Below are 51,528 nucleotides of genomic sequence, written 5' to 3'. Positions count from 1 at the left end.
GCGGGCGCGTGCGGGGGGGGGCGGCGCGCGGGGGGCGGCAGGGCGGGGGGGGGGCCCGCGAGCGCCGGGGGCGCCCCGGCCCCCCGGGGGGGGGGGTGCTCCCTTATCCCCCCCGGCTGGATGTGGTCCGGGTCCTCTCTCTTATCCCCCTCAAGGGGTGTAAAAGAGCCGGGCGCCCGCCCCTTCTCTTTCGATCCCGGGCAGTCCGCGCAGGGCGCCCCCGGGTCGGCGCCCCAGCCCACCCCGCCCCGCCGTAAGGGAAAAGGCGTGGTGGTGTTCGGCGCCATCCTGTGCTGTGTGGTGGCGCTGGCGGGCATCATCATCGGCGCCGGCTACATCTACAAAGGCACCGTGGGAGAAGACGGCACCTCCAGCAGGGCCTCGTCCAGCGGCGGGGTCAGCATCAACGACAAGCCCGACAGCGGCTCTTCCGGCAGTGCGCTGCCCGCCGCCGGCGAAAAGCTGACTACCGAGCAGGTGGCCGCCAAATTAAAGCCCTCGGTGGTGGGCATCGCCACCTATAACCAGGCCGGCACAGTCGAGGCCTCCAGCTACGGCTCGGGCATCATCATCTCTGAAGACGGCTATATCGTCACCAACGCCCATGTGGTCTCGGGCGCCATCGGCGTCACCGTCACCCTCAACAACGGCGAGGACTACAGCGGCACCGTCATCGGCACCGACGCCAAGACCGACCTGGCCGTAGTCAAGATCGAGGCCAAAAATCTCACCCCCGCCGAGCTGGGCAACTCCGACCAGATGGAGGTGGGCGAGCAGGTGGCCGCCGTGGGCAACCCGGGCGGCCCCACGCTGGCCGGCAGTGTCACCTACGGCTATGTCTCGGCTATCAACCGGCAGATCGCCAGCACCTCCGGCGCCTACTCCATGAATTGCATCCAGACCGACGCCGCCATCAACCCCGGCAACTCCGGCGGCGCGCTGGCCAACATGTACGGCCAGGTGGTTGGCATCAACTCCTCCAAGATCGCCGCCACCGACTATGAGGGGATCGGTTTTGCCATCGCCATCAACGACGCCAAACCCATCATCGACAGCCTCATGCAAAACGGCTACGTCAAAGACCGGGTCAAGCTGGGCATCAGCGTCACCGAGATCAACGAGACGCTGGCCAAAATAAACGATCTGCCCCAGGGCCTGTATATCAAGCAGATCAATCCCGGCGGCAGCATGGACGGCGTGGGCGTACAGGTCGGCGACGTCATCACCAAAGTAAACGGCACCGATATCACCAGCTTCGACGACCTGCAAAACCAGCTCAAGGGCCAAAAGCCCGGCGACAAGATCAAAATGACCATCTACCGCAAATCGCAGAGCGGGGCCGACAAGACCTTCGAGGTGGTCGTGGAGCTGCAGGAGGATACCGGCGCCAGCTCCGCCTCCTAGCGGGCAGAAAATCTCTGTCGTGCACCACCTGTAAAAAATAGCAGTACCGGCGGCCTTTTTGGGGTCCGGCCGGCAAAAAGAGCGGGGCGCCCACCATCGGCGCCCCGCTCTTTTGTACCCGCCTGCCCGCCCCGGCATAGTATGCGGTGTTGGGTCCCGCGCATGCCGGTACCCGTTTATATAGAGGTGTGTGCCGGCGCGCGCCCCCCGCGGGGCCGCACACACCACCCAGCGCACCGAAAAGCGGCTCCTGCCGCTCTCCGGTGCGCTTTTTTGCTGCCCGGCATCCCGGGGCCGCAGCTGCCTGCCGCCCGCCGCCCCAAACTGTGCGGACAGCTGTCCTTGGCGGGCCTAGCGGTCGCTGCAGTATACTGAAAACAGGGTCTCTCTGTCGCACACCCGCACCACCGTACCGCCGGCACTGATACAGCCCAGCTGCTGCAGGCGGCGCAGCACCCGGTTCAAATTGCGGCCCGAGGCGCCGGTGCGCGCCAGCAGCTGGGCCCGGGTCTGCTGCCCGTCGGGGCTGTACAGCAGCAGGTAGGCCACCTTCTGCGCCAGCTGGCCGGAAATGCCCACCGCGGCAAAAGCCCCAAATTCCAGCGCCGTGTGGGCCAGGTACCGCATAAGCTGCCACGCCAGGTCGGCGTCCGCGCGCGCCCACTGCAAAAAGGTGTCGGCCGGCAGCGCCAAACAGCGGCAGTTGGTCACCGCCGTTACGGCATTGACCAGCGTGTGTCCGGTCAATGCCTCCATCTCGCCTACACAGCTGCCCGGCCCCCGCTGCTGCAGCTGCACCCGCTGCCCCTGGGGCGACATACACCAGATGTCGGCCCGCCCCTGCAGCAAAAAGTACACCCGCTCGGCGCAGTCGCCGGGCATAAACAGCGGCTGGTCAGGGGCAAAGCACAGCTCTTTGGCAGCTTCGCGCACCCAGTCGGGCATGTGTAAGATCAGGTCCATAAGTTCCACCTCCAGCGCTTTCGGCAACCCGTCGGCTATCCGGTCTAGTACCGCTGCGGCAGCGGTGCCGGCTTTTATATACAGTATAACACAAACACCACGCGACGATAAAAGGAGGAACCACCATGTGTAAAAAAATGCCGGTCATCATCGACTGCGATCCCGGCCACGACGACGTGGGCGCCATTATGATGGCCATCGCCAGCGGCAAGTTCGACATCCGCGGCATCACCTGTGTGCCGGGCAACGGCCTGCTCGACTACCTGCCCGACAATATGCTCAAGGTGTTCGACCGGTTGGGCGTCACCGATATCCCGGTGCTGCGCGGTATCGCCAAACCGTTTCGCGGTCCCTGCCGCCCGGCCGTCTCGGTGCACGGCCGCACCGGTCTCGACGGCCCGGTCTTTCGCCCCACTCAAAAAGCACCTCTCGACGAAAATGTCTGCGACTTCATCTACCGCACCGCTTGCAGCTGCGACGCGCCCATGACCCTCATCGCCCTGGGTCCGCTCACCAACGTGGCCGCGGCACTGCTGGCCCACCCCGACTTAAAACACAAGCTGGCCCGCATCGCGCTCATGGGCGGCTCGGCCGCGTCGGGCAACGTAGACCCGGCCAGCGAGTTCAACTTCTGGCACGATCCCGACGCCGCCCACATCGTGTTCCAGGCAGGGGTGCCTATCCTCATGTGCGGGCTGGACGTCACCTGGAAGGCGGTGCTCACGCTGGAAGAAGTAGAGCAGCTGCGGGCACTGGGCACCACCGGCGGCACCCTGATGGCCGAGATGTTCGACTACTACAAGATGTACCGCACCTCCGAGGGCCTTGGCACGGTGCTGCCTCACGATTCGGTGCCGGTGGCTTGGCTCATCGACCCCACCATCGTAAAGACCCGCCCCTATTTTGTCGAGATCGATGTGTTCGGTCAGCGCACCCGGGGCTGTTCGGTCACCCATATCACCGGCCCCGGGTCCGACCGGCAGGCCTGCCCGCCCAATACCGATGTGGCCTACGACTGTGACCGCCGGCGCTTTGTGCCGCTGGTGTTCAGCGCCGCCCGCTACTTTGCCTGAGAGGAGAAGCGACCATGAGAGAAAAACTGTTACTGGATATCGGCCTCACCCCCGACCTGCCGGCGGTGGTGCGCCTGTGCCGCGCGTCTAAGCAGCACCAGCTGCAGGCGGTCACCGCCGTGTACGGCCGCCAGCCGGTGCAGGATGCCCGCCGGGCACTGCAGCAGTGTCTGGGCGGCCCAGACGGCGTCCCGGTCTATCTGGGCGCCGCCGGCCCCCTGTTTGGCGAGTACCGCTTTGCCGCCTGGTCAGACCCGGAGCCGCAAGATACCTGGGCCTGGGACGCCATCTACCGCGCGGCACTGGCCGCCGGCGGCGACATCCAGCTGCTGGCCGCCGGTCCGCTCACCAACCTGGCCATCTTTATCAAAAAGTACCACGACCAGCGCCACCTCATCAAAAAGATCACCGTGCTGGGCGGCGCCCGCAAGTTTGGCGATGCCGGCCCCTACAGCGAGTTCGGTCTCTGGGCCGACCCGCTGGCGGCGCAGATCGTGTTAGAGAGCGACATCCCCTACCAGTTCATCGGTCTTGACCCGGTGATAGAGGCCGGCTTTACCGCCGCCGATCTGGCCGGTATCAGCCGGGCGCTGGATCTGCCCGCACCGCAGCAAAAACACCGCGACTGGCTCGACTACACCACCCCCGACCCCATCGATCTTGCCAAAGCCATCGCCGCCGCCGCGTACCTGCACCCCGAGACTGCCACCTGGCAGCGCTTTCACGCCGAGGTAGAGGTGCTGCCCGGCCCCTGCCGCGGCCGTCTGCTGCTGCACGAAAAGGCCAACTTCGACCAGTGCTTCGATATGCTCTGGGCCCAGTCGCTCAACGCCCCAAAGCTGTTAAAAGTCCTGGGCGCGGCACAGTAAAGGTTGCGCGCGGTCCGGTCGGGGCCGCCCGCTCCAGTAGCGGGTGGGGGAGGTGGGCAATAAGCGGTGCGCAGTCCCCATTTTTGGCTACAGTACCAAAAACACAGCCCGTAGCATCCTCCCTGTACTGCTGGGAGCGCACAACAAAGAGAGCGCCGGCACATCGTGCCGGCGCTCTTTTCGCCGCCGCGGTACCAGTCTCTCCGGCCCGGCAGATCAGCCGCCACCGCGCCGCAGCGGGCCTGCCGTTCTCAGGTGGTCACCGCAGTACCTTCTCCAGGCACACCAGCTCTATGTCGGGTATGCCGTTGAACGCACAGGGGACGATGCCCGCCTCCCAATACCCCAGGCGCGCATACAGCTTTCGCGCCGCCGTGTTCCTGGCGTTGGTGTCCATGCGCAGGTACGGGCAGTGGTGCTCCCGCGCGTACTGTTCATAAAACCGCACAAAGGCGCTCCCATAGCCCTTACCGGCACACGCCGGCTCCACCACCAGCGTATGCAGCACCATGATCTGAGCGTCGTCCACGTCCCGGTACCTCCAGGGGGCGTCTCGGTAGGCCGGCATCTGGGTCTGGTTGATCCGCGCCGCCGCAACAACGGCGCCGTCCTCCTCCATCACAAACAGCTCCCCGGCCTGCAGCGCCTCCCGCGCGGTCTGCTCGGTGGGGTAAACGCCCCGTATCCAGCCGATCGCCGCTCTCCCGCACTCCTCCTGTGTCAAAATGTGCGCGTAGATCTCGGCGATTTGGGCTATGTCCGCCCCGGTCCCTTTTCTGATCTCAGCCATTGGCAAAACTCCTATCTCTCGCTCTTTTAACGGTACACCGGCTATTATACCGCAGCTGCGCCGGCGCGTAAAATCCTCTTTTGATACCGGGCGCCGCCGCGCTCTGCACAGTGGGGCAAGGCACGCTCTACCGGTCGGCTCCGCAAACAAAAAAACAGGGGAGCCGCGCGCTGCGGCTCCCCTGTGTGCTCTCATGCTGTCTAGGGCATCGCCAGGATCTCCTGGTGGATCTCGGCCAGCTGGTCGGGGATGCGGATGTGCTGCGGGCAGTGATCCATACATTTGCCGCACCGCTTACACTGGTCGGCCCGGTGCTCGGGCGGGGTGTCTTTTAGGTAGCTGGTCTTGCAGATAAACTGGTTCTGGTGCTTTTTGTAGTCGTTATAGATGGCAAAGATGCGGGGAATATCCACCCCAAAGGGGCAGTCCATACAGTACCGGCAGCCGGTACAGGGCACCGCGTGGATGGCCTCCAGCGCCGCAACGGCCCGCTTCAGCGCCGCCTGCTCGGCGCCGTCCAGCGGCACAAAGTCGCCCAGCGTGTCGATGTTGTCGGCCATCATCTCCACCGAGCCCATACCGCTGAGTATCACCTTCACGTTCTCGTGGCCGGCCACCCATCGCAGCGCCCAGCTGGCCGCCGACTTGTCGGGCCGCGCCTCCTGCAGCGGCGCCAGGGCCGCGTCGGGCAGGTTGGCCAAAAATCCGCCGCGAACAGGCTCCATCACAATGATGGGGATGCCGGCGTCGGTGAGGATCTGGTACTGCAAGTCGGCGTGCTGCATCTCCCAATCTATGTAGTTGAGCTGGATCTGGGCGATATCCCAGGTGTAGGTGTCGACGATGTGCTGCAGCACGTCCGGCGCGTCGTGGAACGAAAAACCCACGAACCGCACCTTGCCCTCACGCTGCTTTTGGCGCACAAAATCATAGGCGCCAAATTCCACCGCCTTGGCAAACGACGAGGCGTCCATCGAGTGCAGCAGGTAAATATCGAAGTAATCGGTCTGGCAGCGCTCCAGCTGGGTGTTAAAAATGCGCTCCATATCGGCCTTTTCCTTTACCTCCCACATGGGCAGTTTATCCACCAGTAGGTAGCTGTCGCGGGGGTATTTCTGCAGGGCCAGCCCCACCGACACCTCCGACTTGCCCTCGTGGTAGGGGTAGGCGGTGTCAAAGTAATTGACCCCTTTTTCCATGGCCAGGTCCACCATCTTCTGCACGTGGGCCTGGTCGATGACCTTGTTTTCATCCTGGGGCAGGCGCATGGTGCCAAAGCCCAAAAGCGGTGTGGAAATGCCCAGCCCGGTAAGCTCTCTGCGGTTCATAGAGTGGTTCCCTCCTCCTGTCGTGGGGCGCGGGTGCGGCGGCGGTACCGCCGCCCGCCCAAAGGGGAGTGGGCCCCTTTGGGGTTTCTCCCCATAAATAGCGCTTCTCTCTCTATAAAAATACCACATAAGCTACAAAATGAAAAGCAAAGACTCCCATAAAATTGACTATTTTTTGCCGATGTACTAAAATATAAATTGAGTATTTATGAGTTTTCAGCGGGCCCAGTCGGCCCGCTCTGCTGCCAGAAAGGGGAACTTTTCATGATCAAGATCTCTCCCTCTATTTTGTCCTGTGACTTTGCCAATCTCGAGAGCGAATGCGCCAAAATGAAAACGGCCGGGGTCGATATGCTGCACATCGACGTGATGGACGGCCACTTCGTGCCCAACCTCACCCTGGGCGCCCCCATCGTCAAGTGCCTGCGCCCTAAAAACGACCTGTTTTTCGACGTGCACCTCATGATCTCCGACCCGCTGCGCTACATCGACGACTTCGCCGCCGCCGGCAGCGACCTGATCACCTTCCACGTCGAGAGCGACAGCGATGTGCAGGCGACCATCGACAAGATAAAGAGCCACGGCATCAAGGCCGCGCTGTCGGTAAAACCCGGCACCCCGGCCGAGGCGGTGCTGCCCTATCTCGACCAGCTCGATATGGTCCTGGTCATGACCGTCGAGCCCGGCTTTGGCGGCCAGAAATTCATGGCCGACATGCTGCCCAAAATAAGCGCCATCCGCGAGCGGGCAAATGCGCTGGGCCGGGATATCGACATCCAGGTAGACGGCGGTATCGACAGTGCCACCGCTCCGCTGGTGGCGGCTGCCGGCGCCAATGTGCTGGTGGCCGGCTCGGCCATCTTCGGCGCGCCCGACCCCATCGCCGCGGTACCCCAGCTGCGTCAGGCCGCCCAGGCAGCCCTGTAAGGCTGCTCCACTGCAAAAAACGGCAGGCGGGGCGGCGGCTATCACCCAAAGGGTCAGCCGCTGCCCCGCCTGCACGCTTGTGGTGCGGCGCCTCTATCCCAGGTAGTACACGATCTTTTCCAGCGCGTCTTCTGCCTCTATGCAGCGCCAATGCTCCTGGGTCATAGCCAAAGAGATGTCGCCGGTGCCCACCCAGCGGCCGTACTCCCCCAGTAGGGGCGAAAACACCGGGTCATCGCCGCACAGCGGGTGCAGGCACAGCCGGTAACGCCCCTCCTGGCTGTATAGCCCGCTTTTAAAAATGCGGTGCGAAAAGCGGCAGAACAGCTGCATACAGGCCTGGGTGCAGTGGGCCAAAGTGTCAAATTCAAACACCTGGGCCCGCGGCGCCTGGGGTCTGCCGGGGGTAAAGCTGGTAAAGTACAGGTCGCACCCCTCGGGGTGCGGGTACACCTCAATAAACAGCTCCTCCAGTGAGGAGGAGAAACCGGTGGCGCTCTTGGCCTGCCCCAGCAGCCGCACCATGGCCGCCTTGGTGGCGGTGTCGTCGATCTTTAGATTGGCGATGTCCAGCCGCATCTGCCCCACCTCTTCGGTCTTCAGGCATATCTTGAGTCTGTTCTGGTCGATGAGCTTGATGTTCAACGCTTTTCCCTCCGCATCCCGCGATGTTTTGCCCGCCCCCGGTCCCCGGTCACAGGGCCGGCGCGCAGCGGGTATGTAGAACGGCCGCCAGCCGGCGGCGAGAAATGGAGCCTTTTTACTATGAATAAGAGTTCGCCGGTCTACGGGCGGTTCTCCCAGTCCCGTGACGTACTGCTGGCCATGGTCCCACTGTGGGTCATGGCGGTGCTGATGTACGGGCCCCGGCCGCTGCTGCTCTGCGCAGTGGCGGTGCTGTCGGCCTGGCTGTTCGATGCCTTTTGCGCCAAGCTGCGCCAGGAGCCCTTCGATTTCCACGACATCTCCTCCTGGGTGAGCGCGGCCATCATGACCATGTTCATGCCCGCCAGCGCCCCCTACTGGATGGCGGTGGTGGGGTCTTTCGTGGCGGTGGTCATCGCCAAAAACGCCTTTGGCGGCTACGGCAACAACATCTTTAATCCCGCCGCCGTATCGGTGGCCTTTCTGTCGCTGTTTTGGCCCACCGTGCTCTACCGCTACCCGCAGCCCTTTACCCAGGTTCCGCTCATTCTGGGCGACGATCTGGTGCTCACCACCTCGCCGCTCGAGTCGCTCAAGGTCGGCGGCATGCCCTTTTTAGAAAAGATCGAGCTGATCGTCGGCAACTATGCCGGCCCGCTGTGCGGCGTCAGCGTGGTGGTGGTGCTCTCCTCGGCGGTGCTGCTGCTGGTGAGAAAGCGCATCTCCTGGCAGCTGCCGGTGTCTTTCCTCTGCGCCGTGTCGGCGGTGGCCTACTTCTTTCCCCGCATCCACACCACCCGGCTCGATTCGCTGTTTATCGAGGTGTTCTCCGGCTCGATAGTGTTCTGCGCGCTGTTTTTAGTCGGCGACCCGGTCACCGCCCCCAAAAAGAATATCTCTAAACTCATTTATGGGGCGCTGTTCGGGGTGGTCACCATGCTGTTTCGCTACTACGGCGCCTACCCCATGGGGGCGTGTTTTGCCGCCATCGCCGTCAACGCCGTGGCCGCCTTTATCGACCGCAAGGTGACGCTGGCCCAGGGCCGCTACTACCAGACCAGGGTATAGCCGCCAAAGGAGGAGGACCCATGAAAAAATTACTGCGCAAAATGCGCGCCAGAAAAGAGCGGGTGCGCCAGTATATCGGTGCCCGGCAGGATAAGCTCGACCGCTTTTCCGGCCTCTTTTCCAAACACCCGGTGCTCATGCAGGGGCTGGCCATCGCCCCGGCCATCGTCGCCACCCAGTCGCTCAAGGCGGCCTGGATCTTGTCGGTGGGCTTTTTCCTCATCGTGCTGCCCACGGTGCTGCTGGTCAGCTGGCTGTGCAAAAAACTCGACGAGGTGTATCGCACCATCGTCTCGGCGCTGCTGGCGGCGGTGCTGTTCGTGCCGGTGTCCATACTGCTCACCCAGTTTTTCCCCTTTATCTCCACCAACGTGGGGCTGTATCTGCCCATCCTCATCGTCGATTCGCTCATCCTCACCAAATGCGACCTGTATATCGAGCTGGGGATCAGGGGCGGCCGATTTTTAGACATGCTCTGCACCGGCCTGGGCTTCACGCTGCTCATCTGCCTTTTGGGCGCCCTGCGCGAGCTGCTGGCCTACGGCACACTGTGGGGCAAAAACACCGGTTTTCCCCCCGTGTCCGAGGCGGTAGCCATGCCTTTTTTCGGCTTTTTCGTCATCGGCTTGGCTGCGGCGGGCTTCCGCTACTGCAACAACAGCTTTCGCCACTGGATCAATAAAAAGGAGGAGGAGTAGCACATGGCAGGCTTTACCGCCAACTTTCTGGTATACGCCGTGGTGGCCATCTTCGCCGAGAATGCCATCTTCTCCCGCGCGCTGGGCCTGGACCGGGCGCTGGCGCTGGTAGACGATATGGGCAATATGGTCACCTTTGGTGCTCTCACCACCATCTCGGTCACCATCACCAGCGTATTTACCTACCTGGTCAGCTTTCCGCTGCAAAACTTCCAAAACGCCTATGCGTGGCGGCCGTTTATCTTTATTTTATGCATGGTGGGCGTATATTTTGTCATATCTGTGGTGTTGGGCAGAATTAAGTGGGCGCCCATCGCCCGCCGCCTGCAAAAAATACGGCCCCATCTGCACCTGGCCATGTTCAACAGCGCCGTGCTGGGCGCGCTGCTGCTCTCTTCCAGCCAGAGCTACAGCCTGCTGCAGACCATGGGCTTTTGCCTGGGCAGCGGTCTGGGCTTTACCGTGGCCACCGTATATGTGGCCGAGGGCCAGCGCAAAATACAAAACAGGAGCGTGCCCCGCTCCTTCAAGGGGCTGCCGGTCACGCTGCTGTACATCGCCATCCTCAGTCTGTGCATCTACGGCTTTACCGGCTACCAGCTCAGCTTCTGACCCGCCCGACCTGTGAACGTTTTTTAAATTTTTTAAAAAAGCTTATAAAAACCTGTCCTTTTCGCCGGCAAAGAGTGTATACTCTAGGGGAGCGAGCACCGGCAAACGGCTGTTTTCGGCCTGTTTGCCGGCCGCGGGTACAAAAGGCGATTTTGGCCGCCGCCGGCCCAGCGGGCCGGTACGGGGCGGCAGCGAAGATATGGGGCTTGCGATGTGGCCGGGCAGATGCGCTGCCGGCCGCCGCGCAAATGTAGTAGCGACAACAGGGGTGCTGTGATGGCAAAGCGATATAAGATCAAGCGATACAACAAAATCTACCGCACCGACCGCCGGGCCATCGCCCGCCGGGTGGTGCTGTGGGTGGCCGGGCTGGCGGTGCTGGCCTTTATCGGCTACTGCGCCTACGGGCCGGTGGTCAACTTTCTCAGCGGCAAGTACAGCGGCTCCAAACCAGACCTGAGCAAGTCCTCCAGCGCCGCGTCCAGCAGCACCGAAAAACCAATCGAGAAAAAAGACGACAGCTACCGGTCGGTCGACCGCAGCCAGCTGGCCACCCCCCAGCAGATAAGCGACACCGTGGCCGGCCTGGCCGATGCCGGCGTCACCCGCGTGCTCATCGAGCTCAAAGACGACAGCGGTATGCTCTACTACCGCAGCCAAAACCAGCAGGCGTCGGCTGCCGGGGCCATCTCCGATCAGGCGGTGGACCTGGACGCTTTCATCGCCGCCTGCAAAGAAAAAGATATCCAGGTCGCCGCTGTGCTCTCGGCCCTCAAAGATCCGCTCATGGCCGGGTACGATAAGTCCAGCGCCATCCTCTACGGCGACGGCAGCTACATCTGGCTCGACGATACCGCCGCCAACGGCGGCAAGCCCTGGCTCAATCCAAATGCCGGGTCCACCCGCCAATACCTGCAGTCGCTGTGCACCGAGCTCTGCGAAAAAGGCGTCAGCGAGATCGTGCTCAAAGACGCTGTGTACCCCAATGGCCTCAGCCAGAGCATGATGAATTTCGGCTTTACCTCCGCCAGCCAAACCAAGCAGAGCGCACTGCAGGATCTCATCCAGCAGCTGCAGACTGCCGTGGGCGAGAAAGGCGGTATCCTCTCCCTGGTCTACGACAACCAGTGGCTGTACGAGGACAGCGTCAACGAGGTGAACTACAAGGCCCTCACCGCTGACCGCTTCTACCTCGACACCGCTCTCGATACCGTCGAGACCGGCACGGTCCTGGGCGACTACACGGTGCCCAGCGGCGCCACCCAGCAAGAGGTGAGCCAAAAGCTCTACGACTACTACCAGCAAAAAATTCCCGGCGTCATCGCCTTTGGCCCCCAGGGGACCAGCATCACCCAGCAGACCAAGGGGCAATTTTATAACAGCTAGCACACATAAGGCGGCGCGGGTGTTTCCCGCGCCGCCTTTTTCTGTCGCCTCCCGACCGCGAGCGGCATGACCAGCAGAGGAGATGCAGATGCAAAAACAACTGTGGATCGATACCGATATCGGCGACGACGTCGACGACGCGCTGGCGCTGGCCTTTGCCCTGCGCTGTCCCGGCGCCCGGGTGGTGGGGGTCAGCACGGTGTACAAAAATACCGCCCGCCGCGCCCAGCTGGCCAGTCAGCTGTGTGCCGCCTGCGGCGCGCCCGGGGTGCCGGTGTACGCCGGGGCGGCCCAGCCGCTGGCCGGCCGGGTAGACGCCGGCGAGCAGCCGCCCCAGTGTCGGGCGCTGCAGCCCCCGTTTGACACCGCCCGGCTGCCCGCCGACGGGCCGGCAGCGCTGGTACAGGCGGCAGAGCGCTGCCCCCAGCTCACGGTGGTGGCGCTGGGCTGCCTCACCAATATCGCGCTGGCCGTGCAGCGCGCCCCGCAGGTGATGCGCCGCTGTAAGCTGGTGCTCATGGGCGGCATGACCACCCGCGCCTACCCCGAGGGCAACATCACCTCCGACCCCGAAGCCGCCCAGCTGGTGTTCGAAAGCGGCATGGACATCCTGCAGTTGGGGCTGGAGGTGACGCTGGCCACCGACATCAGCCAGCCGGTGCAAGACGCGCTGTTTGCCCGCCGGCTGCCGGGGGGCGAGCTGCTGCAGGAGCTGGTGCGGCTGTGGAAAAAACATACCTTCGCCCCCATGCTGGCGCGCTGGGGCACCCCGCCGGGGGACAGCGAGGGCCGCTACTGCGCCGCCTGCGGCGCCCACGACTGTATGGCGGTGGCCGCTGCCCTGCGCCTCGAGCTGTTTTGTTTTGAAAAGACCCATATCCTGGTCGAGACCCAGGGCCGGTACACCCGTGGCGTCACGGTGGAGGACAGAGACCCGTTTTCCGGCCAGCCCGGCGGCGGCAATGTGCTGCTGGCCAAGTCGGTAGATGTGCCGGCCTTTTTAGAGTTCTACCTCGCGTCCCAGCAGTGAGCCCCGCCGCGCCCCGCCTCACCCCGCTGTCCCTGCCGTCTCCGCCGCCCTGTGTCGATCGTTTAAGATCGCGCACAAATCTGTTTTTTCGCTCCGATCCCGCGCCCCTTGACAATTTTGGCAGCGTCTAAAAGAAACCGCCGTATATGGCCGACAGGCGGCATAAATTTTCCCTGTACTGTAAATAATAGTGTAGAGAAATCTTGCACACTATGCTTGCGATATAGGGAGGAAAAGCCATGAAAGCGACCGGAATAGTGAGAAGAATCGATGACCTGGGCAGGGTGGTCATCCCCAAAGAGATACGCCGTACCCTGCGCATCCGCGAAGGGGACCCACTGGAGATCTACACCGACAACGGCGGCGAGGTCATCTTTAAAAAATATTCCCCCATGGGGGAGATGTCGGCCTTTGCCACCACCTACGCCGAGGTGCTGGGCAAGACCTCCGGCCTGCCGGTGGTCATCACCGACGCCGACGCCGCCATCGCCGCGGCGGGCATCTCTAAAAAAGAGGTGCTCGACCGCCGGATCACCGAGTGGACCGAGAACCTCTGCAAAGAGCGCCGCGTCTACGCCCGCACCGCCAGCGACGCCGAGGAAGTGCTGCCCATCGAGGGCATCGACCGCGCCGCCTGTGTGGCCGCCCCCATCATCAGCGCCGGCGACGTGGTGGGCTGCGTGCTGATGCTCTGCTCCGACGAGCAGGACGTCGCCGGCGAAGCCGAGAGCAAGCTGGTCATCGCCGCCGCCTCATTCCTGGGCAAGCAGATCGAGGGGTAGGGAAAAAGGGGCGCAGATCGGCCAAATAAGCGGGATTTAGCGCCAAAATGGCTTGCATTTGGCCGGCTGGTATGCTAAACTAGTTACGGTAGAATAAAGGATGGTCGAAAGAGTGGGGTTTCCCGCTCTTTCGTTTTTATGGAGGGCAATGTATTGGCAAAGAGATCAAAAGGCGGCAACACCGCCGCTCTGGTCACCCAGCTGGCCCAGCCCATCTGCGAGCAGTGCGGCGTGCAGCTGTGGGACGTACTCTATATAAAAGAGGGCTCAGACTGGTTTTTGCGGGTCATCATCGACAGAGACCCGGCCGTGGATATCGACGACTGCGAAAAGGTCAGCCGCGCGCTCAGCAAGGTGCTCGACGAAAAAGACCCCATCCCCGACAGCTATTACTTAGAGGTCAGCTCCCCCGGTATCGAGCGGGTGCTGCACCGCGAGGCCCACTTTGCCGCCTATATCGGCAAGCCGGTGCGGGTGCTGCTCATCCGCCCGCAAGACGGCAAAAAAGAGTTGGAGGGCCAGCTTTTACAAAAAGAGGGAAACAGTATCTCCCTGCAGACAGAGGCCGGCCAGGTCACCGTGGACCTGGCTCAGGCGGTGCGGGTACAGGCTGTGGACATAGAGCAACTGGAAATGGGAGGAAACTAGAAAGATGAACACCGAATTTTTTGAGGCCCTGGCGCTCTTGGAGAAAGAGAAAGGCATCAGCGCCGACTACCTGCTGGATAAGATCAAAAACGCCATCGTCATCGCCGTCAAAAAGGATTACGACGCCGGCGAGGACAACGTGCTGGTGGAGCTCGACCCCGCCACCTGCAAGTTCGAGGTGTACCTGGTCAAAACGGCGGTGGAGGTGGTCGAAGACCCCGAGACCGAGGTGCTCCTCGACCAGGCGCTCACCTACGACAAAAACGCCAAGCTGGGCGACGTGGTCCACATGAAGCTCAAGACCAAAGAATTCGGGCGCATCGCCGCCCAAACGGCCAAGCACGTCATCCGTCAGGGCATCCGCGAGGCCGAGCGCGGCATGATGGTGCGCGACATGCAGTCCAAGGCGCACGAGATCGTCACCGCCACGGTGCAGCGGGTCGACCCGGTCAAGGGCTTCGTCACCGTCGATCTGGGCAAAGCCGAGGCGGTGCTCATCAAGTCCGAGCAGGTCGAGGGCGAAGAGCTGCGCGAAGGCGACCGGGTCAAGGTGTACATCGTCGATGTGCTGGCCACCGACCGCGGCCCCAAGATCATGATCTCCCGCACCCATCCCGGCCTGGTCAAGCGCCTGTTCGAGATGGAGGTGCCCGAGATCTACGACGGCACCGTCGAGATCAAGGCCGTCTCCCGCGAGGCGGGCAGCCGCACCAAGATCGCCGTGTGGTCCAAAAACGAGGACGTCGACCCGGTCGGCGCCTGCATCGGCCCCAAAGGTGCCCGCGTGGCCGCCATCGTCGACGAGCTGGCCGGCGAGAAGATCGATATCGTCCGCTGGTCCGAAGACCCGGTGGCCTTTATCTCCGAGGCGCTGAGCCCAGCCACTGTGGTGGGCGTCGAGATCCTCGACCCCGAACTGCACACCTGCCGGGTGTCGGTGCCCGATGGGCAGCTCTCGCTGGCCATCGGCAACAAGGGCCAAAACGCCCGCCTGGCCGCCAAACTCACCGGCTGGAAGATCGATATCCGGCCCGAGAGCGGCTTTTACGGCGAAGAGGAATAGCATAAACGGGGCCTGCCGGCAGGGCCGGCGGCGCCCCTTGATCATACAGCGTACACCATGAGGGGGAGGTTTTTACACGTTGGTGAAAAAACACATACCGCAGCGCATGTGTATCGGCTGCGGTACACAAAAGGATAAGCGGGAGCTTTTGCGGGTGGTCCGCAACAAAGAGGGCGAGATCTCTCTGGACGCCACCGGCAAAAAGCCGGGGCGGGGGGCCTATCTGTGCCCCTGCCCCGACTGCCTGAAAAAAGCCCAGAAGGCCAGACGGCTGGAAAAGGCGCTTTCGGCGCAGATATCCCCCGAGGTGTACGAATCTCTGCTTCAGGAGATGGCTGCCCATGGAGAGTGAAAAGGTACTCAGCATGCTCTCGCTGTGCCGTCGGGCGGGCAAGCTGTCTTACGGCTTTGACAGTGTCAAGACGTCGGTTTTACAGGGTGAGGGTAAACTCTGCCTGCTGGCGTGCGACGCGTCGGAAAAAACGGCGAAAGAGGCGGCATACTACTGCCAGCGCGCCGGGGTGCCCCTCCGGCACACCGGCCTGTCCCGGCGGGATATCGCCTCGAAACTGCACCGGGAATACGCGGTGCTGTGCGTCTGTGACGACGGATTTGCCAGCGGCCTACAAAAACTTTTAGCCTGTGACCAATAGGAGGACTGTGTATATGATAAAACATAGAATACATGAGATCGCCAAGGATATGGATCTGCCCAGCAAAGATATTATGGACCTGCTCAAGGACCGCGGGGTAGACCTCTCCAAAAAGCATATGACGGTGCTCGACGACGACCAGCTCAACTACGTCTTTGAAAAACTCACCGCGCAAAACCAGGCGCCCAATCTCGACAGCTACTTAGAGAAGCGGCCCCAGCCGCCCAAAAACCCCAAAAAGATCGCCAAGGCCAAAAAGCAAAAACCGGCCGAGAAGCTGCAGACGGTCACCCTGCCGGTAAAAGAGGACCCCAAAGCCGCCAAGCAGGCCGAGGAGATCGCCAAAGAGGCCAAAAAACTGCGCCACGTCGAGACCCGCACCGTCGATGTGAACCTCGACAAATTCAACCAGCGCTACGAGCAGATCGCCCCCTCCACCCCCAAGACCAAAAACCCCACCGCCGGCAAGCAGAAATTTGGCCGGCGCCCGGGCCGCGGCGGCCGCTTTAGAGGCGGCAAAAAGGTGGAGACCGAGGCCCAGCGCCTGCAGCGGCTGCGCATGGCCAAGGTCAAAAAGCAGCCCCTCAAGATCACCGTCCCCGAGGAGATCACCGTAGGGGAGCTGGCTTCCCGCTTAAAGGTCACCGCCACCGAGGTCATCAAAAAGCTAATGCCCCTGGGCATCATGGCCTCCATCAGCGACGTCATCGACTACGATACCGCCTATCTGGCCGGTACCGAGCTGGGCGCCGTGGTGGAAAAAGAAGTGGTGGTCACGCTGGAGGAGCGCCTGTTCACCGAGGAAGAGGACAAAGACGAGGATCTGGTCACCCGTCCGCCGGTAGTGGTGGTCATGGGCCACGTCGACCACGGCAAGACCAGCCTGCTCGACGCCATCCGCCAGAGCGAAGTCACCGCCAGCGAGGCCGGCGGCATCACCCAGCACATCGGCGCCTACAAGGTAAAGGTAGACGGCCGCGAGATCACCTTCCTCGACACCCCGGGCCACGAGGCGTTCACCGCCATGCGCGCCCGCGGCGCCCTGATGACCGATATCGCCATTCTGGTGGTGGCCGCCGACGACGGCATCATGCCTCAGACTGTCGAGGCCATCAACCACGCCAAGGCGGCCGGCGTCTCCATCATCGTGGCCATCAACAAGATGGATAAGCCCGCCGCCAATCCCGACCGGGTCATGCAGGAGCTCACCGAGTACGAGCTGGTGCCCGAGGAGTGGGGCGGCGACGTGATCTGCGTGCCGGTATCGGCCGCCACCCATCAGGGCATCGACACCCTGCTGGAGATGGTGATGCTCACCGCCGACGTAAAAGAGCTCAAGGCAAACCCGGGCCGCATGGCCAAAGGCGCCGTCATCGAGGCCAAGCTCGATAAGGGCCGCGGCCCGGTGGCCACGCTGTTGGTGCAAAACGGCACCCTGCACAAAGGCGATGTGCTCATCGCCGGCACTGCCGTGGGCCGCGTGCGCGCCATGACCGACGAGCGCGGCAACGCCCTCGAAGAGGCCGGCCCCTCCACCCCCGTCGAGATCACCGGCCTGGCCGAAGTGCCTGCCGCCGGCGACGACTGGAGCGCCGTCGAGAACGAGAAACTGGCCCGCGAGCTGGTCGAGAAGAGAAAGTACCAGCAGAAACAGGAAGTGTTCAACTCCTACAAAAAAGTCACCCTCGAGAACCTCTTCAGCCAGATCGAGGAGGGCGAGGTCAAAGAGCTGCCCATCATCGTCAAGGCCGACGTACAGGGCTCGGTCGAGGCGGTCAAGCAGTCGCTGGAGAAGCTCTCCGGCGACGAGGTGCGGGTGCGGGTCATCCACGGTGCCGTGGGCGCTCCCACCGAGTCCGATATCATGCTGGCCGAGACTACCGGCGCCGTGGTGGTTGGCTTTAACGTCCGCCCCGACGCGCTGGTCAAGAAAAAAGTCGAGGAGTCCGGCGTAGATATGCGGCTGTACCGGGTCATCTACGATGCCATCGAAGAGATCAAGTCGGCCATGAAAGGCATGCTGGCCCCCAAGATCCGCGAAGTCGATCTGGGCCGGGCCGAGGTGCGCCAGGTGTACCGCATCTCCAATGTGGGCGCCGTGGCCGGCTGCTACGTCACCGAGGGCAAGATCGCCCGCAACGCCAAGATCCGCATCGTCCGCGACGGCATCATCATCGCCGACGACGAGCTGGCCTCCCTCAAGCGCTTCAAAGACGACGTCAAAGAGGTGGCTCAGGGCTACGAGTGCGGCATGAGCCTCAACAAGTTTAACGACATCAAAGAGGGAGACTTCTTCGAGGCGTATATTTTGGAAGAGTATCGCGATTAAAACAAATGTTTTACCCATCAAAAGAGAGGGGCCGATCGCACGGGCTGCCGCCCTCCTCCGTCCCCCCTCTCTTTGAAATCTCCCTCCAGGCCGCGAAAGCGGCCTGATAGGAGTTCGCCGAGCGGCGAACAGGTCGGCTCTATCTGTCCAAAACGTGGGTAGAGGTCTAATAGCGCGGCCGCGACCCCGAGCGACCGGCTCGTACAGCACAAATATTACCATCCCCGCCGCCCGCACAGGTGGGCGGCAAACGGGTACACTAAATAGAAAAGCGAGAGCGCAGGAGGAAAAAACATGCCTTCTTATCGAGTCAATCGCATTTCTGAAGACGTGAAAAAAGAGCTGGTAGACGTGATGCGCCGGCTCAAAGACCCCCGCATCAAGCAGGGTCTCATCAGCATCGTCAAGGTGGATGTCACCAGCGATCTGTCCTACGCCACGGTGTATGTCAGCTCGCTGGAGGGCAAAGACAGCGCGGCCGAGGCGGTGGAGGGCTTTCGCAGCGCCGCTGGCCTCATCCGGCGCGAGATCACCCACCGGCTCAAGCTGCGCCGGGCGCCGGAGTTCCGCTTCGTCGCCGACGACTCTATCGAGCACTCCACCCACATCTTCAAAATGCTCGACGATCTACACGAAAGCCATCCCGGCGGCAACAGCCAGCCGGAATAACACTGCTGTCCCGGCCTGGGAGGTGCTGCACTTGGCAGGCCGCGGCCGGGACTGCTCTGTTTGGGGGCCCCGGCACCGGCGGCCGCCCACAGGAAAAGAGGACAAGCCATGGAGAGAGTGACTGTAAAACAGGCGGCGGATATGCTGCTTAGCCACGACGATATTTTGATCTTGTGCCACCACAGCCCTGACGGCGATACCCTGGGCAGCGGCTACGGCCTGTATTTTGGGCTAAAGAGTTTGGGCAAACGCGCGCGGGTGCTCTGCCCCGACGAGATATCGGGCAAGTTCCGCTTTATGCTGCGCGGCTACCGCGACGAGAAGTTCGAGCCTCGGTTCATCGTGGCGGTAGATATCGCCGACAAAAAGCTCATGGGTCGGCTGGAAGGGGCATACGGCGACAAGGTGGACCTGTGCATCGATCACCACGTCTCCAACACCGGCTATGCGGCGGCGCTCTGTCTCGACGATACCGCCGCTGCCGCCGCCCAGGTGATCTTTGCCGTGCTGGAGCAGATGGGCGTGGCCCCCAGCAGCCACATCGCCAACTGTCTCTACTGTGGCCTGGCTACCGACACCGGCTGTTTTCGCTACGCAAACACCACCGCCCAGACTTTTTACACCGCCGCCAAACTGGTGGAGTGGGGGGCCGACAACGGCACCATCGGGCGGGAGGTATTCGACACCCGTTCCCGCGCCCGCATCATGGCCGAGAACCGGCTGATGCAGTCGCTGGAATTCTATTTCGACGACCGCTGTGCGCTGGCGGTCATCACCCTGCAGGACATGGCCGACAGCCGCATCGAACAGAGCGACCTCGACGGCCTCACCGCCCTGCCCCGGCAGATAGAGGGGGTAGAGGTGGGCATCACCATCAAGGAGAAAGAGGCCGGGGTGTACAAGGTGTCGGTGCGCACCAGCACCTATGTCGACGCCTGCGCACTGTGCCGGCAGCTGGGGGGCGGCGGCCACATCCGCGCCTCCGGCTGCCAGCTCACCGGCACGCTAAAACAAGTCAAAGAGCAACTGCTCACACTGGTAAAGGACTTTTTAAAACCGCTATGATCAATGGTATACTCTGTATCGACAAACCGGAGGGCTTTACCTCCTTTGACGTGGTGGCCAAAATGCGGGGCATCGCCGGCCAAAAAAAGATCGGCCACGGCGGCACCCTCGACCCCATGGCCACCGGTGTGCTGCCGCTGTTTTTGGGCAGCGCCACCCGCGCCTGCGACATGGTCTGCGACGATCAAAAAGAATACCTGGCCACCTTTTGTCTGGGCTACACCACCGACACCCTCGACCGCACCGGCACCGTGTTGAGCCGCAGCCCGGTCACCGTCGGCCCCGCCCGGGTCAAAGAGGCCCTCGCCGCCTTTCGCGGCCACATCCGCCAGGTGCCGCCCATGTACTCGGCGGTCAAGGTAGACGGCCACCGCCTGTACGATCTGGCCCGGCAGGGGGTCGAGGTCGCGCGCAAGTCCCGCCCGGTCACCATCCACGAGCTGGAGCTCACCGGTCAGGGCCCAGAGCCAAACAGCTATCACCTGCGGGTGCTCTGCTCCAAAGGCACCTACATACGCACCCTGATCGACGACCTGGGCCGGGCGCTGGGCTGCGGCGCCACCATGACCGCTTTGCAGCGCACCCGCTCGGCTGGCTTCACCCTCAAAGACTGTATTACCCTCACCCAGGCCGAGGCGCAAAAACAGCAGCTCTGCCAGCTGGCTCTGCCGGTGGAGCGGGTGTTTTTGCCCTATCCGGCCTGCACCCTCAGCGCCTTTCACGCGCGGCTGTTTTGCAACGGGGTGCGCCTGCGGGCCGACCAGCTGACAGACCCGGTCCCCGGCCCCATGCGGATATACGGGCCGCAGGGCTTTTTGGGCGTCGCACAGTTACAGGAGGGCCAGCTCAAGGTGCTGCGCCTGTTTTTGGGAGGTGCACCGTGTTAGAGATCGCCACGACTCTGCAATTTTGCAGCCTGCAGCCAACCTCGGTAGCGCTGGGCTTTTTCGACGGCATCCATCTGGGGCACGCCGCGGTCATCAGCCGGGCGGTATCCGGTGCCGGTCAGGCGCTGCGCCCGGCGGTGTTTACCTTTACCGTACAGGGCGGCGACGGCAGCAAAAAGTCCGGCCAGGGCCGCATCATCACCGAGCAGCGCAAGCACCAGCTGCTCCAGCAGCTGGGGGTGCAGCTGGTGCTCACCCCCGACTTTTCCGAGTTTCGCGGCATGAGTCCCCGCCGGTTCGTGCAGCAGGTGCTCTGCCAGCAGCTGCAGGCGCGCCGGGTCTGCTGCGGTTTCGACTTTCACTTCGGCAAAAACGGCGCCGGCAATGTCGATACGCTGGGCGCGCTCTGCGCCGAGATGGGCGTCGAGCTGTCGGTGGTGGGCGAGGTGCGCCTGGGCGGCGAGGAGATCAGCTCCACCAGCATCCGCCGGCTCATCGCCGCCGGCCAGGTAAGCCGGGCGGCGCAGATGCTCGGCCACCCCTATCAGGTGCAGGGCACCGTGCAGCGCGGCAACCAGCTGGGCCGCACCATGCAGTTCCCCACCATCAATCTGCCCATCGACCCGCAGATGGTGCTGCCCCGCTTTGGGGTCTACCTGTCGCGGGTCTATCTGCTCGGCGGCCGCTACTGGGGCATCACCAATGTGGGGGTAAAACCCACCGTGGGCAGCGCGCTGCCGCTGGCCGAGACCAATATCCTCGGCTTTTCCGGCGACCTGTACGGCCAGCCGGCCACCGTCGAGCTGCTCGACTTTTTGCGCCCCGAGCAGAAGTTTTCCTCGGTGCAGGCGCTCTACGATCAGGTGCAAAAAGACGTGCAGACCGCCCGCCGCACCTTTGCGGGCCGGCAGCCCTGACCGCCCCGATCGGCAGCCGCCGCCCGGTAAAAAGTACTTTACTTGCCGCACTTTTCTGTGGTATAATACAGCTTGTACGGCCCTGCGCCTGGTTTTGGGGGCAAGCCCTGCGGTGATACAGCCGCTTTGGGCGCTTCACCAGCCCAATACTACGCCAGCGGCAATGCGAATTTTATATGAGGTGAAAAGCATGAACATCAAAGAGAACAAGACCCAGATCATCGAGGAGAACCGCGTACACGAGAAAGACACCGGCTCGCCGGAGGTACAGATCGCCATCCTCACCGCCCGCATCAACCATCTCAACGAGCACCTGAAAGAGCACAGCCACGACCACCACTCCAGACGCGGCCTGCTAAAGATGGTCGGTAAGCGCCGCAACCTGCTCAACTACCTGATCAAGACCGATATCGAGCGGTACCGCGCCATCATCAAAAAGCTGGGCATCCGCAAATAAGCACACTGCCAAAAAGGGCTGGACGCATGCGTCCGGCCCTTTTTTATATCTTTTTTCGCGCCGCTTTCGCCCCGCCGCACCGCTTTCGCCCGGGGCGAGCTGCCGCCGGCTATTTCTCGGGAAATCTTCTGTTTTGTGTTCTGTACAAAAAATAAGCGGGGTTCTCCACACATTCACGAAAAAAAGGACAGTTCTTTACACGGCTCTGGTTTTCTCGTATAATCTGAATTATATAGGTAAAATGACAAAAATAGGGGAGAAAAGGCCTATCGTTTTAGCAGTAAAGCGTGCATCAGCCGGTCTGGTGTAGGCTCTGCCGCTAAAATATCGGCCGCTCCCGGAAAACGGAGGAAGCCAGATGTTCGATAACTACAGCGTGTTCAAGACCACCTTCGCCGGCAAGCCCCTGCAGATAGAGACCGGCAAAATGTGTGGCCTCTCCAACGGCTCCTGTATGGTCCGCTACGGCGAGACCTCGGTGCTCTGCAACGCCACCATGTCGGTCAAGCCCCGCGACGGGATCGACTTTTTTCCCCTGTCGGTCGATTTCGAGGAAAAGCTCTACTCGGTGGGCAAGATCCCCGGTTCCTTTTTAAAGCGTGAGGGCCGCCCCTCCGACAAGGCGATCCTGGCCTGCCGCATGGTCGACCGGCCGCTGCGCCCGCTGTTCCCCAAAGACATGCGCAACGACGTCTCGGTCGTCATGACCGTCATGTCGGTCGATCCCGACTGCTCGCCCGAGATAGCCGGCATGCTGGGCGCCTCTGTGGCCCTGTCCATCTCCGATATCCCCTGGAACGGCCCCATTGCCGGCGCCATGGTGGGCCTGGTCGACGGGCAGATGATCCTAAACCCCAGCGAGCAGCAGCAAAACGCCTCCGACCTGCACCTCACAGTGGCCGGCACCAGAGAAAAAGTGGTCATGATCGAGGCCGGCGCCAACGAGATCGACGACGACATCATGCTCGACTGTATCAAAGCCGCCCACGCCGAGATCCAGCGCATGGTCGACTTTATTCTGGATATCCAGCAGAAGATCGGCAAGGAAAAGCTGCCGTTCGAGTCCCAGGCCCTGCCCGAAAAGATGTACGAGCAGGTGCGCGCGCTGGTCGAGGACGAGCTGCGGGTGGCGCTGGATACCGACGACAAGCGCATCCGCGACAAGGCGCTGGGCCCGGTGTACGAGCGGGTACACGCCCAGCTCGACGAGCAGTATCCCGAGCAGGGCAAGCTGCTGGACGACTGCATCTACAAGCTGCAAAAGACCATCGTGCGCCGCTGGCTGCTGGATGAAGGCAAGCGGGTCGACGGCCGCACCATCGACGAGATCCGCCCGCTGGCCGCCGAGGTCGACCTGTTGCCCCGGGTCCACGGCAGCGGTATGTTCACCCGCGGCCAGACCCAGGTGCTCTCTGTCGTCACCCTGGGCCCCATCTCCGAGCAGCAAAAGCTCGACGGCATCGATAGTCAGGAATTTAAGCCCTACATGCACCAGTACAACTTCCCCAGCTACTCGGTGGGCGAGACTCGGCCCAGCCGTGGCCCCGGCCGCCGCGAGATCGGCCACGGCGCGCTGGCCGAAAAGGCGCTGGTGCCGGTGCTGCCCAGCCGGGACGAGTTCCCCTACGCCATCCGCGTCGTCAGCGAGGTGCTCTCCTCCAACGGCTCCACCTCGCAGGGGGCCATCTGCGGCTCCACGCTGGCGCTCATGGCCGCCGGCGTGCCCATCCGCACCCCAGTAGCGGGCATCTCCTGCGGCCTGGTGACCGAGGGGGACCGCCACCTGACCATGGTCGATATCCAGGGGCTGGAGGACTTTTTCGGCGATATGGACTTCAAAGTAGGCGGTACCCATAAAGGCATCACCGCCATCCAGGTCGATATCAAAAACGACGGCCTCACCTACGACATCATTGCCGAGGCCTTTGAAAAGACCCGCAGAGCCCGGCTCTACATCCTCGACGAGGTGATGGCTAAGGCTATCGCCGTCCCCAGAGAGCAGGTCTCCCAGTACGCCCCCAAAATGCTCACCATCCACATCCACCCCGACAAGATCCGCGAAGTCATCGGCTCCGGCGGCAAAGTCATTCAAAAGATCACCGCCGAGTGCGGCGTCAAGATCGATATCGAGGACGACGGCAGCGTGTACGTCTCCGGCGTGGACCTCGAGGGCTGCAACCGCGCCATCACCATCATCAAGACCATCGTCTCCGACCCCGAGGTGGGCGCGCTGTACAAAGGTGTGGTCACCCGCCTCATGAACTTCGGCGCCTTCGTCGAGATCGCCCCCGGCAAAGAGGGGCTGGTCCATATCTCCCAGCTCGACCGCCAGCGGGTCGAAAAGGTGGAGGACGTGGTGAACCCCGGCGACGTGGTGGTGGTCAAGGTCATCGAGATAGACCGCCAGGGCCGCATCAATCTCTCCCGCAAAGAGGCCCTCGACGAGATCGAGAAGGCAAAAAAGGCCAAAGAGCAGCCGCAGGAATAGCCACTGCCCCTAAAAAACATCGGTAGAAGAGCCCGGTAACAGCGCGCCGTCCGGCCGCCGTTGCCAGGCTCTTTTTTAGGCCGCTCTCCCCGGCTGGCCCGCGAAAGGCGGCCCCCGTACCGCAGACCGGCTCCCCCGTGCACCACATAGTAAAAAACAGCTTTGGCAGCGCCGCCTTGTGCATGTCGTCTGCATCCGGCGCCAATAAAAGATCGGCAAAGGCGCAGACCTCACCGGTCCCGCCGCCGCTGCTCTCTGTCTGGGCCCGGGTCTGGTCGGCCCACAGTTGCCCCGCCGGTGCCGCCCAACAAAACCGCAGCAGCCGTATGCATGTCTTAGCCGCGGGGCCCTTTTTTACACACCCGTTGCGGCCCCCACTTTTTTACTTTCAGGCCCGGTCCAGTGCCGGTTTTCCACCGCGGCGGGCCAACTGGTGGAAAACACGAAAATGTGCGGCAAAAATTGGCGGCTGCACCAAAGTTGCGCCGCCGGCCGCAGTCGGCGCCCAAACCGCCGGCGGGATATAGTATACTGTATGCAGAAACTCTTTGGGGGGCCGGTCCGGTCCCCCGGTATGACCGCCCCGCCCGCTCCGCCGCCCACTGGGTGCCCGGCATGGCCGGTCCGGTCGGTCCCACACGTTATCGGAGGAGGAATACTTGATCATGGATGCCAAAAACACCGTAAAACAGGCCATTGACCAGCGCCGTCAGGCCCTGTGCGACCTGCACCACACCATCTGGCAGAGCGCCGAGATGGGCTACGAGGAGATCCAGTCCGCCAAAGCGCTGTGCGCTTACATGGCCGCCGAGGGCTTTACCGTCGAGACCGGCGTGGCCGATATCCCCACCGCCTTTGTGGCCAGCTACGGCAGCGGTAAGCCGGTCATCGCCATTTTGGCCGAGTACGACGCGCTCTCCCAGCTCAGCCAGCAGGGCGGCTGCCCCACAAAAGACCCCATTCCCGGGCAGGAGAGCGGCCACGGCTGCGGCCACAGCGCCCTGGGTACCGGCTCTGCCGCCGCCGCGGTAGCGGTAAAAGAGTACCTGCAAAAAAGCGGTAAGCCCGGCACCGTGCGGCTCTATGGCTGCCCGGCCGAGGAAAACGGCTGGGGCAAAACTTTTATGGCCCGGGCTGGGTTATTCAGCGATGTCGACGCCGCCTTTACCTGGCACCCGTTCGATGTCAACGGCGCCTGGGGCACCAGTTCGCTGGCCAACGTCAGCGTCAAATTCAAGTTTACCGGCCGCACCGCCCACGCCGCTGCCGCCCCGCACGATGGCCGCAGCGCGCTGGATAGCTGCGAGATCATGAACGTGGGCGTCAACTACCTGCGCGAGCACATCATCCCCGAGGCCCGCCTCCATTACGCCTACCTCGATGTGGGCGGCTCATCGCCCAATGTGGTGCAGGATCACGCCTGTGTGCACTACTTTGTGCGCGCCCCCAAAAATGCCCAGGTGGCCGAGATCCTCGAGCGGGTCAAAGATGTGGCCCGCGGCGCCGCGCTCATCTGCGGCACCCAGGTAAACATCGAGATCCAGGCCGGCATGAGCGATTACATCCCCAACCCCACCATGACCAGAGTGATCGATGCCGCCCTGCGCGAGATGGGCGCCCCCGAGTTTACCGCCGAAGACCAGGCGCTGGCCGCCCAGTACTTCCAGTCCCAGCCGGCCGAGATGCGCCAGAAGATCGAGGCCGGTCTGGCCAAGCGCTTCGGCGCCGACAAGGTGGCCGAGGTGGTGGCCGCCCCGCTGGACACCACCATCCTGCCGCTCAACATAACCGGTATCCCCATGGCCGGTTCCACCGATGTGGGCGATGTCAGCTACGTCACCCCCACCGCCCAGGTCATGCTGGCCGGTTTCTGCCTGGGCACCACCCCCCACACCTGGCAGGTCACCGGCCAGACCGGCAGCTCCATCGGCGAAAAAGGGCTGCTCAAAGCCGGCGAGGTGATGGCTCTGGCCGCCGCCAAAGTCATCGATGATCCCTCGCTGGCCGAGCAGGCCCGGCAGGAGCTGGTGGCCGAGACCGGCGGCGTGTACAACTGCCCCGTCCCCGCCGAGGTACTGCCTCCCGTGCCCGCCGGTGTGGCCCAGCGCGCCAAAGAGGCCGGCCTGTAAACGGCTGTCGACATTGAAGAAGATATAAAAAACAGTGCTCGTCCCAGACCTTTAAAAACAGATACAGAGCGCCCCGACACATGTGTGCCGGGGCGCTCTGCTCTGCCCGCTCCCCCGCGCCTCCGCCAGCTAAAAAATCGACATCCCCAACTTGCCCCAACTTTCTCCACTTGCCCCAACCATACCTACCCACACCTATCCATACCTGTCCCGCCTGCCGCCGGCCCCGGCAGATCTGAACCGTTCATTTAGGCCCTAAAAGGGCCGTTTTTACAATTTGTTTACAATTGGCCCGGCCCACCCGGTCAGAGCCACTGCACCAAAATAGGTGTTTTCCACCTCAAAATAGCCGTCTGACCCCTGTTTTTACCCCTCAAACAGAGCTAAAACAGCTTTTTTCAGGCAGCAAATGGGCAATATCTGGTCACTGCGCGGAGGATTGTATGAAGTCGGTAGTACAACAATGCGCAGTAGGGGGCCTTTAAGAGGTCTGCCCGGCAGAGGTGCACCCGGTGTCCACTGCCGCCCGCGCCCACGAACACCGCGGCTGCCGGCACGCACCGAGGGCAGCCGGCCAGAGCTCCATAACAGCGGGCCGCAGCTGGTGGTACGGGGTTGCGGCTGACCGATAAATGCGCGGCCAAATCGCACGCCGCGGCGCCGCGTCAGCCGTAGGGCGGCCGCCGGTCCGGTCCGCCCGCCGCCACGGCTCCAAAGCAGCCCCGGCGCAGCCCGCTTTTGCCGGTCTGCCTCTTTGCTTTTTACAGGCCTATATGCTACAATATGGATATTCTTACGCCCCTGTTTTGGCTGCCGCCCGCACGTCGGTAGACCGGCGGCCGGGGCAGCGGTATTTTAGCTGCAAAAGAGGGATGTCAGCGTGCAGACAGAGCACAGAGAAAAACGGCGTATCGTCATCAAGGTGGGCACCTCCACCCTGACTTACGAGACCGGCCATCTAAACCTGCGGCGGATCGAGAGTCTCATCCGCGTGCTGTCCGATATCAAAAATTCCGGCCAGGAGATCATTTTGGTCTCCTCTGGCGCCATCGGCGTGGGGGTCAGCAAACTGGGGCTGCCCTGCAAGCCGTCCGATACCCCTACCAAACAGGCGGCGGCCGCGGTGGGTCAGTGCGAGCTGATGTACATGTACGACAAGCAGTTCTCCCAGTACCACCACAATGTGTCCCAGGTGCTGCTCACCCGCGACGCCATCGAGGACGACGCCCGCTGCCAAAACGCCCGCAACACGCTCGAGCGGCTGCTGCAGCTGTCGGTCATCCCCATCATCAACGAAAACGACACGGTGGCTGTCGAGGAGATCGAGTTCGGCGACAACGATACGCTGTCGGCCATCGTGGCCGAGCTGGTGAGCGCCGATACGCTCATTATTATGAGCGATATCGACGGCTTTTACGACAGAGATCCCCGCCTGTACCCCGATGCCAAGATCATCTCCCGCATCGACGTTATCGACGATGCGGTGCGCCGTGCCGCCGGCGGCGCCGGTTCCCGCCGGGGCACCGGCGGCATGGTCACCAAAATAAATGCGGCCGAGATCGCTACCAGATGCGGCTGCGACATGCTCATCATCAACGGTGACGATCCCAAGCGGCTCTACGACGTGGTAGACGGCAAAGTGGTGGGCACGCTGTTTAAAGGAGTGGATGTACATGACTGATCTCACCCGTATCGGCACGGCGGCCAAGACCGCTCACCGCTGCCTGGCAGCGCTTGACGGCGGGCAAAAAAATGCGCTGCTCACCGCTGTGGCCGGCGCAGTGCGGCAGGGCTGTGAGCAGATCGTCGCCGCCAACCGGCAGGATATGCAGAGAGCGGCGGCGGGCGGCATGAGCGAGTCGATGCTCGACCGGCTAAAGCTCGACGAGAGCCGCGTGGCGGCCATGGCCGACGCAGTGCTGCAGGTGGCGGGGCTCGATGACCCCATCGGCCGCGTCGAGGACGGCCGCACCCTGGAGAACGGTCTCAAAATGACCAGAGTGCGGGTGCCTATGGGGGTCATCGGCATCATCTACGAAGCCCGCCCCAACGTCACGCTGGATGCGGCGGCACTGTGCTTAAAAACATCCAACTGCGTAATTTTAAAGGGCGGTAAAGAGGCGCTGGATTCCAATCGGGCCATCGTGGCCTGTGTGCGCGGCGCCATCGAGCAGATGGGGCTCGATCCCAATATGGTCACGCTCATCGAGGACACTTCTCGCGAGGTGACCACCCAGTTCATGAAATTAAACGGCTACCTCGATCTGCTCATCCCCCGCGGCGGAGCGGGGCTGATCAGGGCTGTGGTGCAAAACGCCACCGTTCCGGTCATCGAGACCGGCACCGGCAACTGCCACATCTACGTCGAAAAGAGCGCCGATATCGATATGGCGGTGCGCATCGCCCAAAATGCCAAGGTGTCGCGCCCCTCGGTCTGCAACGCGGCCGAGAGCTTTTTGGTAGACCGCCAGGTGGCGGCCGAGTTTCTGCCCCGGGTGGCGGCCGCCATGGAGGACCCCTATGTGCAGATCGTGGGCTGCAAAGAGACCTGTGCCATTTTGGGCAAGCGGGCAGAGCCCGCCACCGAGCAGGATTACGACACCGAGTTTTTAGATTACAAAGTCTCGGTAAAGGTGGTCTCGGGCATCGAGGAGGCCATGGAGCACATCGCCCGCTACTCCACCGGCCACAGCGAGTGTATCGTCACCCGCGATCTAAAGGCGGCCGAGACCTTTACCGCCGGGATAGACGCGGCGGCGGTGTACGTCAATGCCTCCACCCGCTTTACCGATGGTGGCGTGTTCGGCATGGGCGCCGAGATCGGCATCTCCACCCAAAAGCTGCACGCACGGGGCCCCATGGGCCTGTGGGAGATGACCTCCTACAAGTACATCGTCATGGGTGACGGCCAGATCCGCTAGGGGCGGCCCACACAGATAGGAGTTGACTTTTTTGCCAGGATATAAAGTAAAACCCAGCCCGCAGCAGGTCAAGCGGCGGCGGGTGCGCGCGGTGGGCTACACCTTTTTGACTCTCGCCCTGCTGGGGGCCATCTTTTTGGTCACACTGGGGGTAAAAGGCGTGTTGTGGCTGACCGACGACAGCGACGAGCGCCTGGAGTACCAAAAGTATCTCGAACCGGTGGTCATGCTCGACCCGGTCCCGTTCGATGACGCCGGCAAGGCCAGCGAAGAATTTTTGCTGCAGTCCGCTATGTGGGCGGTGCTCAAAAACGAGGATACCAGCCGCTACGCCACCGATGATGCCGGCAACGTATTGCTGCCGGCGGCCGATCTCGACCTGTACGGCGCCAAGCTGTTCGGCACCCATGTGAAACTCAAACACCAGTCTTTTGGCAGTGATCTGCTCTTTGTCTACGACGAGGAAAAGCAGGTCTACCGCCTGCCGGCCGCTGGCATGATGGGCTACTATACCCCGTATGTGGCCAAGATGAAAAAGAGCGGCGACGTCATCCGCCTCACGGTGGGGTACGTGCCCTCGGGCAGTACCTGGACCGGCGATGCCAAAGGCAATGTCTATGCGCCAGAGGTCGACAAGACCATGATCTATGTGCTGCAAAAAGACGGTAAGAGCTACTACATACACGCTATAAAAGAAGCCGAAGACGACGAGAAACTGGAAAACGACACCTCCTACCAGAAAAAGACCAAATCCGGCGCCGAGAGCAGTTCCTCCAAGTCCTCCTCCAGCGCCGCCTCCTCACAGCGGCAGGGCCAGACCGGTGAAGACACCGACAATGCGGCCCCACAGGCCCAGTGATCGGGGAGCAGGGGGAGCAGAGATAAAAGCGATCAGGCAGTACATAGCCCGCGGGGGCCATGCACTGCCTGTGTCTGTTTTGGCCACAAAAAATCCGTTGACATCTGGTAAGTCTGTGTTATGCTATAGCTATAAAAAAGTAGAGATAGCAGCGTGCGTATGCGGCAATATGCACATTTTTTGTGGGCGCTTTTGCCCATGCGACACAGAAAAAAGGGGGAAAATACATGGCCGAAATACAGGGCGGCAACACTCACGTGGCCGGGCGGCGCCCGTTTGTAGCCTGCTGCGGCACCACCGGTATCGACATCGCGATCCTCTCCCGGCAAGAGATCAAGCTGTGGGAGAAAAATAACGATATTCTCGTCAAGATGTCCTGCGGCGGCATGATGCGCAACATCGCCGAAAACCTGGCCCGTCTGGGAGTCAGTGCGGTGCTGTTTTCCAATGTGGGCGACGACCTTTACGGGCAAAAGATCCTGCAGGACAGCGCCGACGCCGGAATAGATATGTCGCGGGTGCGCATCGAGGAGGGCTGTACCTCCAATACCTTTATCAGCGTCGACCAGCCCGACGGCGAGATGTTGGTGGGGCTGGGCGACGCGCTGTGCTCCGACCGGCTGGGCGCCGCCTATTTCGAGGAGAATATGCTGCTGCTCCAACAGGCGTCACTGCTGGTGCTCTGCCCGGCGCTGCCGGCCGAGTGCCTAGACTTCATCGCCCGCAAGCTGCCCCACATCCCCAAACTGCTGGATATGAATTCGGCCGGCCTGGTAGAGAACGTGCGCCGGCGCATGGCGATGGTCGATATCCTAAAGGTCAACAAGTACGAGGCGCAGGAGCTCACCGGTATCGCCCTGCGCCAACAGCCCGATCTAGATATGGCCGCCGAGGCGGTGTTCGCCATGGGGGTAAAACAGCTGTATATTACCTTGGGCGACCGGGGCGCCTATTACCGCGATACCCGCGGGACGCGCCTGTTCGCTGCTGCACGCCCCGATCTGCCGGTGATCAACACCACCGGTTCGGGAGACTCTTTCACCGCCGGTATCGCCTACGGCCACATGGCCGGTTACGCCCCGCCGCAGTCGATGAAATTCGCAATGGCCTGCGCCGAGATCACCCTGCAGAGCGCCGACACCGTCAACAGCGAGATCACCCTGCAGCGGGTGCTGGCCGCGGTGGAGAGCCGCCGGGAGCAAGCTCTATGAGCGGGGGATATACCGTCTGTATCGGCGACAGCAGTGTAGATATCATCGGCCTCACCGATCAGCCGGTGCGGCTGGGAGATAAAAACCCCACTTTTCGCCTGTCGGCCCATACCGGCGGCGCCGCCCGCAACATGGCCGAGAACCTGTGCCGCCTGGGGGGGCGGGCAAAGCTGCTCACCTGCGTGGGGGATGACCTGTACGCCCAGCAGATCCTGCGCGACAGTACTGCGGCCGGCATCGACTGCACAGCGGTGCGGCAGGTCCCGGATCACCCCTCCAGCAGCTGCATTTTGCTCAACGGCCCCAGCGGTGACACCTGTGTGGCGGTGGGCGACCTGCGCATCTGCCAGTACCTCACGGGCGACTACCTGGCCCAACACCGGGCGCTGCTGGCCGAGGCCGAGGCGGTCATGATGTGTATGAGCCTGCAGCCCGATGCGCTGGACTACCTGTTTGACGAATTTCCCCAGGTGCCCAAGGTGGTCGATGTCTCGGCCACCGAGCACGCTGCGCTGGCCCGGCGCTATCTCGCGCGCATCGATACCCTCAAGGTAAACGAGTTCGAGGCGGCAGCCCTCGTCGGGCAGGATGACCCCAAACACTGCCCCGAACAGATGCTGGAGGCGCTGCTGCAGATGGGGCCGACCCGTGTGTTTTTGACTATGGGGCCAGATGGAGCTATGGCCGGTGATCAGAGCGGTGGACGAGTACGGCGCCCGGCGCTGCCGCTTAAGCCGGTCAATACCACTGGTGCCGGCGACTGTTTTACCGCCGCCACCCAGTACTGTCGCACACAGGGCTACGACCTGGCCCAGACCGTAGATTTTTGTCAGGCGGCGGCCGCCATCACCATGACCTGCGAGGCGTGTATCGCCCCCGACCTAACCGATCAAAAGGTGCTGCGGTGGGTGCAGCGCTATCAAAAAGGAGGGACCCACAGTGGCTGAAGTAGTGTGTATCGGCCTGGCCAGCATCGATATCATCGGTTTTGCCCGGCATCCCATCGTCACCGGCGTTAAGAACACCGATTTTAAAGTGCGCTCCTCCAGCGGGGGCATTGTGCGCAACATCGCCGAGAATTTGGCCCGGCTATTGGGGCCGGGCCATGTAGAGCTGCTCTCCTGTGTGGGGGATGACCCCCAGGGGCAGATGCTGCTGCGCGACTGCCGCGCAGCCGGTCTGGGCTGTGAGCAGGTGCAGGTCACCCAGGCGCTGCCCACCTCGGTGTTCATGGGGATCACCAGCCCCGACGGCGAGATGTATTTTGGCGCCGCCGACGGCGAGATCACCAGCTACATCACTCCCGAATACCTGAACCGGCACCGGAAGCTGCTGCACCAGGCGCAGGTGCTGCTCATCTGCCCCACACTGCCGGCGGCCACGCTCGATTATATCCGCCAAAATTATGGCGATAAGCCCATCTTTTTAGATATCGGCGCCCCGGCATTGGCAGAGCCGACTGCCGCCTGTCTGGATATGCTGCACACACTAAAGGCCAACCAGCAGGAGGCACAGGCCCTGACCGGCGAGACCGATCTGGACCGCATTGCCGATCAGGTGTTGGCCAGAGGGGTGCAAAACCTCTGTGTCACTTTGGGCCCCGGCGGTTCTTACTGGGCTAGTCAAGACGGCCGCACCCGCTACAGCCCTCCGCCGCTTTCGCATGCAGTCAGCGCCACCGGGGCGGGGGACGCTTTTACGGCGGGGCTGCTCTACAGCTTTTTACAGGGCCTCAGCGGCCGCGCAACACTGGAATTCTCTACCGCTTGCGCCAATTTGGCATTACAGAGCGAGGAGACGGTAAATCCGGCCCTGTCGCTGGCTGCTGTGCAGGCGGTTTTGAAGCAGTAGCGAACAGCCCCCGTTTCCCTTTGGGAAAAGATCGATCTGCAGGAGACATATAGGCATGTATATGCCAGAAAAGGCAGGGACGACTGTCAATAGTCGCCCCTGCCTTTGAACCGCAGAGTTGTATATTGCTTGCTAATAATTACGAATAGTATATTTATGACAGGCCAAACAAGCGTTTGGCATTGTCTAAAGTGCAGGCCAGGATATCCTCTGCCGGCACGCTGTGGATATCTGCCAACACCTGGGCGGTATAGGGGATCATGGTAGAGTCGCACCGCTTGCCGCGGCAGGGTACAGGGGCCATATAGGGGCAATCGGTCTCGATGAGCAGCCGGTCCAGCGGCACGGCGGCTGCCGCCTGCACCGGCTTTTTGGCATTTTTAAAGGTCACTGCCCCCGTAAAACCCACATAATAGCCCATGTCCAGGTACTGGCGGGCGGTCTCGGCACTGCCCGAAAAGCAGTGCACCACCCCTCGGCAGCGGTGCCGCTGCACGATCTCCAACGTGTCGGCGGTGGCCTCCCGGCTGTGGATGATGACCGGCATATCCAGCTGTTCAGCCAGTGCCATCTGCTCGTCAAATATCTGTTTTTGGGCCTCTCTGTGCAGGTCGTCGTAATGGTAGTCCAGCCCGATCTCGCCGATGGCCACTGCCTTGGGGTTTTCGGTGGCACAGCGCCGCACTACATCCAGGTAATCGGTGCCCACCACCTCCGCCGCCGACAAGGGGTGCACGCCGGCACTGCAGTAAAAGAAAGGGTAGCGCTCGGTCAGTTGGCGGGAGGTGTAGCAGCTCTCGATATCGCAGGCTGCGTTTACCACGTAGGCTACCCCGCAGGCCGGCAGCGAGGCGATGAGCTGGTCGCGGTCGCCATCAAATCGACTGGAGTCGTAATGGGCGTGGGAGTCAAAGATCTGTGTCATAGCGATCATCCTTTTTTATGGCTGAAATAAAAGTGAAAAGCGTTTAAAAATGCGCCGCTGATGCGGCGCATTTTTCTGTGTTCTAAAGGGTGCCTAGCAGATCTTGCTGCCGGCTTTGATGGTGCCCTCCAGGGTGATGACCTGTACGTCGTCGCCGCACTCGGCCGAGAGGATCATCCCCTCGCTGATCTCGCCCCGCAGCTTCACCGGCTTTAGGTTGGCGACTACCAGCAATTTTTTACCCACCAGGTCCTCCGGCGCGTACCACTTGGCAATACCCGATACTACCTGGCGCTCTCTCTGGCCATCGAACAGCTTGAATTTTAACAGCTTGTCGCTCTTCTTTACCGGCTCGCAGGCCAGCACGTCGCAGGGCAAAAGCTGTACTTTGGAAAAGTCGTCGATGGTGATGATACCGGGGATCTCTTCCTCTTGGGGGGCGGCCTCCTCGGCTGCTGCTTTCTGGGCAGCGGCCATCTTGGCCTTTTGTTCCTCTTCCAGCATGGCCAGCTCTTTTTTGGCGTCTATGCGGGGGAACAGCGTATCGCCTTTCTGCACCGCCACGTCCTCGGGCAAGATCCCAAACTTGTCCGCCGCCTGATAGGTGGCGCTGGCCCGGTCGGCGCCGATCTGGTCGAAGATCTTCTCGACGGTGTCGGGCATAAAAGGCGTGAGCAGTGTGGCGCACACCCGAATAGATTCCAGCAGGTTGTACATCACCGTGGCCAGACGAATGCTGTTTTGCTCGTCTTTGGCCAGCACCCAGGGGGAGGTCTCGTCGATGTACTTGTTGGTGCGCGACACCACTTTGAATACGTCGATGAGCGCCTGCTGGAAGGCAAACTTCTCCATGCTCTCGTCGTATATCGCCTTTAAGCCGGTGACCTGGGCGATAAGCTCATCGTCCAGCTCCTCGTGCTGGCGGCCGGCGGGCAGCTTGCCGCCAAAGTATTTTTCTACCATCGACACGGTGCGCGACACCAGATTGCCCAGGTCGTTGGCTAAGTCGGAGTTGATGCGGTTGATGAGCAGCTCGTTGGTGAAGTTGCCGTCGGAGCCAAAGGGAAATTCCCGCAGCAGGAAATAGCGCAGCGAATCGACGCCGTAGCGGCGGCAGAGGATCTCAGGGTCCACCACGTTGCCAAACGATTTGCTCATCTTGCCGCCGTCCATCAGCAGCCAGCCGTGGCCGTAGACTTTTCCCGGCAGCGGCAGATCTAGCGCCATGAGCATAGCCGGCCAGATGATGGTGTGGAAGCGGGTGATCTCTTTGCCCACGAACTGCACGTTGGCCGGCCAGTACTTGTCGAAGTCGTGGTAGCGGTCGTTCTCGTAGCCCAGGGCGGTGATGTAGTTGGTCAGGGCGTCTACCCACACGTACACCACGTGCCCGGGGTCAAAATCGACCGGGATGCCCCAGCTGAAACTGGTGCGGGAGACACACAGATCCTCCAGACCGGGTTTTATAAAGTTGTTGACCATCTCGTTTAAACGGGAGGCCGGCTCGATAAAGGTGGGGTGCTCTTCGTAGTACTTTACCAGGCGATCGGCGTAGTTCGAGAGCCTAAAGAAATACGCCTCTTCCTCGGCGTCTACCACCTCGCGGCCACAGTCGGGGCACTTGCCGTCGACCAACTGGCTCTCGGTCCAAAACGACTCACAGGGGGTGCAGTACTTGCCTTTATACACCGATTTATAGATGTCGCCCTGCTCGTACAGGCGGCGAAAGATCTTCTGTACCGACTCGACGTGATAGTCGTCGGTGGTGCGGATGAACCGGTCGTTAGAGATGTTCATCAGCTTCCATAGGTCTTTGATGCCGGCCACGATATCGTCGACGTACTGCTGGGGGGTGACCCCGGCAGCAGTGGCTTTTTGCTCAATCTTCTGGCCGTGCTCGTCGGTGCCGGTGAGAAACATGACATCAAACCCCTGCATTCGCTTGTACCGGGCCATTACGTCGGTGGCCACGGTGCAGTAGCTGTGCCCGATATGCAGTTTATCGGACGGATAGTAGATAGGCGTCGTGATATAAAATGTGTTTTTGTCACGCATTTTATAGTCCTCCTTCAAAAAATTGGTTTGATGTATGTCAGTATTTCTCATTATAGCACAACCGAGAGGCGAAAACAGCAGTCCCAGCGCCAAAAAATGGCTCTTTGCACCTCTAAATTGAGAAAAAACCGCCAATTTGTTGCGCCGCCGCCTTGGAAAACAGGCGATTTTTAGTTTTGTCCACCTATATCCTTCACAAATATGGACCAGCCGAATCTGTGAAGTGCACAAAAATTTGTGTTACAGTTGACTGTTTAAAAAAAACTGGTAAAATGAAAATGTTGGCGGGGGCGCCGTGCACCCACCCCTGCCGGAAGTTATAACAACAAAGGCTCATGGGCAAGTGGCCCCGAGCCCCTTTCTGGCACTTCTGCCCGCTGTTTACAGGGCAGGGGTCTGGATTGCTATGACTACCTGGAGGTACACAAATGGATAAACAGCGCATTTTCCTCATCGACACCGATACCGGCTCCGACGATGCAGTGGCCATCATTATGGCACTCAAGTGCAAAGACGTAAAGGTCGAGGCCATCACCACCGTTGCCGGTAACGTGACCATTGAGCAGGCCAACAAAAACGCCCTGATCTCCTGTGAGGTGGCGGGCACCTACATGCCCCCCGTGTATGCGGGTATGGATCGGCCGCTGCTGCGCAAGCTCATCCACTCCTACGAGACCCACGGCGAGGACGGCATGGGCAACATGGATCTACCCGAGCCGGCGCACCAGCTGAGCGAGGGGCACGGTATCGACGTCATAATCGATATGGCCCGCAAATACGACGGTGAACTTGAGATCGTGGCGCTGGGGCCGCTGACCAACATCGCTATGGCAGTGCTCAAGGCGCCCGACATCGCCAAAAAGATCAAAAAGCTCTATATCATGGGCACCTCTGGCTTTGCCCCCGGCAATGTCAGCCCGGTGGCTGAGTTTAATATTTGGGCCGACCCCGAGGCCTGTGATGTGGTGCTGAAATCGGGCATCGATCAGGTGTATGTGGGGTGGGATATGTGCTGCGGTGATGCTATGCTGGAGCCGGAGGACATTGCCTACTTGGATAAAGAGACCGAGTGCTCGCATTTTTGCATCCGCTGCAACAAGTGCCTGATGGAACTCAACGAGGGCCGTTTTGGCCACCCCTGCCTGGACATGGCCGACCCGGTGGCTATGGCGGTGGCGCTGTGGCCCGACCTCATCATCGAGGCCCCGCACGCCTATACCTACGTAGAGACCCACAGCGAGCAGACGCTGGGCCAGGTGGTGTGTGACTGGACCAACACGCTGGGCAAAGAGCCCAACGCCACCATGTGCAAAAAACTGGACAATCCCCGCATGAAAAAGCTGATGATGGAGCACATGCTGTAAGATTGATAAAAGAGACGGCTGCCTGTGGCAGCCGCCTTTTTTGTGTTTACATGGCGGTAGGGCCCCCGATGTTGGAGATGATGGGCGGGAAAAAGGCGGGGCGACAGATAGAAACTGCTCCTATCTGTCGCCCTATTTTAATGTATCCAATTGTTACAAAATTGTAAATTTGGCCTATTTTAGGCAAGTCGATCGCCTTTTTTGCAGTGGCGGCTATTTTGGCCGTCCTTACAGGGAGAGGTGATCCCCATCGTGATGGCACCGTGGGGGCAGGCGCGAGTACAGGCGCCGCAGCGGATACAGTCGGGGCTGCCGGGGTGGCGGAAGATATCGATATCCAGTTTGCAGGCCTTTTGGCAGGCACCACACTGGGTGCAGGCGGCTGGGTCTAGCCGGATGCGGTACAGGGAGATGGGATTAAACAGCCCGTAGATACCGCCCAGCGGGCAGAGATAGCGGCAAAACGGCCGGTAGACCAGGAGCGAGAGAACAATGATCGCGATGAGGATGGCATTTTTCCAGGCAAAGAGCCAACCCACCGCCGCCTGCAGGCCGGAGTTGGCAGCCACCAGCGGCAGACCGCCCTCCAGCGTGCCGGCCGGACAGACATACTTACAAAACCAGGGGCTGCCCTGACCCAAAAAGTCGACGGCGTAGAGTGGCAGCAGGAAGACCAGCACCACCAGCATGACATATTTTAAGTATTTTAAAAAGCGATCGCCGGGGAGCTTGCGCAGCTTTTTGAAAAAAGGGATCTTAAAGAGCAGATCTTGAATGAGCCCAAAGGGGCACAGCCAGCCGCAGACAAAACGCCCGCCCAGCGCGCCTACTACCGTTAAAAAGCCCAGCACATAAAAGGCGAACTGATAGCTGCGGTGGCCCAACACCGCCTGCAGCGAGCCGATGGGGCAGGCGCCGATGGCACCGGGACAGGAGTAGCAGTTGAGACCCGGCAGGCAGACCGCCTTGCTGCGCCCCTTAAAGATGTTGCCCCGGGCAAAGCCTACCAGATAGCCGTTGGAGAGTGCCGCGCTGGCCGCCTGCACCCACAGCCGCAGCCGCCCGCCCCGGGCCTTTTTGCTAGCCAATGCCGATACACTCCAGACAGATGTTGACGGCTTTTTGCAGCACCACGGCTGCCTCGCCCCGCCAGACGCCTACGGCCATCATGATAAGGCCCAGTAAAATAAGGAGCGGTGCGGCCAGCCGGTGGACGGTGAGACCGGTGCGCCTATCCATTTTGGGCCACCTTTTGCAGCGCGGCGTCGAGCTCGTTGCGCAGCTGGGCTTGGGTGCGCATGCCGGTGATGATCTTTACCGCTTTGCCGGTCTTGTCGACCAGCACAGTTTCGGGGGTGCCGGTAACGTACTGCAGCTTGGACTGTATGAGGCTTTTAGAGGGGATAAGGTGCGGGAACCCATCGGCCCCGGTCTCTTTGACGATTTTTTTGGCGGCGTCGAGCTCGTCTTCGAGCACGTTGGCATCGACATCGGTGGTGTCGATGACGATACCGATGATGCCCACCTTTTGGTCGGCGTACTGCTGAGATACAGCTACCATATCGGGCATCTCGCGGATGCAGGGAGAGCAGAAGGTGCCCCAGATCTGCACGATGGTGAGATCGTACTGGGCAAAATAGTCCTGCGAGTAGGTCTTGCCGTCCAGACCCTCGGCGGTAAACGAGGTGAGCGTATTGGTGGCGCTGCTGTCGGCGGCGCCGGAGGAGGCAGTCGAGGAACTGCCGTCTGAGGAACTGCCGCCTGAGGTGCTGTCACCGCAGCCGGCCAGCAGAAAGAGACCGACTAAGGCCAGAGCTGGCAGTGTGCGCGCAAGATGATTTTTAAAGATCGCCATACAAATACCTCCTTGGGGGGCCTGCCTGCTTGGGCCGGCGGGGATGGATGTGCTATACTGTATACTGGGAGAGTTGGCAGCCACGCCGGGCGGCGCTGCCGGACCAGTGCCGAGACCACCTCGATATGGCGGTCTTTGCAAATAGTATAGCACACAAATAGACAAATTTAGTCGATATTGGAAAAATTCACGGAACGTTAAAAAATGTGTGGATGGAGGGCCTCTGCTCCCGGCTTTTTGATTATGGTAGTATAGTCCTAGAAAGTGGTACCGGTGACCGCCGGTGTCTGGCGGGAATATGTGGTGTCTGTTAGAGTGGGTAAAAACGTGTGTGTGCGCAGGCCGGCGCTGCGCGGGAAAGACGGAGTACAGGCAGGTTTTTGGTGGGGTGGCTGCGCATATACAGAGCGGTGAATGGCGGTGGACCCGGCAGTCAGGGGGGAAAACGGCCCTCAACAGCTGGCGGCAATAGCACGGTAGTGATGACAGCTCGCTGCCTGGAGAATAGACCTGCCTATACCGGGAAAGGTAGGCCGTCTACTGCGTGCCGGTTGCTGGTATGCTGGTATGTTGGTGTACCTGTATGCCGACCTGCGCGGGAGCCGGAATGTATGGGTGCGGTGCTGCGCAGTGGACGAGGTAGCGGGGCGGCCCGACCGGATGCGGATAAGAGAGCGGCTGCCTATTATATGAGATACATGATATAGAAAGAGGCGGATAGATACGGCGGCCGACTGCGTGGAAAACCGGCGCCTGCGGGGACGGAACTACTCGTTATTGGGCAGCGCGGTCGCGGCGATCCCCAAAGAACGGCAGCGACGCACCGAGAGCGGAGGTGCGCCAGCCGCGCGGGGTCGAACCCGTACGGCGCATAGGGGGCGGAAAATGTCGGGACCGCGCACGGCGAAAGCAGAGCGTGGGCGGTGGTGGGGACTGTGATCGACTAGGGGCATACTGGGGTGCGCGGGGAGCAGCTGGTGGAGGGTGACGGCCCTGAAAAACTGCTGGCAGGAACGGTATGAAGTGGGGAGCAGCAGGGCCGAGGCAGCTTTAGCGGCACAGAACTGGGTAGTGGTGGGAGATCATTGGTTTTATAGGTTCTGTTAGGCGATCCGCGATGTATTTTGCTGTTGCCCTGCGCCTGTTGCCCGAACAGGTGGGTGCAAAAGCCGGTATCGGGCGGTGCGGCCAATATGGAGCTGGGGATACCGGCCAATAGAATGTGACCCGTGCGGATGTGCTGGTATACTGGTGTGCTGGTGCACTGGTGAACCGGTTTGCCGGTGGACCGGTACTGGCAGAGCTCTGCTTTTGAGTGGGGACACCTTGAGGAGAGGACCATTTTGTGACTGGGGAGAACGGCTGTTTGGTCCGGTTTGTGCCGCGGAGAGAGCCGGTGTGTACACCTTGCCCCCATATACCGATGTGCGCGGGGTGGGGGAGGAAAAGAAAGGCGAAAAGAGAGCGGTCCGACGGACATCTTTTTGGAGAATAGGCGGGAACGGGTGATGATGTTGGGCTGGTTTTGGGTTGGAGTTGGGCTAGTATTAGGCTAGTGTTAGGCTGGCCTCGGATCGGCGTTGGGTCAGTGCTGGTCTGCTACTGGTCTGCTTGTGGGCTGCTGGCGCCGCACACGGTTTTAAACGCCCGCTCTCTCTACACTATGTATGAAACAGGCCCGCCTGCCGGCGGCTTGCCCGGCAGAGAGCATACGGCCATAGGGCAAGACACAGGCAGCGGCATTGGAACTGAGAGATGAGGAATGAAGAGTGGGAGCGTGTCCGCCTTTTGGTTTTTGCCGGCGAAAAACAGGGTGCTGGACGGGGCACTGCCGGAGCCGGGACAGAACTGCCCGGCGGTGCAGGCTGCCTGAGACGCAGAGAGTGGCCGGAAGAAAGTGGGATGTGCGCCGCCTACCGCCGGTCTTGCGCGGTGGCGGAACATGGGCCGTGGGACGGCAGAGAACTGGCCGCTAGAGAGGATGACCGGGGCGGCGCGGAACGCGCCCCGTGCGCGCGGCAGGTGCGCCGGGGAGACCGGTGTTGTTGTGATCATACATACTGACAGGAGGACCTATGCTTTACGATACGCTACTGCTGGATGCCGATGGCACACTGCTGGACTTTGACGCCTGTGAGGAGGTGGCGCTGCACTATACTTTTGCACAGAACGGGCTGCCCTATGACCGGGAGATAAAGCGGGTGTACCAGCGGTATAACGATGCGCTGTGGGAGCAGTTTGAGCGCGGAGAAGTGAGCAAGGAGCAGCTGCAACAGCTGCGTTTTGCCCGCACGCTGCAGCACCTGCAGCTGCCCGGTGACCCAAAGACGCTAAACCGGCTGTTTATGCAGAAGTTGGGACAGGGTGGCTTTACCATACCGGGGGCCGGAGAAGTGCTGTCGGCGCTGTACGGCAAGGTGCGCATGGTGGTGGTGACCAACGGGATCACCGCCACCCAGCACAGCCGCATGCAGCGCTCGGGCCTGCTGCCCTATATCGACCGAACGTTTGTGTCGGATGAGACCGGGTCGCAGAAGCCGCACCGGCAGTTTTTTGACTATGTGTTTGAGCATCTGCCGCAGTTGGACCCTGCCCGCACACTGATGGTGGGGGACACGCTGCACGCGGACATGCTGGGCGGCCAGCAGGCCGGACTGGACACCTGCTGGTACGAGCCCACCGGATGCAAATCGGATGAGGGGTTAAAGATCACCTATAGAATAGTGAATTTATGCGATTTATTGACAATTGTTCTTAGCGAAGAGCACGCCTATAAAATCAGATGACCGCACATTTTACCGCACTTTTAATTTTTGGGGCCTGTTTTTGATCTTTCAGAGGTCGGGGCCAATGCTCAAAAATGAGCAATAGACAGGGGTGGCAAATTGCCACCTCCCTTTTTTCGATGGGGTCACTAAAGCGGTTACCCCTTTATGGAGGCCCCTATGCGTACCCCATTTTGCGGCACCAAATATCGTGTACAGCGGCTAATATTTCGGGTACCGTTTCGGTAGGTCGGTAACCACTACCCTGGTTTAGGGTTCTGGTTGGAGTATAGACCCGCTGACATGCCGAATAGTTAAGTTTTGCTAAGTCCTCGGGAAGTCTAGTTTTGACAAGCAGCGGTCCAATGCAATCTATATAAAATACATTCACGTGGACAGACTGCTCTAACTTAAATATATTAGATTTTAATGGTAGGTGGATAGCCATCCAGCTTTATTTGTCTTTCACAATCACGATTTACCGAATACCAAAATGCTTTAAAACAGCTCCTTTTCCATACTCACATTATATCTTACCAGTGGCAGTTTTAAGAAATCAAGGTTGCTACGTTAATTTACTATTGTTGTGATAAGAGTGCTCCTTTCTGTGTTCATAAATGAAAATTTCAACGTCTCGCGGAAACTCACGTCTATTGCCAACGGCAATAATCTTAGGAATTTGGGGTGTGTCACTAAGAAGCATTAACAACAAGCCTGGGAACGGATTTTCTGCTGAATATATAATTTTGTAGAAGTGCGAGTATTGGACCGAATTTAATACAACAGCACTAGCATTTTTCTGGAACCCGAATACCATCTAAATTACGAAACTTATATTTTTCTACCATATTCTTTTTTACACATACCAAAATATAACGATAGCAGGCCGCTATACTGTCTGCAAAAGAACACGCATCGCCTTCCTTTAACTGCTGAAATGCTAGAATTACTTGCTTATTGAGATATGAAAGTGTATGTTTCTTGGATGGATAATAAGTAAAATGATGTCCCCATTCAAGAAGACGATTGGTTTCAGATAAAATAATATGTAACGGCTCTAAAGCGGTATGTTTCATTATAGATTCAATAATATCTATTAAATAAATAGAACTGGGAGAAGTAAATCTATCTGATAAGTCGTCCAGTTCTGCTCTAGTAAACTGCGAAACTGAAGATAAAGCAGCTGGGCGAATAATTAGCACCATTAATTGTAGGGCGTGAAGATAACGCAATAATTTTTTTACATATCCGGAATTAAGAGCAAGCTGATGGAGTTTCGTGCTATCGGGTTCTACAACTATTGTACCTTTACCATTTAACGTCTTTACAAAACCTCTCTGCTCCAGTTCTGATAATGCTTTTCTGACAGTCGATAAAGAGACACCATATTGCTTCGCCAGTTGCTTTTCATATGGAAGATACACTCCAACAGAGTATTCTTCAAGACCTATTTTTAGATTTATATCATCAACAATTTTTGAGTAAAAAAAATCCCGGCCACGCATGGGATTCCATGAAAACCTCAAACCGTTTTGTACAGGACATTCTGGTGTTGTCTCTGATAGGTGATGTAATGCTTTTTCAATGGAATCTGTAAGTTCTTGATATATATTTGATAACTGATTGTGCTTTGTAAGTAAATCATCACCTTTTAATATATCAATAATATTGGTTGTAGATACAGATCCTTGTAAAAAATGTTCAGAGAAATAGGGACAATTTTCTGTAAAGAATGAAATCTTATTATAAAGGCCAAATGTGGAATATAGTTCGCTGAATAAGGGATTGCCACCTATTCTCAATATGTCATATTCTAATTTTGAGATGATATGCCATCTGCCTGAGATGCTTCCTGATCGCAATGCTTTCATAGCCTGTTTATAGTGAGGCATAATCTCAACACCACACCCCTGCAAAGCAAAAACTATAAGTGAAGGCAGTATTAGAGCGAAAGTCTGATATACCTGTAAGATGCCATCTTTTTGTTTCAAAATCTCAAAAATAGTATTGGATGGCTCACAAGTATCTTTTGTCGAAACAACTACTGGTACAAGACGAGGCTGAATATCAATCAGCCCTTCTGTTCGCAATGCGTCTAAGACACGGTTAATCGTATATCTGCTTACATGAAATTGTTCACAATATATCCTTGAAGATGGTAAGGTATTTCCAGGAGGTATCTGCCCCTCTAGAATACACTGCTTAATCTCATTATATACAAACGAAAACTTGGTTTCTTGTGGCTTCACAACTTACCCCCTATCTGTCTGGATTATATCACGATGAACCTATTTTTTCATCATGAAAAATGTAAACCTATTTGCAAACCTTACCAATATGGGTGTTGTCGGTATGGACAGATATAATTTATAATAATAATGTAATTTTGTTAGGAAGGCCTTTAAAAACCATGGATAAACAGAAAATTTTAATTGTGGATGATTCAGAAATAAATCGCGCTCTTTTGGCAGATATTCTGGATGAAAATTATAATGTAGTGGAGGCTGAGAACGGGGCTGAAGCGATCACGATTCTCTCAAAGCAAAGAGAGGATTTTTCACTGCTACTTCTGGACATCATGATGCCTGAAATGGATGGGTTTGAAGTACTGGCATATATACATAAATACCGCTGGGACGATACCTTTGCTGTTATTATGATCTCTGCGGATGATTCTCCCACGAATATTAAGCGTGCCTATGATTTAGGAGCTTTCGACTACATCAACCGACCTTTTGATTCAACCATTGTTCAACGCCGAATTTCTAACACAATGCTTTTATATGCACGACAGCAACGTCTTGAAAAAATTATTGTAGAACAATTTTACGAGCAGGAAAAGAATAATAATCTGATGATCTCCATCCTATCTCATATTGTGGAATTTCGCAATGGGGAGAGCGGCCTGCATATCCTACGTGTGAAGAGTATTACGAAATATTTACTGGAGAAGTTAGTACAACATACCGATCGATATCCTTTATCCAAAGCGGATATTTCTTTGATCAGCACCGCTTCTGCACTGCATGATATTGGGAAAATATCTATTTCAGATCAAGTGTTGAATAAGCCCGGACGCCTTACAGAATTTGAATTTGAAATAATAAAAACACACTCAATGGTCGGAGCCAATATGCTTTTAGGCCTGCCCAAAGAGCAGCAGGAAACTCCAATTGTTAAAGTGGCATCTGAGATTTGCCGATGGCATCATGAAAGGTACGATGGCAACGGTTATCCAGATGGATTAAGAGGTGACGAAATTCCCATAGCTGCCCAAGTGGTTGCGTTGGCCGATGTGTATGATGCCTTGACCAGCGAGAGATGTTATAAGAAAGCTTACTCTCATGAAGAAGCTATGGAAATGATTTTAGAAGGACAATGCGGTGCATTTAATCCTACTCTTTTACTTTGCTTGCAAGAGATTACTGAGATACTTAAAAATGAGCTTATGGACACCTCGCCTAAGCAAGGGGATAAAAGTATTCAGGATATAAGAAACAGCATAGATTATGACCGGTTGCTCTCACATAGAAAACATCCAACTTTGCATTGGAACCAGCATCTCCCACAATTATTATATATGGATTCGTTAACCGGCATTTACAATCGTCGCTATTTTGACGAGCAGTTTCAAAGCACAAATGATATTCAAGCGATAGTCGTATTAGATGTAGATAATTTCAAACATATTAATGATAACTATGGCCATGGTACAGGCGATGTCGTATTACAGATCCTTGCAAAAACTATCTTGTCCTGTATACGAAAAACAGATGCTGTAATCCGTTATGGCGGCGACGAATTTGTGCTTATCTTCAACGATATCCCTGCAAATGCATTTGAAAAGAAGTTGGAGAGGATTCGCAGTTTCATCAATGATCTGACCATTGATGGCATCCCCGAGTTGCAATTATCTGTAAGCATAGGCGGTGCATATGGGCCTAAAACTACAAAAAAGCTCTTTAAAGTTGCTGACAACATGATGTACCAATCAAAGAACAAAAAGAATCGAGTAACCGTATGTTTTCTTGATGAGAATGAGGATAGTATCGATAACATCTAAAAAGGAGAAACGGTGATTATGAATCTAAAGGATTGTTATCTAAAATTGGGTGGCGATTTTGATGAAGTATTAGGCAGATTACAGCGCAAACAGACTGTTCAGAAATTCGCATATAAATTTTTGGATGATAAAAGCTTTAACCTTTTTGAAGTATCTATGGAGAAAAAAGACTATGCCGAAGCTCTCAGAGCCATTCACACGCTTAAAGGTATTTGCCAAAATCTTTCTTTTACTAAATTGTTGGAAAGCAGCACTGTTGCTACTGCAGCATTAAAAGAAAACGATTGGAATAAAGCCATCGATATGATACAGCAACTATCTGAGGATTATTATCAAACAATTAATGCTATTAAAGAATACAAGAAATCCCAGGAGGAATAACCGCAATGGAAAACAGTAAAAAACTGAATCCTACCACGAGATTTCTAATATACAGTTTTATTGGGCTTTTGATTTTTAGTATTATTATTTTTAGCCTGCTCGGAATTTACATGAGCCGAAAGAGTAAAAAGGCTGTTTACGAAATTGGAGAAATCTATATGTCTGGAATGAATGAACAAATGTCCAGACATTTTGAAACCGTGATCAAATTGCGGTTTAGTCAAGTCTACGGCATTGTTTCCGTTGTCTCAACAGATAAAATCGATAAGGAGCTATACGAAGAACTCGTTTACAGAGCGCAGATAAGGGATTTTAACTATTTAGCCCTTTGTTCAACTGAGGGGAATTTTGAAACTCTTTGTGGACAAGCAATCTATCCGCTGAATCCCGGGCCCTTTGTAGACGCGCTATTACAGGGGGAACGGAGAGTAGCTGTAGGCGTCGATGCCGCTGGAAACGAAGTAGTATTGTTTGGCGTAGACGCTGCCTATCCGATGCAAAATGGGGAAAAAAGCATCGGTCTAATAGCAGCCGTTCCACTGGAGTATATTACCGAATTCCTTTCCTTAACAGATGAAGGCCAACTGATGTATTATCATATTATTAGGTCGGACGGCAGCTTCGTGATACAGAACTCCAATACGGAATTGCAATATTTTTTCCAACAACTGCAAAAGCAGTTCGATTCGTCTACAAATGAAACGCCTGTAGAAAACTCCGTTAAAAAATTTGGCGATGCATTGAAAAACCGTCAAGAGTATGCAACAACATTTGACGTAAATGGTGAAGAACGGCAGATTTATGGGGTACCATTACCCTATTCTGAATGGTATTTAGTATCAGTAATGCCCTATGATGCATTAGAAGGCACTATAAACACTCTGAGTAGCCAGCGGATGTTTATCACCTTGATATCTTGCGCTTCTATATTATTCATGCTAGTATTAATTTTTTGGCGGTATTTCTCTATGATGCGTTGTCAACTGCATGAACTGGAGAACACTCGTCAAATGGCACTTGAGGCAAGCAGAGCAAAAAGTGAATTCTTAGCGAACATGAGCCATGATATTCGTACACCAATGAACGCAATTGTTGGGATGACTGCAATTGCTACAGCCCATATGGACGACCACAAACAAGTGCGGAATTGCCTAAAAAAAATTACCTTGTCCAGTAAACACCTATTGGGTCTCATCAATGATGTTCTGGATATGTCAAAGATAGAAAGTGGTAAACTAGCTTTAACAACAGAACAGATCTCGTTAAAAGAAGTTGTTGAAGGAATTGTTAACATTATGCAGCCACAGGTAAAGGCCAAAAAGCAAAGTTTTGATATACATGTGGAAAAAATATTATCAGAAAACGTGTGGTGTGACGGCGTACGCCTAAATCAGGTTTTGCTGAATCTTTTGTCGAACGCAACTAAGTATACACCGGAAGGAGGAGTGATCCGGTTATCCCTTTATGAAGAACAGTCTCCAAAAGGCGAGGACTATGTCCGCATTCATATCAATGTTAAGGATAATGGAATCGGCATGTCACCGGAGTTTCTGGAAAAACTGTACGACTCTTATAGCCGTGCTGATGGAACCAGGGTGCACAAAATCGAAGGTGCTGGTTTGGGTATGGCAATTACAAAATACATTGTAGATGCAATGGAAGGGACTATTGAGGTAGAAAGTGAGCTCAATAAAGGCACAGAATTTCACATTACATTCGATTTAGAAAAGGCTGCCACTACGGAAGAGGATATGGTTCTTCCCGCTTGGAATATGCTGGTAGTGGACGATGATGAGTTATTGTGCAAAACAGCCACTAACGAACTGAAATCCATTGGAATAAAAGCTAACTGGACATTGAGTGGCGAAATGGCAGTAGATCTGGTAGTCCAACACCATAAAAAGCATGATGATTACCAAATCATTCTCTTGGATTGGAAATTGCCTGGAATGGACGGGATTCAGGTTGCGAAAGAAATTCGTAACAATTTAGGGAATGAAATACCGATTCTTCTAATTTCTGCTTATGACTGGAGCGAATTTGAAACAGAAGCCCGTGAAGCAGGGATCAGCGGCTTTATTTCTAAACCGCTTTTCAAATCTACGCTGTATCATTCACTACGTCAATATATGGGTGTTGAAGCAGAAAACGATCAGGTGGCCAACCAGATCGATTTCTCTGGACGCCGCATCTTACTTGCCGAGGATAATGAACTAAACTGGGAGGTCGCAAGAGAGTTATTGTCCGACCTAGGTATAGAGTTAGATTGGGCGGAAGACGGCCAAGTATGTCTTGATAAATTTCAAAAATCGCCCAAGAGATATTACGATGCTATTCTTATGGACATACGAATGCCGCATATGACAGGGTATGAGACTACAAAGGCAATTCGCGAAACAAACCACCCGGATGCTTTATCTATCCCAATCATTGCTATGAGTGCAGATGCTTTTTCTGATGACATACAGCATTGCTTAGAATGTGGCATGAATGCCCATATAGCAAAACCGATAGATGTCAGCGAATTAACTCGTATCTTAAAAAGATATTTCCAACAAAGCTATTTCTAAGATAATCAAATTGAGGGCTGAAAACATACAAAAGGTTTTCAGCCCTCGTACCGTTTATAAAACAATCTAAATCAATACTGTTATGGTAAATTAAAAAATTGTCGAATGTAATAAATCCGAATCCATCGTCAACCGGTACAAGGTTCGGATTTGTTTGTTGCGGCGAACTATATTTTACGCTCCTCGATGCCGCCGCTGTTTTGTTTCACCCCGACTTAGTGCAAGAAGGTTTTCCCAGTTATACACGTATTGAAAGCCAAAGCAAATCCGCTTATGGAGCTACTGTTAAAGATGTACGTCCGAGAAATAACAAGAATTGTATAGAAGAAATTGTGTTTTCCCTCCGTTTAACTATGAGGTTGTGCATAGGTTAAAAGCCGCGAGTTTAAAGAATGGATGATTTCTCTCATTATTTAGAAAAGGAGACATATTATGAAATAAATTATTCTTGATACAGATACAAGATCGGATGATGCAGTAGCGATTATTATGGCTTTGCGGGACATGTGGAAGTAAAACAGGCTACCTATAACTGTTTGCAGTCTATTGAGTATGCGGGAACCTATCAGCCGCCGATTTATAAAGGAGCAAAACTTCCTATACTAAAAGAAAGAATACGATCAAATCCATGGGCAGGATGGAATGGGGGATCTAGGGACTCTGTGGCATCCCACTGGCGCTGCTTGCTCTGAGTTTGCAGTAGACACTATATTGCGTATTATACGTGAGAACAAAGATGATGTTGAATTAGTCGCGATTGGCCCTCTAATCAATATAGCAGTGTCAATTTTGCAATATCCTAAGACTATGGCTAAAGTGTCACATATCACAATGAAGCTGCCGATATAGTATTAGTTGGTCCCGGGTTCAAAGAGTTTCTTTATCAGTTGTTAAAACAAAAAGAATAGAAGAGATGCGATACTTCTAAAGATATCGTACCTTTTCTATATTGTAAATAGCAACTATTCGCCACCACACCCCTTTTCTCTTGTATGGTGTCAGAGTTGGAAAAGGTTCCCCACGCCGGTCCCCGCGTATGCCATTAAATCGAGCCATACAGGGGGGATAAAAGCACCCGCTGCAAAAAAGTATAACGCTTTGTTATAGTCCTTACAGCGGGTGTACTGCCTATATGTTCTCTTGTGTTCGTGCGGCGTTCAAGCCATCTTGAAAGCCCTCTTCATATGCCGATGATGTACCGTTTACAAAAAGCAAAAATATGTCCTTTAGATTACCTTTCGGCTCTTTGCCAAACTGTCTTGTGTAGTCCGCTAGTATCTCTTCTGCGCTCTTGTTTATGTTCTCTCTGTAGTTCATCTTGCTTGTCCTCCCTGTACGGTTGTTGTATTGTATGCGGCGTTCATGCCGTCTGTGAAACCCTCGCTATACGCCTGTGCTGCCCAGCGCGAACAGGATAAGAACAGCCGTTTGTTTATGTCTGATGGCTCTTCCCCGTATTCCCGCCGGTACTCATCCAGCAGAATGTCTACAAAACTCTTGCTAATTTCTACATAAGACATTTTTTACCCCCTTGCGCCCGGCTTGCAGGTGCGGTATAATATGTATATCCTGTTTTTTCGCTTGCTGCCTTACGACGTTGCCGCGTCGCAGGCAGCTTTTTTCTTTGCCCACAGATCATAAGGGCAAGCCCTATGCAGGCCAGCGGTAGCCACCCGGCCCCGCCTCCGTCGCTGTATGCTGCCGCCAGAAACAGGAGCAGCCAGCCGATTGCTATTGTCATGGGTTACCCTCCGCGCAAAGAGTAGAGACAAAAACGTACACTGACCGTATATGGTCCAAGTTTGTGCAGCTGTCTATGTAACGGCTG

The 51,528-nt window shown here is 57.8% G+C and carries 46 protein-coding genes; 34 read left to right on the top strand and 12 right to left on the bottom strand.

Features of this window, described 5'->3' with window-relative positions; translation table 11 throughout:
- Positions 1–273 precede the first annotated feature (273 nt).
- Positions 274–1,404: a S1C family serine protease gene (locus tag C6Y32_RS11750; protein ID WP_164998254.1), complete on the top strand. Its 1,131-nt coding sequence runs from the start codon at positions 274–276 to the stop codon at positions 1,402–1,404.
- A gap of 351 nt (positions 1,405–1,755) precedes the next feature.
- Here C6Y32_RS11750 and C6Y32_RS11745 read toward each other — a convergent pair whose 3' ends face one another.
- Positions 1,756–2,367, bottom strand: a complete 612-nt coding sequence (locus C6Y32_RS11745) for a Crp/Fnr family transcriptional regulator (RefSeq protein ID WP_105205446.1) — start codon at positions 2,365–2,367, stop codon at positions 1,756–1,758.
- 125 nt (positions 2,368–2,492) lie between these two features.
- Between C6Y32_RS11745 and C6Y32_RS11740 the strand changes: the two genes are divergently transcribed.
- Both C6Y32_RS11740 and C6Y32_RS11735 read left to right on the top strand, forming a co-directional pair.
- The gene (locus C6Y32_RS11740; RefSeq protein ID WP_105205445.1) at positions 2,493–3,440 is read left to right on the top strand and encodes a nucleoside hydrolase; all 948 of its coding nucleotides are present in this window, start codon (positions 2,493–2,495) and stop codon (positions 3,438–3,440) included.
- A 14-nt stretch (positions 3,441–3,454) separates the two neighbouring features.
- Complete coding sequence (locus C6Y32_RS11735) at positions 3,455–4,309, top strand: nucleoside hydrolase (RefSeq protein ID WP_105205444.1); 855 nt, start codon at positions 3,455–3,457, stop codon at positions 4,307–4,309.
- 259 nt (positions 4,310–4,568) lie between these two features.
- On the opposite strand, the gene C6Y32_RS11730 is transcribed toward C6Y32_RS11735, so the two are convergent.
- On the bottom strand, positions 4,569–5,099 hold the full coding sequence (locus tag C6Y32_RS11730; RefSeq protein ID WP_105205443.1) for a GNAT family N-acetyltransferase: 531 nt from the start codon (positions 5,097–5,099) through the stop codon (positions 4,569–4,571).
- 200 nt (positions 5,100–5,299) lie between these two features.
- Positions 5,300–6,427 carry an aldo/keto reductase gene (locus tag C6Y32_RS11725; protein ID WP_207204832.1) on the bottom strand — a complete coding sequence of 376 codons (1,128 nt, stop codon included), beginning with the start codon at positions 6,425–6,427 and terminating at the stop codon, positions 5,300–5,302.
- Positions 6,428–6,691: 264 nt separating this feature from the next.
- Between C6Y32_RS11725 and rpe the strand changes: the two genes are divergently transcribed.
- A complete protein-coding gene (gene rpe, locus C6Y32_RS11720) occupies positions 6,692–7,354 on the top strand; it encodes a ribulose-phosphate 3-epimerase (RefSeq protein ID WP_105205442.1) in 663 nt (220 codons plus the stop codon).
- A 93-nt stretch (positions 7,355–7,447) separates the two neighbouring features.
- On the opposite strand, the gene C6Y32_RS11715 is transcribed toward rpe, so the two are convergent.
- Positions 7,448–7,999 carry an adaptor protein MecA gene (locus C6Y32_RS11715; protein WP_105205441.1) on the bottom strand — a complete coding sequence of 184 codons (552 nt, stop codon included), beginning with the start codon at positions 7,997–7,999 and terminating at the stop codon, positions 7,448–7,450.
- A 120-nt stretch (positions 8,000–8,119) separates the two neighbouring features.
- On the opposite strand from C6Y32_RS11715, the gene C6Y32_RS11710 reads away from it, so the two are divergent.
- The 24 genes from C6Y32_RS11710 (at position 8,120) to C6Y32_RS11595 (ending at position 33,722) form a co-directional block, all read left to right on the top strand.
- The gene (locus C6Y32_RS11710; protein ID WP_105205440.1) at positions 8,120–9,067 is read left to right on the top strand and encodes an RnfABCDGE type electron transport complex subunit D; all 948 of its coding nucleotides are present in this window, start codon (positions 8,120–8,122) and stop codon (positions 9,065–9,067) included.
- Positions 9,068–9,087: 20 nt separating this feature from the next.
- On the top strand, positions 9,088–9,765 hold the full coding sequence (locus C6Y32_RS11705) for an Rnf-Nqr domain containing protein (protein ID WP_105205439.1): 678 nt from the start codon (positions 9,088–9,090) through the stop codon (positions 9,763–9,765).
- A gap of 3 nt (positions 9,766–9,768) precedes the next feature.
- Complete coding sequence (locus C6Y32_RS11700; protein ID WP_105205438.1) at positions 9,769–10,377, top strand: Rnf-Nqr domain containing protein; 609 nt, start codon at positions 9,769–9,771, stop codon at positions 10,375–10,377.
- Positions 10,378–10,653: 276 nt separating this feature from the next.
- Positions 10,654–11,763, top strand: a complete 1,110-nt coding sequence (locus C6Y32_RS11695) for a putative glycoside hydrolase (RefSeq protein WP_164998253.1) — start codon at positions 10,654–10,656, stop codon at positions 11,761–11,763.
- 88 nt (positions 11,764–11,851) lie between these two features.
- Positions 11,852–12,793 carry a nucleoside hydrolase gene (locus C6Y32_RS11690; RefSeq protein ID WP_164998252.1) on the top strand — a complete coding sequence of 314 codons (942 nt, stop codon included), beginning with the start codon at positions 11,852–11,854 and terminating at the stop codon, positions 12,791–12,793.
- A gap of 239 nt (positions 12,794–13,032) precedes the next feature.
- Positions 13,033–13,575, top strand: coding sequence for a stage V sporulation T C-terminal domain-containing protein (locus C6Y32_RS11685; protein ID WP_105205435.1), 543 nt, complete (start codon positions 13,033–13,035; stop codon positions 13,573–13,575).
- 153 nt (positions 13,576–13,728) lie between these two features.
- Positions 13,729–14,223, top strand: coding sequence for a ribosome maturation factor RimP (locus C6Y32_RS11680; RefSeq protein ID WP_105205434.1), 495 nt, complete (start codon positions 13,729–13,731; stop codon positions 14,221–14,223).
- Between the two features lie 4 nt (positions 14,224–14,227).
- Positions 14,228–15,286, top strand: coding sequence for a transcription termination factor NusA (gene nusA, locus C6Y32_RS11675; protein ID WP_105205433.1), 1,059 nt, complete (start codon positions 14,228–14,230; stop codon positions 15,284–15,286).
- 79 nt (positions 15,287–15,365) lie between these two features.
- A complete protein-coding gene (gene rnpM / locus C6Y32_RS11670; protein WP_105205432.1) occupies positions 15,366–15,638 on the top strand; it encodes an RNase P modulator RnpM in 273 nt (90 codons plus the stop codon).
- On the top strand, positions 15,628–15,939 hold the full coding sequence (locus tag C6Y32_RS11665) for a L7Ae/L30e/S12e/Gadd45 family ribosomal protein (protein ID WP_105205431.1): 312 nt from the start codon (positions 15,628–15,630) through the stop codon (positions 15,937–15,939). The genes rnpM and C6Y32_RS11665 overlap by 11 nt, the downstream gene beginning before the upstream one ends.
- Before the next feature lie 13 nt (positions 15,940–15,952).
- Positions 15,953–18,268: a translation initiation factor IF-2 gene (gene infB, locus C6Y32_RS11660; protein WP_105205430.1), complete on the top strand. Its 2,316-nt coding sequence runs from the start codon at positions 15,953–15,955 to the stop codon at positions 18,266–18,268.
- Between the two features lie 294 nt (positions 18,269–18,562).
- On the top strand, positions 18,563–18,937 hold the full coding sequence (rbfA, locus tag C6Y32_RS11655; RefSeq protein ID WP_105205429.1) for a 30S ribosome-binding factor RbfA: 375 nt from the start codon (positions 18,563–18,565) through the stop codon (positions 18,935–18,937).
- A 108-nt stretch (positions 18,938–19,045) separates the two neighbouring features.
- Positions 19,046–20,002 (top strand): DHH family phosphoesterase, encoded by a 957-nt coding sequence (locus C6Y32_RS11650; protein ID WP_105205428.1) that lies wholly within the window; start codon positions 19,046–19,048, stop codon positions 20,000–20,002.
- The gene (gene truB / locus C6Y32_RS11645; RefSeq protein ID WP_105205427.1) at positions 19,999–20,889 is read left to right on the top strand and encodes a tRNA pseudouridine(55) synthase TruB; all 891 of its coding nucleotides are present in this window, start codon (positions 19,999–20,001) and stop codon (positions 20,887–20,889) included. Before C6Y32_RS11650 ends, truB begins: the two co-directional genes overlap by 4 nt.
- The gene (locus C6Y32_RS11640) at positions 20,883–21,806 is read left to right on the top strand and encodes a bifunctional riboflavin kinase/FAD synthetase (RefSeq protein WP_164998251.1); all 924 of its coding nucleotides are present in this window, start codon (positions 20,883–20,885) and stop codon (positions 21,804–21,806) included. Before truB ends, C6Y32_RS11640 begins: the two co-directional genes overlap by 7 nt.
- A 190-nt stretch (positions 21,807–21,996) precedes the next feature.
- Positions 21,997–22,263, top strand: coding sequence for a 30S ribosomal protein S15 (gene rpsO / locus C6Y32_RS11635; RefSeq protein ID WP_105205425.1), 267 nt, complete (start codon positions 21,997–21,999; stop codon positions 22,261–22,263).
- A 358-nt stretch (positions 22,264–22,621) separates the two neighbouring features.
- Positions 22,622–24,751, top strand: a complete 2,130-nt coding sequence (locus C6Y32_RS11630) for a polyribonucleotide nucleotidyltransferase (RefSeq protein ID WP_105205424.1) — start codon at positions 22,622–22,624, stop codon at positions 24,749–24,751.
- A 665-nt stretch (positions 24,752–25,416) separates the two neighbouring features.
- Entirely contained in the window at positions 25,417–26,880 is a 1,464-nt protein-coding gene (locus C6Y32_RS11625; protein WP_105205423.1) for an amidohydrolase, read from the top strand.
- An 880-nt stretch (positions 26,881–27,760) separates the two neighbouring features.
- Complete coding sequence (gene proB / locus C6Y32_RS11620) at positions 27,761–28,561, top strand: glutamate 5-kinase (protein ID WP_105205422.1); 801 nt, start codon at positions 27,761–27,763, stop codon at positions 28,559–28,561.
- On the top strand, positions 28,554–29,801 hold the full coding sequence (locus tag C6Y32_RS11615; RefSeq protein ID WP_105205421.1) for a glutamate-5-semialdehyde dehydrogenase: 1,248 nt from the start codon (positions 28,554–28,556) through the stop codon (positions 29,799–29,801). Before proB ends, C6Y32_RS11615 begins: the two co-directional genes overlap by 8 nt.
- A gap of 31 nt (positions 29,802–29,832) precedes the next feature.
- Positions 29,833–30,660 (top strand): hypothetical protein, encoded by an 828-nt coding sequence (locus tag C6Y32_RS11610; protein WP_105205420.1) that lies wholly within the window; start codon positions 29,833–29,835, stop codon positions 30,658–30,660.
- A gap of 227 nt (positions 30,661–30,887) precedes the next feature.
- Positions 30,888–31,871: a carbohydrate kinase family protein gene (locus C6Y32_RS11605; protein ID WP_105205419.1), complete on the top strand. Its 984-nt coding sequence runs from the start codon at positions 30,888–30,890 to the stop codon at positions 31,869–31,871.
- Positions 31,868–32,818, top strand: a complete 951-nt coding sequence (locus C6Y32_RS11600; protein ID WP_105205418.1) for a carbohydrate kinase family protein — start codon at positions 31,868–31,870, stop codon at positions 32,816–32,818. The genes C6Y32_RS11605 and C6Y32_RS11600 overlap by 4 nt, the downstream gene beginning before the upstream one ends.
- The gene (locus C6Y32_RS11595; RefSeq protein WP_164998250.1) at positions 32,811–33,722 is read left to right on the top strand and encodes a carbohydrate kinase family protein; all 912 of its coding nucleotides are present in this window, start codon (positions 32,811–32,813) and stop codon (positions 33,720–33,722) included. Before C6Y32_RS11600 ends, C6Y32_RS11595 begins: the two co-directional genes overlap by 8 nt.
- 154 nt (positions 33,723–33,876) lie before the next feature.
- Here the strand turns inward: C6Y32_RS11595 and C6Y32_RS11590 are convergent, their stop codons facing one another.
- Positions 33,877–34,647, bottom strand: a complete 771-nt coding sequence (locus C6Y32_RS11590) for a TatD family hydrolase (protein WP_105205416.1) — start codon at positions 34,645–34,647, stop codon at positions 33,877–33,879.
- Positions 34,648–34,740: 93 nt separating this feature from the next.
- On the bottom strand, positions 34,741–36,702 hold the full coding sequence (gene metG / locus C6Y32_RS11585; protein ID WP_243562714.1) for a methionine--tRNA ligase: 1,962 nt from the start codon (positions 36,700–36,702) through the stop codon (positions 34,741–34,743).
- 428 nt (positions 36,703–37,130) lie between these two features.
- Here metG and C6Y32_RS11580 point away from each other — a divergent pair, with 428 nt between their 5' ends.
- A complete protein-coding gene (locus C6Y32_RS11580) occupies positions 37,131–38,066 on the top strand; it encodes a nucleoside hydrolase (RefSeq protein ID WP_105205415.1) in 936 nt (311 codons plus the stop codon).
- Between the two features lie 179 nt (positions 38,067–38,245).
- On the opposite strand, the gene C6Y32_RS11575 is transcribed toward C6Y32_RS11580, so the two are convergent.
- From C6Y32_RS11575 to C6Y32_RS11565, 3 genes are read right to left on the bottom strand one after another with little or no spacing between them, the layout of a single operon-like run.
- Positions 38,246–39,154 (bottom strand): 4Fe-4S binding protein, encoded by a 909-nt coding sequence (locus C6Y32_RS11575; protein WP_105205414.1) that lies wholly within the window; start codon positions 39,152–39,154, stop codon positions 38,246–38,248.
- A complete protein-coding gene (locus C6Y32_RS11570) occupies positions 39,147–39,305 on the bottom strand; it encodes a CD1871A family CXXC motif-containing protein (protein WP_105205413.1) in 159 nt (52 codons plus the stop codon). The genes C6Y32_RS11575 and C6Y32_RS11570 overlap by 8 nt, the downstream gene beginning before the upstream one ends.
- On the bottom strand, positions 39,298–39,921 hold the full coding sequence (locus tag C6Y32_RS11565) for a TlpA family protein disulfide reductase (RefSeq protein ID WP_105205412.1): 624 nt from the start codon (positions 39,919–39,921) through the stop codon (positions 39,298–39,300). Before C6Y32_RS11565 ends, C6Y32_RS11570 begins: the two co-directional genes overlap by 8 nt.
- A gap of 2,075 nt (positions 39,922–41,996) precedes the next feature.
- Between C6Y32_RS11565 and C6Y32_RS11560 the strand changes: the two genes are divergently transcribed.
- Positions 41,997–42,707: a YjjG family noncanonical pyrimidine nucleotidase gene (locus tag C6Y32_RS11560; RefSeq protein WP_105205411.1), complete on the top strand. Its 711-nt coding sequence runs from the start codon at positions 41,997–41,999 to the stop codon at positions 42,705–42,707.
- Positions 42,708–43,474: 767 nt separating this feature from the next.
- Here C6Y32_RS11560 and C6Y32_RS11555 read toward each other — a convergent pair.
- Entirely contained in the window at positions 43,475–44,935 is a 1,461-nt protein-coding gene (locus tag C6Y32_RS11555) for a GntR family transcriptional regulator (protein ID WP_105205410.1), read from the bottom strand.
- 161 nt (positions 44,936–45,096) lie between these two features.
- Here C6Y32_RS11555 and C6Y32_RS11550 point away from each other — a divergent pair, with 161 nt between their 5' ends.
- The 4 genes from C6Y32_RS11550 (at position 45,097) to C6Y32_RS15875 (ending at position 50,549) form a co-directional block, all read left to right on the top strand.
- Positions 45,097–46,749, top strand: a complete 1,653-nt coding sequence (locus C6Y32_RS11550) for a diguanylate cyclase (protein ID WP_105205409.1) — start codon at positions 45,097–45,099, stop codon at positions 46,747–46,749.
- 18 nt (positions 46,750–46,767) lie between these two features.
- Positions 46,768–47,130, top strand: coding sequence for an Hpt domain-containing protein (locus C6Y32_RS11545; RefSeq protein ID WP_105205408.1), 363 nt, complete (start codon positions 46,768–46,770; stop codon positions 47,128–47,130).
- A gap of 5 nt (positions 47,131–47,135) precedes the next feature.
- Positions 47,136–49,700 (top strand): hybrid sensor histidine kinase/response regulator, encoded by a 2,565-nt coding sequence (locus tag C6Y32_RS11540; protein ID WP_105205407.1) that lies wholly within the window; start codon positions 47,136–47,138, stop codon positions 49,698–49,700.
- A gap of 624 nt (positions 49,701–50,324) precedes the next feature.
- Positions 50,325–50,549: a nucleoside hydrolase gene (locus tag C6Y32_RS15875; RefSeq protein WP_370738822.1), complete on the top strand. Its 225-nt coding sequence runs from the start codon at positions 50,325–50,327 to the stop codon at positions 50,547–50,549.
- 279 nt (positions 50,550–50,828) lie between these two features.
- Here the strand turns inward: C6Y32_RS15875 and C6Y32_RS11530 are convergent, their stop codons facing one another.
- On the bottom strand, positions 50,829–51,017 hold the full coding sequence (locus C6Y32_RS11530; protein WP_105205405.1) for a hypothetical protein: 189 nt from the start codon (positions 51,015–51,017) through the stop codon (positions 50,829–50,831).
- Positions 51,014–51,220: a hypothetical protein gene (locus C6Y32_RS11525; RefSeq protein ID WP_105205404.1), complete on the bottom strand. Its 207-nt coding sequence runs from the start codon at positions 51,218–51,220 to the stop codon at positions 51,014–51,016. The genes C6Y32_RS11530 and C6Y32_RS11525 overlap by 4 nt, the downstream gene beginning before the upstream one ends.
- Positions 51,221–51,528 lie beyond the last annotated feature (308 nt).

This window comes from Neobittarella massiliensis (ex Bilen et al. 2018) (assembly GCF_900289145.1).
GTDB classification, from domain to species: domain Bacteria; phylum Bacillota; class Clostridia; order Oscillospirales; family Ruminococcaceae; genus Neobittarella; species Neobittarella massiliensis.
The sequence above is the reverse complement of the archived record's forward strand: the minus strand, read 5'-3'. Positions and strand labels throughout refer to the sequence as shown.

What these genes read in the sequence shown, in the direction of transcription:
- C6Y32_RS11570 (WP_105205413.1), bottom strand. Translation starts at nt 39,305, where the DNA reads ATGGATAGGCGCACCGGTCTCACCGTCCACCGGCTGGCCGCACCGCTC.
- C6Y32_RS11615 (WP_105205421.1), top strand. Translation starts at nt 28,554, where the DNA reads ATGACTGATCTCACCCGTATCGGCACGGCGGCCAAGACCGCTCACCGC.
- C6Y32_RS11545 (WP_105205408.1), top strand. Translation starts at nt 46,768, where the DNA reads ATGAATCTAAAGGATTGTTATCTAAAATTGGGTGGCGATTTTGATGAA.
- C6Y32_RS11685 (WP_105205435.1), top strand. Translation starts at nt 13,033, where the DNA reads ATGAAAGCGACCGGAATAGTGAGAAGAATCGATGACCTGGGCAGGGTG.
- rpe (WP_105205442.1), top strand. Translation starts at nt 6,692, where the DNA reads ATGATCAAGATCTCTCCCTCTATTTTGTCCTGTGACTTTGCCAATCTC.
- nusA (WP_105205433.1), top strand. Translation starts at nt 14,228, where the DNA reads ATGAACACCGAATTTTTTGAGGCCCTGGCGCTCTTGGAGAAAGAGAAA.
- rpsO (WP_105205425.1), top strand. Translation starts at nt 21,997, where the DNA reads ATGAACATCAAAGAGAACAAGACCCAGATCATCGAGGAGAACCGCGTA.
- C6Y32_RS11600 (WP_105205418.1), top strand. Translation starts at nt 31,868, where the DNA reads ATGAGCGGGGGATATACCGTCTGTATCGGCGACAGCAGTGTAGATATC.
- C6Y32_RS11630 (WP_105205424.1), top strand. Translation starts at nt 22,622, where the DNA reads ATGTTCGATAACTACAGCGTGTTCAAGACCACCTTCGCCGGCAAGCCC.
- C6Y32_RS11730 (WP_105205443.1), bottom strand. Translation starts at nt 5,099, where the DNA reads ATGGCTGAGATCAGAAAAGGGACCGGGGCGGACATAGCCCAAATCGCC.
- C6Y32_RS11695 (WP_164998253.1), top strand. Translation starts at nt 10,654, where the DNA reads ATGGCAAAGCGATATAAGATCAAGCGATACAACAAAATCTACCGCACC.
- C6Y32_RS11650 (WP_105205428.1), top strand. Translation starts at nt 19,046, where the DNA reads ATGGAGAGAGTGACTGTAAAACAGGCGGCGGATATGCTGCTTAGCCAC.
- rbfA (WP_105205429.1), top strand. Translation starts at nt 18,563, where the DNA reads ATGCCTTCTTATCGAGTCAATCGCATTTCTGAAGACGTGAAAAAAGAG.
- C6Y32_RS11605 (WP_105205419.1), top strand. Translation starts at nt 30,888, where the DNA reads ATGGCCGAAATACAGGGCGGCAACACTCACGTGGCCGGGCGGCGCCCG.
- C6Y32_RS11625 (WP_105205423.1), top strand. Translation starts at nt 25,417, where the DNA reads ATGGATGCCAAAAACACCGTAAAACAGGCCATTGACCAGCGCCGTCAG.
- C6Y32_RS11565 (WP_105205412.1), bottom strand. Translation starts at nt 39,921, where the DNA reads ATGGCGATCTTTAAAAATCATCTTGCGCGCACACTGCCAGCTCTGGCC.
- C6Y32_RS11665 (WP_105205431.1), top strand. Translation starts at nt 15,628, where the DNA reads ATGGAGAGTGAAAAGGTACTCAGCATGCTCTCGCTGTGCCGTCGGGCG.
- C6Y32_RS11590 (WP_105205416.1), bottom strand. Translation starts at nt 34,647, where the DNA reads ATGACACAGATCTTTGACTCCCACGCCCATTACGACTCCAGTCGATTT.
- C6Y32_RS11705 (WP_105205439.1), top strand. Translation starts at nt 9,088, where the DNA reads ATGAAAAAATTACTGCGCAAAATGCGCGCCAGAAAAGAGCGGGTGCGC.
- C6Y32_RS11740 (WP_105205445.1), top strand. Translation starts at nt 2,493, where the DNA reads ATGTGTAAAAAAATGCCGGTCATCATCGACTGCGATCCCGGCCACGAC.
- C6Y32_RS11530 (WP_105205405.1), bottom strand. Translation starts at nt 51,017, where the DNA reads ATGAACTACAGAGAGAACATAAACAAGAGCGCAGAAGAGATACTAGCG.
- C6Y32_RS11735 (WP_105205444.1), top strand. Translation starts at nt 3,455, where the DNA reads ATGAGAGAAAAACTGTTACTGGATATCGGCCTCACCCCCGACCTGCCG.
- C6Y32_RS11580 (WP_105205415.1), top strand. Translation starts at nt 37,131, where the DNA reads ATGGATAAACAGCGCATTTTCCTCATCGACACCGATACCGGCTCCGAC.
- metG (WP_243562714.1), bottom strand. Translation starts at nt 36,702, where the DNA reads ATGCGTGACAAAAACACATTTTATATCACGACGCCTATCTACTATCCG.
- C6Y32_RS11725 (WP_207204832.1), bottom strand. Translation starts at nt 6,427, where the DNA reads ATGAACCGCAGAGAGCTTACCGGGCTGGGCATTTCCACACCGCTTTTG.
- C6Y32_RS11745 (WP_105205446.1), bottom strand. Translation starts at nt 2,367, where the DNA reads ATGGACCTGATCTTACACATGCCCGACTGGGTGCGCGAAGCTGCCAAA.
- C6Y32_RS11550 (WP_105205409.1), top strand. Translation starts at nt 45,097, where the DNA reads ATGGATAAACAGAAAATTTTAATTGTGGATGATTCAGAAATAAATCGC.
- C6Y32_RS11700 (WP_105205438.1), top strand. Translation starts at nt 9,769, where the DNA reads ATGGCAGGCTTTACCGCCAACTTTCTGGTATACGCCGTGGTGGCCATC.
- C6Y32_RS11710 (WP_105205440.1), top strand. Translation starts at nt 8,120, where the DNA reads ATGAATAAGAGTTCGCCGGTCTACGGGCGGTTCTCCCAGTCCCGTGAC.
- C6Y32_RS11560 (WP_105205411.1), top strand. Translation starts at nt 41,997, where the DNA reads ATGCTTTACGATACGCTACTGCTGGATGCCGATGGCACACTGCTGGAC.
- C6Y32_RS11540 (WP_105205407.1), top strand. Translation starts at nt 47,136, where the DNA reads ATGGAAAACAGTAAAAAACTGAATCCTACCACGAGATTTCTAATATAC.
- C6Y32_RS11525 (WP_105205404.1), bottom strand. Translation starts at nt 51,220, where the DNA reads ATGTCTTATGTAGAAATTAGCAAGAGTTTTGTAGACATTCTGCTGGAT.
- infB (WP_105205430.1), top strand. Translation starts at nt 15,953, where the DNA reads ATGATAAAACATAGAATACATGAGATCGCCAAGGATATGGATCTGCCC.
- truB (WP_105205427.1), top strand. Translation starts at nt 19,999, where the DNA reads ATGATCAATGGTATACTCTGTATCGACAAACCGGAGGGCTTTACCTCC.
- C6Y32_RS11690 (WP_164998252.1), top strand. Translation starts at nt 11,852, where the DNA reads ATGCAAAAACAACTGTGGATCGATACCGATATCGGCGACGACGTCGAC.